Source organism: Photobacterium sp. TLY01, from assembly GCF_021432065.1.
Taxonomy (GTDB): Bacteria; Pseudomonadota; Gammaproteobacteria; order Enterobacterales; family Vibrionaceae; genus Photobacterium; species Photobacterium halotolerans_A.
The window spans coordinates 3,280,856-3,338,526 of sequence record NZ_CP090364.1; the positions used below are offsets into that span (position 1 = coordinate 3,280,856).

Annotated in this window: 50 protein-coding genes, 3 tRNA genes, 6 rRNA genes and 1 riboswitch (1 of these 60 cut by a window edge); of the genes, 18 read left to right on the forward strand and 41 right to left on the reverse strand. The window is 53.9% G+C overall.

What is annotated here, in order from left to right; genetic code table 11:
* Nucleotides 1-5: 5 nt before the first annotated feature.
* The 6 genes from LN341_RS15225 to LN341_RS15250 all read right to left on the reverse strand — a co-directional run bounded on the left by LN341_RS15225 (nucleotide 6) and on the right by LN341_RS15250 (nucleotide 5,035).
* Nucleotides 6-776 carry a thiazole synthase gene (locus LN341_RS15225; RefSeq protein ID WP_120510110.1) on the reverse strand — a complete coding sequence of 257 codons (771 nt, stop codon included), beginning with the start codon at nucleotides 774-776 and terminating at the stop codon, nucleotides 6-8.
* A gap of 1 nt (nucleotide 777) precedes the next feature.
* Entirely contained in the window at nucleotides 778-987 is a 210-nt protein-coding gene (thiS, locus tag LN341_RS15230; RefSeq protein ID WP_234203740.1) for a sulfur carrier protein ThiS, read from the reverse strand.
* Nucleotides 987-1,742, reverse strand: a complete 756-nt coding sequence (locus LN341_RS15235) for a HesA/MoeB/ThiF family protein (protein ID WP_234203741.1) — start codon at nucleotides 1,740-1,742, stop codon at nucleotides 987-989. Before LN341_RS15235 ends, thiS begins: the two co-directional genes overlap by 1 nt.
* A 2-nt stretch (nucleotides 1,743-1,744) precedes the next feature.
* Nucleotides 1,745-2,386 carry a thiamine phosphate synthase gene (gene thiE / locus LN341_RS15240; protein WP_234203742.1) on the reverse strand — a complete coding sequence of 214 codons (642 nt, stop codon included), beginning with the start codon at nucleotides 2,384-2,386 and terminating at the stop codon, nucleotides 1,745-1,747.
* Complete coding sequence (gene thiC / locus LN341_RS15245) at nucleotides 2,383-4,311, reverse strand: phosphomethylpyrimidine synthase ThiC (protein WP_046221808.1); 1,929 nt, start codon at nucleotides 4,309-4,311, stop codon at nucleotides 2,383-2,385. Before thiC ends, thiE begins: the two co-directional genes overlap by 4 nt.
* 125 nt (nucleotides 4,312-4,436) lie before the next feature.
* A riboswitch (TPP riboswitch) is annotated at nucleotides 4,437-4,534 on the reverse strand.
* Nucleotides 4,535-4,594: 60 nt separating this feature from the next.
* Nucleotides 4,595-5,035 carry a universal stress protein gene (locus tag LN341_RS15250; protein WP_234203743.1) on the reverse strand — a complete coding sequence of 147 codons (441 nt, stop codon included), beginning with the start codon at nucleotides 5,033-5,035 and terminating at the stop codon, nucleotides 4,595-4,597.
* 130 nt (nucleotides 5,036-5,165) lie between these two features.
* Here LN341_RS15250 and crcB point away from each other — a divergent pair, with 130 nt between their 5' ends.
* Nucleotides 5,166-5,549: a fluoride efflux transporter CrcB gene (gene crcB / locus LN341_RS15255; protein ID WP_046221807.1), complete on the forward strand. Its 384-nt coding sequence runs from the start codon at nucleotides 5,166-5,168 to the stop codon at nucleotides 5,547-5,549.
* A gap of 208 nt (nucleotides 5,550-5,757) precedes the next feature.
* Here the strand turns inward: crcB and LN341_RS15260 are convergent.
* The 9 genes from LN341_RS15260 to LN341_RS15300 form a co-directional block, all read right to left on the reverse strand.
* Nucleotides 5,758-5,834: transfer RNA gene (locus LN341_RS15260), tRNA-Trp, on the reverse strand.
* A 225-nt stretch (nucleotides 5,835-6,059) separates the two neighbouring features.
* A 5S ribosomal RNA gene (gene rrf, locus LN341_RS15265) occupies nucleotides 6,060-6,175 on the reverse strand.
* 94 nt (nucleotides 6,176-6,269) lie between these two features.
* Nucleotides 6,270-9,159: ribosomal RNA gene (locus LN341_RS15270) — 23S ribosomal RNA — on the reverse strand.
* A 257-nt stretch (nucleotides 9,160-9,416) separates the two neighbouring features.
* Nucleotides 9,417-9,492, reverse strand: a tRNA-Ala gene (locus LN341_RS15275).
* A gap of 45 nt (nucleotides 9,493-9,537) precedes the next feature.
* Nucleotides 9,538-9,614, reverse strand: a tRNA-Ile gene (locus LN341_RS15280).
* A gap of 71 nt (nucleotides 9,615-9,685) precedes the next feature.
* Nucleotides 9,686-11,237 (reverse strand): 16S ribosomal RNA (locus LN341_RS15285).
* 397 nt (nucleotides 11,238-11,634) lie between these two features.
* Nucleotides 11,635-11,750: ribosomal RNA gene (gene rrf, locus LN341_RS15290) — 5S ribosomal RNA — on the reverse strand.
* Nucleotides 11,751-11,844: 94 nt separating this feature from the next.
* Nucleotides 11,845-14,734: ribosomal RNA gene (locus LN341_RS15295) — 23S ribosomal RNA — on the reverse strand.
* Between the two features lie 312 nt (nucleotides 14,735-15,046).
* A 16S ribosomal RNA gene (locus LN341_RS15300) occupies nucleotides 15,047-16,598 on the reverse strand.
* The 16S, 23S and 5S rRNA genes sit together here with 3 tRNA genes alongside, the layout of an rRNA operon.
* A gap of 505 nt (nucleotides 16,599-17,103) precedes the next feature.
* Between LN341_RS15300 and LN341_RS15305 the strand changes: the two genes are divergently transcribed.
* Nucleotides 17,104-17,646, forward strand: a complete 543-nt coding sequence (locus LN341_RS15305) for a gamma carbonic anhydrase family protein (protein ID WP_046222128.1) — start codon at nucleotides 17,104-17,106, stop codon at nucleotides 17,644-17,646.
* 2 nt (nucleotides 17,647-17,648) lie between these two features.
* Here the strand turns inward: LN341_RS15305 and LN341_RS15310 are convergent, their stop codons facing one another.
* Genes LN341_RS15310 through tsaC form a run of 4 tightly spaced genes read right to left on the reverse strand, consistent with a single transcriptional unit; the run spans nucleotide 17,649 to nucleotide 20,257 of the window.
* Nucleotides 17,649-17,912, reverse strand: a complete 264-nt coding sequence (locus tag LN341_RS15310) for a DUF1488 domain-containing protein (protein WP_046222127.1) — start codon at nucleotides 17,910-17,912, stop codon at nucleotides 17,649-17,651.
* An 8-nt stretch (nucleotides 17,913-17,920) separates the two neighbouring features.
* Entirely contained in the window at nucleotides 17,921-18,760 is an 840-nt protein-coding gene (gene aroE, locus LN341_RS15315) for a shikimate dehydrogenase (RefSeq protein ID WP_234203744.1), read from the reverse strand.
* A gap of 29 nt (nucleotides 18,761-18,789) precedes the next feature.
* Nucleotides 18,790-19,692: an oxygen-dependent coproporphyrinogen oxidase gene (gene hemF / locus LN341_RS15320; RefSeq protein ID WP_046222125.1), complete on the reverse strand. Its 903-nt coding sequence runs from the start codon at nucleotides 19,690-19,692 to the stop codon at nucleotides 18,790-18,792.
* A 7-nt stretch (nucleotides 19,693-19,699) separates the two neighbouring features.
* Nucleotides 19,700-20,257: an L-threonylcarbamoyladenylate synthase type 1 TsaC gene (gene tsaC / locus LN341_RS15325; protein WP_046222134.1), complete on the reverse strand. Its 558-nt coding sequence runs from the start codon at nucleotides 20,255-20,257 to the stop codon at nucleotides 19,700-19,702.
* A 200-nt stretch (nucleotides 20,258-20,457) separates the two neighbouring features.
* Between tsaC and purE the strand changes: the two genes are divergently transcribed.
* Together purE and LN341_RS15335 are read left to right on the forward strand one after the other, a co-directional pair.
* Entirely contained in the window at nucleotides 20,458-20,946 is a 489-nt protein-coding gene (purE, locus tag LN341_RS15330) for a 5-(carboxyamino)imidazole ribonucleotide mutase (RefSeq protein ID WP_046222124.1), read from the forward strand.
* A 2-nt stretch (nucleotides 20,947-20,948) separates the two neighbouring features.
* Complete coding sequence (locus LN341_RS15335) at nucleotides 20,949-22,073, forward strand: 5-(carboxyamino)imidazole ribonucleotide synthase (protein ID WP_234203745.1); 1,125 nt, start codon at nucleotides 20,949-20,951, stop codon at nucleotides 22,071-22,073.
* A gap of 75 nt (nucleotides 22,074-22,148) precedes the next feature.
* Here LN341_RS15335 and LN341_RS15340 read toward each other — a convergent pair whose 3' ends face one another.
* The 4 genes from LN341_RS15340 to LN341_RS15355 are packed head-to-tail and all read right to left on the reverse strand — an operon-like array spanning nucleotide 22,149 to nucleotide 24,990.
* Nucleotides 22,149-22,709 (reverse strand): type I DNA topoisomerase, encoded by a 561-nt coding sequence (locus LN341_RS15340; protein ID WP_234203746.1) that lies wholly within the window; start codon nucleotides 22,707-22,709, stop codon nucleotides 22,149-22,151.
* Nucleotides 22,710-22,743: 34 nt separating this feature from the next.
* Nucleotides 22,744-23,217, reverse strand: coding sequence for a DUF494 family protein (locus LN341_RS15345; protein ID WP_046222121.1), 474 nt, complete (start codon nucleotides 23,215-23,217; stop codon nucleotides 22,744-22,746).
* Between the two features lie 2 nt (nucleotides 23,218-23,219).
* On the reverse strand, nucleotides 23,220-24,314 hold the full coding sequence (gene dprA, locus LN341_RS15350; RefSeq protein WP_234203747.1) for a DNA-processing protein DprA: 1,095 nt from the start codon (nucleotides 24,312-24,314) through the stop codon (nucleotides 23,220-23,222).
* Entirely contained in the window at nucleotides 24,307-24,990 is a 684-nt protein-coding gene (locus LN341_RS15355; RefSeq protein ID WP_234203748.1) for a hypothetical protein, read from the reverse strand. The genes dprA and LN341_RS15355 overlap by 8 nt, the downstream gene beginning before the upstream one ends.
* A 261-nt stretch (nucleotides 24,991-25,251) precedes the next feature.
* Between LN341_RS15355 and def the strand changes: the two genes are divergently transcribed.
* The 5 genes from def to LN341_RS15380 all read left to right on the forward strand — a co-directional run bounded on the left by def (nucleotide 25,252) and on the right by LN341_RS15380 (nucleotide 31,130).
* The gene (gene def, locus LN341_RS15360) at nucleotides 25,252-25,761 is read left to right on the forward strand and encodes a peptide deformylase (RefSeq protein WP_046222118.1); all 510 of its coding nucleotides are present in this window, start codon (nucleotides 25,252-25,254) and stop codon (nucleotides 25,759-25,761) included.
* A gap of 15 nt (nucleotides 25,762-25,776) precedes the next feature.
* A complete protein-coding gene (fmt, locus tag LN341_RS15365; protein ID WP_234203749.1) occupies nucleotides 25,777-26,721 on the forward strand; it encodes a methionyl-tRNA formyltransferase in 945 nt (314 codons plus the stop codon).
* Nucleotides 26,722-26,856: 135 nt separating this feature from the next.
* Nucleotides 26,857-28,155: a 16S rRNA (cytosine(967)-C(5))-methyltransferase RsmB gene (gene rsmB / locus LN341_RS15370; protein WP_234203750.1), complete on the forward strand. Its 1,299-nt coding sequence runs from the start codon at nucleotides 26,857-26,859 to the stop codon at nucleotides 28,153-28,155.
* Between the two features lie 146 nt (nucleotides 28,156-28,301).
* Complete coding sequence (gene trkA, locus LN341_RS15375) at nucleotides 28,302-29,678, forward strand: Trk system potassium transporter TrkA (protein WP_027251711.1); 1,377 nt, start codon at nucleotides 28,302-28,304, stop codon at nucleotides 29,676-29,678.
* Between the two features lie 6 nt (nucleotides 29,679-29,684).
* Nucleotides 29,685-31,130, forward strand: coding sequence for a TrkH family potassium uptake protein (locus LN341_RS15380; protein WP_234203751.1), 1,446 nt, complete (start codon nucleotides 29,685-29,687; stop codon nucleotides 31,128-31,130).
* Between the two features lie 19 nt (nucleotides 31,131-31,149).
* Here the strand turns inward: LN341_RS15380 and LN341_RS15385 are convergent, their stop codons facing one another.
* Nucleotides 31,150-31,818: a hemolysin III family protein gene (locus LN341_RS15385; RefSeq protein ID WP_046222114.1), complete on the reverse strand. Its 669-nt coding sequence runs from the start codon at nucleotides 31,816-31,818 to the stop codon at nucleotides 31,150-31,152.
* A gap of 120 nt (nucleotides 31,819-31,938) precedes the next feature.
* Nucleotides 31,939-32,733: a sporulation protein gene (locus LN341_RS15390; protein WP_234205074.1), complete on the reverse strand. Its 795-nt coding sequence runs from the start codon at nucleotides 32,731-32,733 to the stop codon at nucleotides 31,939-31,941.
* Between the two features lie 161 nt (nucleotides 32,734-32,894).
* Between LN341_RS15390 and LN341_RS15395 the strand changes: the two genes are divergently transcribed.
* The 4 genes from LN341_RS15395 to LN341_RS15410 all read left to right on the forward strand — a co-directional run bounded on the left by LN341_RS15395 (nucleotide 32,895) and on the right by LN341_RS15410 (nucleotide 36,530).
* Entirely contained in the window at nucleotides 32,895-33,161 is a 267-nt protein-coding gene (locus LN341_RS15395; protein WP_046222112.1) for a YihD family protein, read from the forward strand.
* Nucleotides 33,162-33,339: 178 nt separating this feature from the next.
* Nucleotides 33,340-34,770: a cytochrome c oxidase accessory protein CcoG gene (ccoG, locus tag LN341_RS15400; RefSeq protein ID WP_234203752.1), complete on the forward strand. Its 1,431-nt coding sequence runs from the start codon at nucleotides 33,340-33,342 to the stop codon at nucleotides 34,768-34,770.
* Between the two features lie 95 nt (nucleotides 34,771-34,865).
* Entirely contained in the window at nucleotides 34,866-35,855 is a 990-nt protein-coding gene (locus LN341_RS15405; protein ID WP_234203753.1) for a serine/threonine protein kinase, read from the forward strand.
* Nucleotides 35,856-35,927: 72 nt separating this feature from the next.
* Complete coding sequence (locus LN341_RS15410; protein WP_046222109.1) at nucleotides 35,928-36,530, forward strand: thiol:disulfide interchange protein DsbA/DsbL; 603 nt, start codon at nucleotides 35,928-35,930, stop codon at nucleotides 36,528-36,530.
* Nucleotides 36,531-36,603: 73 nt separating this feature from the next.
* Here the strand turns inward: LN341_RS15410 and LN341_RS15415 are convergent, their stop codons facing one another.
* From LN341_RS15415 to LN341_RS15425, 3 genes are all read right to left on the reverse strand, one after another.
* Nucleotides 36,604-36,915 (reverse strand): hypothetical protein, encoded by a 312-nt coding sequence (locus LN341_RS15415; RefSeq protein WP_234203754.1) that lies wholly within the window; start codon nucleotides 36,913-36,915, stop codon nucleotides 36,604-36,606.
* 43 nt (nucleotides 36,916-36,958) lie between these two features.
* Nucleotides 36,959-37,456 carry a DUF2059 domain-containing protein gene (locus LN341_RS15420; protein ID WP_234203755.1) on the reverse strand — a complete coding sequence of 166 codons (498 nt, stop codon included), beginning with the start codon at nucleotides 37,454-37,456 and terminating at the stop codon, nucleotides 36,959-36,961.
* A gap of 85 nt (nucleotides 37,457-37,541) precedes the next feature.
* A complete protein-coding gene (locus tag LN341_RS15425) occupies nucleotides 37,542-39,068 on the reverse strand; it encodes a YifB family Mg chelatase-like AAA ATPase (protein ID WP_234203756.1) in 1,527 nt (508 codons plus the stop codon).
* Between the two features lie 414 nt (nucleotides 39,069-39,482).
* Here LN341_RS15425 and ilvG point away from each other — a divergent pair, with 414 nt between their 5' ends.
* The 5 genes from ilvG to ilvA all read left to right on the forward strand — a co-directional run bounded on the left by ilvG (nucleotide 39,483) and on the right by ilvA (nucleotide 45,816).
* Nucleotides 39,483-41,132 carry an acetolactate synthase 2 catalytic subunit gene (ilvG, locus tag LN341_RS15430; RefSeq protein WP_234205076.1) on the forward strand — a complete coding sequence of 550 codons (1,650 nt, stop codon included), beginning with the start codon at nucleotides 39,483-39,485 and terminating at the stop codon, nucleotides 41,130-41,132.
* Nucleotides 41,129-41,389: an acetolactate synthase 2 small subunit gene (gene ilvM, locus LN341_RS15435; RefSeq protein ID WP_027251721.1), complete on the forward strand. Its 261-nt coding sequence runs from the start codon at nucleotides 41,129-41,131 to the stop codon at nucleotides 41,387-41,389. Before ilvG ends, ilvM begins: the two co-directional genes overlap by 4 nt.
* Before the next feature lie 15 nt (nucleotides 41,390-41,404).
* Nucleotides 41,405-42,337, forward strand: a complete 933-nt coding sequence (locus tag LN341_RS15440) for a branched-chain amino acid transaminase (protein WP_046222106.1) — start codon at nucleotides 41,405-41,407, stop codon at nucleotides 42,335-42,337.
* Between the two features lie 78 nt (nucleotides 42,338-42,415).
* Nucleotides 42,416-44,257 (forward strand): dihydroxy-acid dehydratase, encoded by a 1,842-nt coding sequence (ilvD, locus tag LN341_RS15445; RefSeq protein ID WP_234203757.1) that lies wholly within the window; start codon nucleotides 42,416-42,418, stop codon nucleotides 44,255-44,257.
* 5 nt (nucleotides 44,258-44,262) lie between these two features.
* A complete protein-coding gene (ilvA, locus tag LN341_RS15450) occupies nucleotides 44,263-45,816 on the forward strand; it encodes a threonine ammonia-lyase, biosynthetic (RefSeq protein ID WP_234205077.1) in 1,554 nt (517 codons plus the stop codon).
* A gap of 111 nt (nucleotides 45,817-45,927) precedes the next feature.
* Here ilvA and LN341_RS15455 read toward each other — a convergent pair whose 3' ends face one another.
* The 13 genes from LN341_RS15455 to LN341_RS15515 all read right to left on the reverse strand — a co-directional run.
* Entirely contained in the window at nucleotides 45,928-46,308 is a 381-nt protein-coding gene (locus LN341_RS15455) for a helix-turn-helix transcriptional regulator (protein WP_046222104.1), read from the reverse strand.
* 286 nt (nucleotides 46,309-46,594) lie between these two features.
* Complete coding sequence (gene glmS, locus LN341_RS15460; RefSeq protein WP_046222103.1) at nucleotides 46,595-48,430, reverse strand: glutamine--fructose-6-phosphate transaminase (isomerizing); 1,836 nt, start codon at nucleotides 48,428-48,430, stop codon at nucleotides 46,595-46,597.
* 26 nt (nucleotides 48,431-48,456) lie between these two features.
* On the reverse strand, nucleotides 48,457-49,230 hold the full coding sequence (locus LN341_RS15465; RefSeq protein WP_046222102.1) for a DeoR/GlpR family DNA-binding transcription regulator: 774 nt from the start codon (nucleotides 49,228-49,230) through the stop codon (nucleotides 48,457-48,459).
* A gap of 168 nt (nucleotides 49,231-49,398) precedes the next feature.
* A complete protein-coding gene (glmU, locus tag LN341_RS15470) occupies nucleotides 49,399-50,760 on the reverse strand; it encodes a bifunctional UDP-N-acetylglucosamine diphosphorylase/glucosamine-1-phosphate N-acetyltransferase GlmU (RefSeq protein WP_234203758.1) in 1,362 nt (453 codons plus the stop codon).
* A 224-nt stretch (nucleotides 50,761-50,984) separates the two neighbouring features.
* Nucleotides 50,985-51,407 (reverse strand): F0F1 ATP synthase subunit epsilon, encoded by a 423-nt coding sequence (locus LN341_RS15475; RefSeq protein WP_046222100.1) that lies wholly within the window; start codon nucleotides 51,405-51,407, stop codon nucleotides 50,985-50,987.
* Between the two features lie 17 nt (nucleotides 51,408-51,424).
* The gene (gene atpD / locus LN341_RS15480) at nucleotides 51,425-52,831 is read right to left on the reverse strand and encodes a F0F1 ATP synthase subunit beta (protein WP_234203759.1); all 1,407 of its coding nucleotides are present in this window, start codon (nucleotides 52,829-52,831) and stop codon (nucleotides 51,425-51,427) included.
* 32 nt (nucleotides 52,832-52,863) lie between these two features.
* The gene (atpG, locus tag LN341_RS15485) at nucleotides 52,864-53,730 is read right to left on the reverse strand and encodes a F0F1 ATP synthase subunit gamma (protein ID WP_046222098.1); all 867 of its coding nucleotides are present in this window, start codon (nucleotides 53,728-53,730) and stop codon (nucleotides 52,864-52,866) included.
* Between the two features lie 44 nt (nucleotides 53,731-53,774).
* Entirely contained in the window at nucleotides 53,775-55,316 is a 1,542-nt protein-coding gene (atpA, locus tag LN341_RS15490) for a F0F1 ATP synthase subunit alpha (RefSeq protein ID WP_046222097.1), read from the reverse strand.
* A 16-nt stretch (nucleotides 55,317-55,332) separates the two neighbouring features.
* Nucleotides 55,333-55,866 (reverse strand): F0F1 ATP synthase subunit delta, encoded by a 534-nt coding sequence (gene atpH, locus LN341_RS15495; RefSeq protein ID WP_046222096.1) that lies wholly within the window; start codon nucleotides 55,864-55,866, stop codon nucleotides 55,333-55,335.
* 17 nt (nucleotides 55,867-55,883) lie between these two features.
* On the reverse strand, nucleotides 55,884-56,354 hold the full coding sequence (atpF, locus tag LN341_RS15500; protein WP_046222095.1) for a F0F1 ATP synthase subunit B: 471 nt from the start codon (nucleotides 56,352-56,354) through the stop codon (nucleotides 55,884-55,886).
* A 49-nt stretch (nucleotides 56,355-56,403) separates the two neighbouring features.
* Nucleotides 56,404-56,661, reverse strand: coding sequence for a F0F1 ATP synthase subunit C (gene atpE, locus LN341_RS15505; protein WP_005302247.1), 258 nt, complete (start codon nucleotides 56,659-56,661; stop codon nucleotides 56,404-56,406).
* Between the two features lie 64 nt (nucleotides 56,662-56,725).
* A complete protein-coding gene (gene atpB, locus LN341_RS15510) occupies nucleotides 56,726-57,532 on the reverse strand; it encodes a F0F1 ATP synthase subunit A (RefSeq protein ID WP_027251735.1) in 807 nt (268 codons plus the stop codon).
* 8 nt (nucleotides 57,533-57,540) lie between these two features.
* Nucleotides 57,541-57,671, reverse strand: the 3' portion of a protein-coding gene (locus tag LN341_RS15515; protein ID WP_027251736.1) for a F0F1 ATP synthase subunit I. It continues 259 nt past the right edge of the window; the window shows 131 of its 390 coding nt (coding positions 260-390); the start codon falls outside the window, past its right edge; its stop codon occupies nucleotides 57,541-57,543.

The following is a 57,671-nucleotide window of genomic DNA, read 5'->3' on the forward strand; positions in this document are numbered from 1 at the left end:
TCTCCTTACGCGCTGGCGTCTAAAAACGCTGTGAGCGGACTGGACGCCACGGCATGACTGACGGTACCAGCCAGGCCGGCTTCGTAGGCCATCCGGCCGCTCTCCACGGCCAGTTTAAAGGCCAATCCCATGGCAATCGGATCCGCCGCTGCCGCAATCGCCGTATTGACCAGCACAGCATCGGCACCGCGTTCCATGGCTTCAGCCGCATGAGAAGGCGCACCGATCCCGGCATCCACAATCACAGGCACCCGGGCCTGATCGATAATGATGTCGAGAAAATCCCGTGAGGCCAGCCCTTTATTGGAACCTATGGGAGCACCCAGCGGCATCACGGCGGCACAGCCGACTTCCTCCAGGCGTTTACACAACACAGGATCGGCATGACAGTAGGGCAGTACAATGAAACCTTGCTTGACGAGCGCTTCGGCTGCGGCCAGCGTTTCTATCGGATCCGGCATCAGGTACTTGGGATCCGGGTGGATTTCCAGTTTCAGCCAGTTGGTTCCCAGCGCTTCACGGGCCAGCTGGGCGGCAAAGATCGCTTCTTTGGCATTCTTGGCTCCCGAGGTATTCGGCAGCAGGTTGACTCCCGCCTCACGCAACGGGGCAAGAATGTCATCATCTCGGTTATCAATATCCACCCGCTTCAATGCCATGGTCACCAGCTCAGAACCGGATGCAATAATTGACTTTGCCATCACGTCCCGGCCAGCATATTTGCCCGTTCCGGTAAAAAGGCGGGATGAAAAGGTTTTATCGGCAATGGTCAGCATGTCAGCCTCCTGCTATGGCTTGAAACAAGGCGATTTCATCGCCGTCATTGAGCCGTTGCTCGGCCCAGAACTCGCGGCCCAAAATGGCCTGATTGAGCGCAACTGCTGTGGCATCCAGCGGCATCGCCAATTGCTCCAGCAGCTGTTGCAGCGAGCTTTGTGCCGCCAGCTGCATGGCTTTGTCGTTCACCAGAACGGTTATCGTGGTCATCAAGATTCCTTACTACATACAGGACATTGCGGGTTGGCAGGCAAGGCAAACTGCTGCCATTGCAGGCTGAGGCCGTCGAACTGGCGGAACTGACGGACACAGAGATCACCGCTGTCAGTGATGGCTTTCACCGCCTGCAGCGCCTGAAAGGTTCCCATAATGCCGACCACAGGTCCGGCAATCCCGGATTCACTGCAGTTCTGCGGGGCTTTCATCTCGCCGTTCGGAAATAAGCAGTGGTAGCAAGGCCCCTGCCGGGTGCGAAAATCAAAGCTCATCAGTTGCCCCTGCCAGCGAATCGCCGCGGCAGAGATCAGCCGTTTACCGTGCTCAAAGCAGGCCTGATTAATGGCATGGCGGCTGGCAAAGTTATCGGTACAATCAAGCACCACATCAGCCAGACTGATTTCCATCGCCAGTTGCAGCTTGGCCAGTCTGGCTGTCACTGCACGGGCACGGATCAGCGGATTGAGCGCCTTGATCTGCGTCACGGCGGCCTGTGCTTTGCTCTCACCCTGATTATCATCACGGTAGATAATCTGCCGCTGGAGGTTGGAGCGCTCAACCTTGTCACCATCGGCAATCACCAGGCTGCCAACGCCCGCCGCCGCCAGATATAAGGCTGCCGGTGCGCCAAGCCCGCCCGCACCGATAATCAGCACCCTGGCCTGCTGCAGGGCCTGCTGGCCCTGCTCTCCGATTTCCGGTAGCTGCACCTGGCGCTGGTAGCGCAAGAAAGACTCGTCTGTCAGCATGACTACCTCACCAGCTTGTCAGCAAATGCCGCCAGTGCCTGCTCGAGATCCGCTGCCGCTGTCACAGCCCGCACCACAGCCACACAGGACACGCCCGTCTGCCAGACATCTGCAACATTGGTGAGATCAATCCCGCCGATGGCGACCGTCGGATAGCGGCCGGCCACTGTGCCGAGGTGCGCTTTTAACTGAGCGATCCCTTGTGGTGGAGTCGGCATGTCTTTGGTCGGGGTCGGGAAAATATGGCCGATCGCTACATAGCTGGGTGCCAGTGCCAGACCGCGTTGCAGCTCAGCCGCCGTTCGGGTTGATACCCCCAGGCGGATATTTGCCTGGCGCAGCGCATCGAGATCCGCGATATCCAGCTCTTCCTGCCCCAGGTGCACACCGTAAGCACCGTGCCTGAGCGCCAGCTGCCAGTAGTCGTTAATAAACACCTGGGCGTTGTGCTCCCGGCCCAGACGAATCGCATCAATAATCTGCGCCTCCAGCTCAGGATGCGCTGGATCTTTGATCCGCAACTGAACAGTTTTCACCCCAAGCGGCAGCAATCGGGCAATCCAGCGGACATCATCAACAACCGGATAGAGCGGACCGATGCCGCCCTCCATCACAGGAAATGACGCTTGCATCACCTCACTCATGCCTGCTGTTCCTCATGGGTTTTCGCCTTGTGGTAGAGCTCGCTGCCCTTGTCCCGAAACTCCTCCGCTTTCTGGCGCATCCCCTCCAAGGGATCCTCGAGCATTTGAATCACCTGAGCGTCCTCTTGCGCTTTGGCGTAATCCCGCACTTCCTGGGAGATCTTCATCGAACAGAATTTCGGTCCGCACATCGAGCAGAAGTGAGCCACTTTGCCCGATTCCTGTGGCAGCGTTTCATCATGGAAAGCCCGCGCAGTATCCGGGTCCAATCCGAGATTGAACTGATCTTCCCAGCGGAATTCGAAACGGGCTTTGGACAGGGCATTATCACGCACCTGCGCCCCGGGATGACCTTTGGCCAGATCAGCGGCGTGGGCACACAGCTTATAGGTGATCAGACCGGTTTTGACATCGTCTTTGTTCGGCAGACCTAAATGCTCTTTCGGCGTGACATAGCACAGCATGGCGCAGCCAAACCAGCCGATCATCGCCGCACCAATACCAGAAGTAATATGGTCGTAGCCCGGGGCAATGTCGGTGGTCAGCGGGCCTAAAGTATAAAACGGTGCTTCATGGCAGTGCTTGAGCTGCTCATCCATGTTCTCTTTGATCAGGTGCATCGGGACATGTCCCGGGCCTTCAATCATTACCTGGACATCGTACTCCCAGGCTATCTTAGTCAGCTCGCCTAAAGTGCGCAGCTCACTGAACTGGGCTTCATCATTGGCATCAGCAACTGAACCGGGACGCAGGCCGTCACCCAGCGACAGGGAGATATCGTACTGGGCGCAGATCTCGCAAATTTCACGAAAATGCTCATACAAAAAGCTTTCTTTGTGGTGCGCCAGACACCATTTCGCCATGATAGAACCACCGCGGGAAACAATTCCGGTTACCCGCTTGGCGGTCATCGGGACAAAGCGTAACAATACACCGGCGTGAATCGTAAAATAGTCGACCCCCTGCTCCGCTTGCTCCAGCAAGGTGTCGCGGAAGACTTCCCAGGTCAGGTTTTCAGCCACACCATTGACCTTCTCCAGCGCCTGATACATAGGGACAGTCCCAATGGGCACCGGGCTGTTACGGATGATCCATTCGCGGGTTTCGTGAATATTTCGGCCGGTCGACAGATCCATCACGGTATCGCCGCCCCAGCGGGTCGACCACACCAGTTTTTCCACTTCTTCCTCGATTGAAGAGGTCACGGCCGAGTTACCGATATTGGCATTCACTTTCACCAGGAAGTTGCGGCCAATGATCATCGGCTCGGATTCCGGGTGGTTAATGTTCGACGGAATAATCGCACGGCCTTCCGCGACTTCTTTGCGAACAAACTCTGGGGTGATGTCTTTGGGCAGATTGGCACCAAAGCTGTGTCCCGGATGTTGCTGATTCAACACCTCATCACGATACTGAGCGCGACCCATATTTTCCCGGATCGCGATATATTCCATCTCCGGCGTAATCATGCCCTGACGGGCATAGTGCATCTGAGTCACACACTGGCCAGCTTTCGCACGGCGTACGCGGGCTCGGTGGGCAAAACGCAAATCATCCAGCGTGTCATCGGCCAGACGCTCTTTGGAATATGCTGAGCTCAGCTCATCCAGCAGTTCGGTATCGCCGCGCTCCTCAATCCAGCTTTCACGCAGTGTCGGCAGGCCGTTATAGATATCAATGGATTGCTCAGGATCGGTATAAAAGCCGGAGGTGTCATACACTCGAATCGGCTCGTTTGGCTCAAAGATAGGGTTGTTTTTATCGCCGCCGACCAAAGAATCGGCCTGGGCGATTTCACGCATGCCGACACGGATATCATCCCGGCTGCCGGTGACATAGACTTTCCGGGAATTGGGGTAGGCTTGGGTGGTGAGTGAATCAATGAATTGTTTCGCTTCCAGTCTCGCTTGTTTGCGATTCGACATAGCAATTTCCTTTTTCAATGTTAGGGAAGTTGCTTGACGGATGGGCGCGTAAACAAGAGGCGGACACATGTAGGGCGTGTCGCATCGTCTGATACAGCAGCAGTACGCTAAAGGTACAGCTAGGCAGAAGATTTTCTCTTGTTCCCTTCGCAGATACTAATCTGATCAGGTTCAACGGATCCCGCAATGCGGTCTCAGCCAGTTGGCACTCCGACAAGTTTCAGTCAAAGAGTATAAGGAAGCATCACCCGCTCAGCAAGTCGTCTTTTTCATCCCTACACCACTACAGCGTTTTCTGCTGGCAGATCAGCACATCACACTTCAAGTGTTGCGCCAGCTCATAACGTATATCACCCAGCCAATGAATGCCGGGTTTGTAGTTCCCCGTGATCACTAAATCGACTTTGATCGTCTTCCCCAGCGCAATCAGATGTTCGGCAACATCACCGTCGGCCAGATGAATCGCCGCAATCGGACGTGGTGAATGCTTTGCCAGATCAGACAACTGAGCCATTCTTCTCAGCTCCTGCTCGTTATGCGCCTCGTCGAGCTGTAAATCGATATCCAGAAAGCTGACATTACCTACACCCGGCTCTACATAGGCCAGATGCAGATCTGCATTGTTTTGCTTGGCAATCACACCGGCTTTTACAACTAACTGTTTTACATTCAAATCATCCGGGTTAATTGCCAGTAAAATGGTATGGTACATACCCATAATCATCGCTACTCCTGCTAGGATTAGTGCACAATGTAGTAACCGTCATGTGAGAAGCACGTCGCTTTGTGGTATCAGACTTTTTCCTGTCTTTTGACCATAGCATGTAATGATTCTGTCACCATCTGGGCTTTCTATGAACCAACTGATTATTCTGGGCTATGTGGCGATTGGCGGGGCGGTCGGCGCCTGCTCACGCTATCTGATTGCTGAACTCTCGGTGATTTTATTAGGCAAGGGATTCCCGTACGGAACGCTGGCCGTCAACATCATCGGTTCATTGATGATGGGTATGCTGAGCTCGGCACTGAACCAGGGCATGATAGAGGCAGCTCCCTGGCGTCCATTGATTGGCATCGGCATGCTGGGAGCGCTAACGACTTTTTCTACGTTTTCGATGGATAACCTGATACTGCTCCAGCAAGGCGCCTATATTAAGGCTGGCTTGAATATGATGCTGAACTTATCTCTGAGCCTATTTGCTTGCTTCGTGGGATTTCAGTTGCTTCAGCGTGGATAAGCGGATGCATGATTCATAATGTCTTCAACCACTGCAAATTTCCACAGATACTTACCACCGCGGACATTTAGACATGGATGACAAGGTTACTAAAACTGACAGGGGATGACGGACGATAGGACTGGCACCCCAGCGGGCTGACGTTCACAGCGCATGAGCTGACCTTCAGAAACAACAAAGCCCCGTCCGAAGACGAGGCTTTTGTATTTGGCAGGGGATGACGGATTCGAACCGCCGACATTCGGTTTTGGAGACCGACGTTCTACCGGACTGAACTAATCCCCTAGAATTGGTAAGTATTGTATACAGCTGAACGAGAATTACCAGCCCTTCCGCCTGAAAATGACTGATTACTTTGTCGATCGACTACTAAAACATCAACAACTTGCAATACGCGCGATCTTCAGATGTTGCGCATCACTTTCACCAACCAATCGACTCACTCAGCAGATCCAGAATCCTGAAAAAGCAAAAAGGCCACCCGATTAGGGTGGCCTTTTTTAAAAGGAAGCCTGGCGATGTCCTACTCTCACATGGGGAGACCCCACACTACCATCGGCGCTGCTGCGTTTCACGTCTGAGTTCGACATGGGATCAGGTGGGTCCGCAACGCTATGGTCGCCAAGCAAAATTTATTCAACAATCTTGGAAAATCTGACTTAAGTTCTCAGCACATCATTCAAGTGCTTATGGAGTCCGCTAAAACCCCTTGGGTGTTGTATGGTTAAGCCTCACGGGCAATTAGTACAGGTTAGCTGAGCGCCTCACAACGCTTACACACCCTGCCTATCAACGTTCTAGTCTCGAACAGCCCTTCAGGAGGCTTAAAGCCTCAGGGATGACTCATCTCAGGGCTCGCTTCCCGCTTAGATGCTTTCAGCGGTTATCGATGCCGAACTTAGCTACCGGGCAATGCGTCTGGCGACACAACCCGAACACCAGCGGTTCGTTCACTCCGGTCCTCTCGTACTAGGAGCAACTCCCTTCAATCATCCAGCGCCCACGGCAGATAGGGACCGAACTGTCTCACGACGTTCTAAACCCAGCTCGCGTACCACTTTAAATGGCGAACAGCCATACCCTTGGGACCGACTTCAGCCCCAGGATGTGATGAGCCGACATCGAGGTGCCAAACACCGCCGTCGATATGAACTCTTGGGCGGTATCAGCCTGTTATCCCCGGAGTACCTTTTATCCGTTGAGCGATGGCCCTTCCATTCAGAACCACCGGATCACTATGACCTGCTTTCGCACCTGCTCGAACCGTCATTCTCGCAGTTAAGCGGGCTTATGCCATTGCACTAACCTCACGATGTCCGACCGTGATTAGCCCACCTTCGTGCTCCTCCGTTACGCTTTGGGAGGAGACCGCCCCAGTCAAACTACCCACCAGGCACTGTCCGCACCCCGGATAACGGGGCGACGTTAGAACATCAACACGACAAGGGTGGTATTTCAAGGACGGCTCCACAGATACTGGCGTACCTGCTTCGAAGCCTCCCACCTATCCTACACATGTAGGGTCAATGTTCAGTGCCAAGCTGTAGTAAAGGTTCACGGGGTCTTTCCGTCTAGCCGCGGGTACGCAGCATCTTCACTGCGATTTCAATTTCACTGAGTCTCGGGTGGAGACAGCGTGGCCATCATTACGCCATTCGTGCAGGTCGGAACTTACCCGACAAGGAATTTCGCTACCTTAGGACCGTTATAGTTACGGCCGCCGTTTACCGGGGCTTCGATCAAGAGCTTCTCCGAAGATAACCCCATCAATTAACCTTCCGGCACCGGGCAGGCGTCACACCGTATACGTCATCTTTCGATTTTGCACAGTGCTGTGTTTTTAATAAACAGTTGCAGCCACCTGGTATCTGCGACTCTCAGCAGCTCCATCCGCGAGGGACTTCACCGCCAAGAGCGTACCTTCTCCCGAAGTTACGGTACCATTTTGCCTAGTTCCTTCACCCGAGTTCTCTCAAGCGCCTTGGTATTCTCTACCCGACCACCTGTGTCGGTTTGGGGTACGATTGCTTATTATCTGAAGCTTAGAGGCTTTTCCCGGAAGCATGGCATCAATGACTTCATCACCGTAGTGACTCGACATCGGGTCTCAGCCTTAATGCAGAACCGGATTTGCCTAATTCTGCAGCCTACACCCTTAAACCAGGACAACCGTCGCCTGGCCCACCTAGCCTTCTCCGTCCCCCCATCGCAATAATAAGCAGTACGGGAATATTAACCCGTTTCCCATCGACTACGCCTTTCGGCCTCGCCTTAGGGGTCGACTTACCCTGCCCCGATTAACGTTGGACAGGAACCCTTGGTCTTCCGGCGAGGGGGTTTTTCACCCCCTTTGTCGTTACTCATGTCAGCATTCGCACTTCTGATACGTCCAGCATGCCTTACAGCACACCTTCAACCGCTTACAGAACGCTCCCCTACCCAATACAATAAATTGCATTGCCGCAGCTTCGGTGTATCACTTAGCCCCGTTAAATCTTCCGCGCAGGCCGACTCGACCAGTGAGCTATTACGCTTTCTTTAAATGATGGCTGCTTCTAAGCCAACATCCTGGCTGTCTGAGCCTTCCCACATCGTTTCCCACTTAGTGATACTTTGGGACCTTAGCTGGCGGTCTGGGTTGTTTCCCTCTCCACGACGGACGTTAGCACCCGCCGTGTGTCTCCCGGATAGTACTTACTGGTATTCGGAGTTTGCAAAGGGTTGGTAAGTCGGGATGACCCCCTAGCCTTAACAGTGCTCTACCCCCAGTAGTATTCGTCCGAGGCGCTACCTAAATAGCTTTCGGGGAGAACCAGCTATCTCCAGGTTTGATTGGCCTTTCACCCCTAGCCACAAGTCATCCGCTAATTTTTCAACATTAGTCGGTTCGGTCCTCCAGTAAGTGTTACCTCACCTTCAACCTGCCCATGGCTAGATCACCTGGTTTCGGGTCTAATCCCAGCAACTGCACGCCCAGTTAAGACTCGGTTTCCCTACGGCTCCCCTATACGGTTAACCTTGCTACTGAAATTAAGTCGCTGACCCATTATACAAAAGGTACGCAGTCACAGGACAAGCCTGCTCCTACTGCTTGTACGTACACGGTTTCAGGTTCTGTTTCACTCCCCTCACAGGGGTTCTTTTCGCCTTTCCCTCACGGTACTGGTTCACTATCGGTCAGTCAGGAGTATTTAGCCTTGGAGGATGGTCCCCCCATGTTCAGACAGGATAACACGTGTCCCGTCCTACTCGTTTTCACGTGTAAAGCATCGTCGGTTACGGGGCTGTCACCCTGTATCGCGGCCCTTTCCAGGGACCTTCACCTGACACTAAACACGCTTAAGGGCTAATCCGGTTTCGCTCGCCGCTACTGCCGGAATCTCGGTTGATTTCTCTTCCTCGGGGTACTTAGATGTTTCAGTTCCCCCGGTTCGCCTCATCAGGCTATGTATTCACCTGATGATAACTGCTTATGCAGCTGGGTTTCCCCATTCGGAAATCGGTGACTCAAGTGGCTCTTACTGCCTCATCACCGCTTATCGCAAGTTAGTACGTCCTTCATCGCCTCTGACTGCCCAGGCATCCACCGTGTACGCTTAGTCACTTAACCATACAACCCCAAGAGGTTTCGTATGTTCAAACAACCAAGGTTGTGTCTCTGACAAAGAGACAATTGGTTTATTCGCCGGACTCTTACACAAGACACTTGAATGTGTATTGCTTGAGAACTCTGTTTCTCTTGAAACAGTTTTTGATTCAATCTTTAAGATTGAATTTACTAGTCAGCTTTCCAGATTGTTAAAGAGCATTGTGAATTATCGACAGATAACCACTTTCTAAAGATTCTCGGGGAAAACCCTTAAAGAGTGGTGGAGCTAAGCAGGATCGAACTGCTGACCTCCTGCGTGCAAGGCAGGCGCTCTCCCAGCTGAGCTATAGCCCCATCGAGTATTGCAAGAGTGTTGAACCACTGTATTTGGGAAGACAGTGGTGGGTCTGAGTGGACTTGAACCACCGACCTCACCCTTATCAGGGGTGCGCTCTAACCACCTGAGCTACAGACCCTTCTCTTGCGCTCTTAACTATTTCGACCAAGCAATCTGTGTGGACACTGCGTCAACGACACAGTCTTTAGGTAAGGAGGTGATCCAGCCCCAGGTTCCCCTAGGGCTACCTTGTTACGACTTCACCCCAGTCATGAACCACACCGTGGTAAACGCCCTCCCGAAGGTTAAGCTATCTACTTCTGGTGCAGCCCACTCCCATGGTGTGACGGGCGGTGTGTACAAGGCCCGGGAACGTATTCACCGTGGCATTCTGATCCACGATTACTAGCGATTCCGACTTCATGGAGTCGAGTTGCAGACTCCAATCCGGACTACGACGTACTTTGTGGGATTCGCTCACTATCGCTAGCTCGCCGCCCTCTGTATACGCCATTGTAGCACGTGTGTAGCCCTACTCGTAAGGGCCATGATGACTTGACGTCGTCCCCACCTTCCTCCGGTTTATCACCGGCAGTCTCCCTGGAGTTCCCACCCGAAGTGCTGGCAAACAAGGATAAGGGTTGCGCTCGTTGCGGGACTTAACCCAACATTTCACAACACGAGCTGACGACAGCCATGCAGCACCTGTCTCAGAGTTCCCGAAGGCACCAATCCATCTCTGGAAAGTTCTCTGGATGTCAAGAGTAGGTAAGGTTCTTCGCGTTGCATCGAATTAAACCACATGCTCCACCGCTTGTGCGGGCCCCCGTCAATTCATTTGAGTTTTAATCTTGCGACCGTACTCCCCAGGCGGTCTACTTAACGCGTTAGCTCCGAAAGCCAGTGTTCAAGACACCAACCTCCAAGTAGACATCGTTTACGGCGTGGACTACCAGGGTATCTAATCCTGTTTGCTCCCCACGCTTTCGCATCTGAGCGTCAGTCTTTGTCCAGGGGGCCGCCTTCGCCACCGGTATTCCTTCAGATCTCTACGCATTTCACCGCTACACCTGAAATTCTACCCCCCTCTACAAGACTCTAGCATGCCAGTTCCAAATGCGATTCCGAGGTTGAGCCCCGGGCTTTCACATCTGGCTTAACACGCCGCCTGCATGCGCTTTACGCCCAGTAATTCCGATTAACGCTCGCACCCTCCGTATTACCGCGGCTGCTGGCACGGAGTTAGCCGGTGCTTCTTCTGCAGCTAACGTCAAAGATGAGCACTATTCATACTCACCCCTTCCTCACTGCTGAAAGTGCTTTACAACCCGAAGGCCTTCTTCACACACGCGGCATGGCTGCATCAGGGTTTCCCCCATTGTGCAATATTCCCCACTGCTGCCTCCCGTAGGAGTCTGGACCGTGTCTCAGTTCCAGTGTGGCTGATCATCCTCTCAGACCAGCTAGGGATCGTCGCCTAGGTGAGCCGTTACCCCACCTACTAGCTAATCCCACCTGGGCCAATCTTAGCGCGCGAGGCCCGAAGGTCCCCCGCTTTGCTCCGTAGAGATTATGCGGTATTAGCCATCGTTTCCAATGGTTATCCCCCACACTAAGGCATGTTCCCAGGCATTACTCACCCGTCCGCCGCTCGCCGCCCATCAACGCACCCGAAGGATTGTTGATGTCGCTGCCGCTCGACTTGCATGTGTTAGGCCTGCCGCCAGCGTTCAATCTGAGCCATGATCAAACTCTTCAATTAAAGTTTTGTTGCCTCTCTAAAGAGAAGCGGCTCAGTGATTACTGATGTTCCAACCGAAGTTGAAACGAATTGACTGTGCCGATACCTAAGTATCGATTTGGTCACTCAGTTCACTGATAAAATCTTTGATGACTGTATCATTGTCGAGTGCCCACACAGATTGCATGGTCAAATTGTTAAAGAACGTTGACTTTCAAGGCTTTAACGCATTTCGCTTCAGCAAGTCAGGACGCGTATAATACGCTTCCCTCATTTCAAGTCAAGACAAAATTTTCATCTTTTTTCATCCCGGTTTATACCCGGTCAAAAGCAAAAAACTCTGTCTTGACTCCGCTCCTACCCGCAGGTCGGGAGCGAAGAAAAAGCCCGTCGCCGGACGGGCTTTTCTGAATAAGGAGCCTGGCGATGTCCTACTCTCACATGGGGAGACCCCACACTACCATCGGCGCTGCTGCGTTTCACGTCTGAGTTCGACATGGGATCAGGTGGGTCCGCAACGCTATGGTCGCCAAGCAAAATTTATTCAACAATCTTGGAAAATCTGACTTAAGTTCTCAGCACATCATTCAAGTGCTTATGGAGTCCGCTAAAACCCCTTGGGTGTTGTATGGTTAAGCCTCACGGGCAATTAGTACAGGTTAGCTGAGCGCCTCACAACGCTTACACACCCTGCCTATCAACGTTCTAGTCTCGAACAGCCCTTCAGGAGGCTTAAAGCCTCAGGGATGACTCATCTCAGGGCTCGCTTCCCGCTTAGATGCTTTCAGCGGTTATCGATGCCGAACTTAGCTACCGGGCAATGCGTCTGGCGACACAACCCGAACACCAGCGGTTCGTTCACTCCGGTCCTCTCGTACTAGGAGCAACTCCCTTCAATCATCCAGCGCCCACGGCAGATAGGGACCGAACTGTCTCACGACGTTCTAAACCCAGCTCGCGTACCACTTTAAATGGCGAACAGCCATACCCTTGGGACCGACTTCAGCCCCAGGATGTGATGAGCCGACATCGAGGTGCCAAACACCGCCGTCGATATGAACTCTTGGGCGGTATCAGCCTGTTATCCCCGGAGTACCTTTTATCCGTTGAGCGATGGCCCTTCCATTCAGAACCACCGGATCACTATGACCTGCTTTCGCACCTGCTCGAACCGTCATTCTCGCAGTTAAGCGGGCTTATGCCATTGCACTAACCTCACGATGTCCGACCGTGATTAGCCCACCTTCGTGCTCCTCCGTTACGCTTTGGGAGGAGACCGCCCCAGTCAAACTACCCACCAGGCACTGTCCGCACCCCGGATAACGGGGCGACGTTAGAACATCAACACGACAAGGGTGGTATTTCAAGGACGGCTCCACAGATACTGGCGTACCTGCTTCGAAGCCTCCCACCTATCCTACACATGTAGGGTCAATGTTCAGTGCCAAGCTGTAGTAAAGGTTCACGGGGTCTTTCCGTCTAGCCGCGGGTACGCAGCATCTTCACTGCGATTTCAATTTCACTGAGTCTCGGGTGGAGACAGCGTGGCCATCATTACGCCATTCGTGCAGGTCGGAACTTACCCGACAAGGAATTTCGCTACCTTAGGACCGTTATAGTTACGGCCGCCGTTTACCGGGGCTTCGATCAAGAGCTTCTCCGAAGATAACCCCATCAATTAACCTTCCGGCACCGGGCAGGCGTCACACCGTATACGTCATCTTTCGATTTTGCACAGTGCTGTGTTTTTAATAAACAGTTGCAGCCACCTGGTATCTGCGACTCTCAGTAGCTCCATCCGCGAGGGACTTCACCGCCAAGAGCGTACCTTCTCCCGAAGTTACGGTACCATTTTGCCTAGTTCCTTCACCCGAGTTCTCTCAAGCGCCTTGGTATTCTCTACCCGACCACCTGTGTCGGTTTGGGGTACGATTGCTTATTATCTGAAGCTTAGAGGCTTTTCCCGGAAGCATGGCATCAATGACTTCATCACCGTAGTGACTCGACATCGGGTCTCAGCCTTAATGCAGAACCGGATTTGCCTAATTCTGCAGCCTACACCCTTAAACCAGGACAACCGTCGCCTGGCCCACCTAGCCTTCTCCGTCCCCCCATCGCAATAATAAGCAGTACGGGAATATTAACCCGTTTCCCATCGACTACGCCTTTCGGCCTCGCCTTAGGGGTCGACTTACCCTGCCCCGATTAACGTTGGACAGGAACCCTTGGTCTTCCGGCGAGGGGGTTTTTCACCCCCTTTGTCGTTACTCATGTCAGCATTCGCACTTCTGATACGTCCAGCATGCCTTACAGCACACCTTCAACCGCTTACAGAACGCTCCCCTACCCAATACAATAAATTGCATTGCCGCAGCTTCGGTGTATCACTTAGCCCCGTTAAATCTTCCGCGCAGGCCGACTCGACCAGTGAGCTATTACGCTTTCTTTAAATGATGGCTGCTTCTAAGCCAACATCCTGGCTGTCTGAGCCTTCCCACATCGTTTCCCACTTAGTGATACTTTGGGACCTTAGCTGGCGGTCTGGGTTGTTTCCCTCTCCACGACGGACGTTAGCACCCGCCGTGTGTCTCCCGGATAGTACTTACTGGTATTCGGAGTTTGCAAAGGGTTGGTAAGTCGGGATGACCCCCTAGCCTTAACAGTGCTCTACCCCCAGTAGTATTCGTCCGAGGCGCTACCTAAATAGCTTTCGGGGAGAACCAGCTATCTCCAGGTTTGATTGGCCTTTCACCCCTAGCCACAAGTCATCCGCTAATTTTTCAACATTAGTCGGTTCGGTCCTCCAGTAAGTGTTACCTCACCTTCAACCTGCCCATGGCTAGATCACCTGGTTTCGGGTCTAATCCCAGCAACTGCACGCCCAGTTAAGACTCGGTTTCCCTACGGCTCCCCTATACGGTTAACCTTGCTACTGAAATTAAGTCGCTGACCCATTATACAAAAGGTACGCAGTCACAGGACAAGCCTGCTCCTACTGCTTGTACGTACACGGTTTCAGGTTCTGTTTCACTCCCCTCACAGGGGTTCTTTTCGCCTTTCCCTCACGGTACTGGTTCACTATCGGTCAGTCAGGAGTATTTAGCCTTGGAGGATGGTCCCCCCATGTTCAGACAGGATAACACGTGTCCCGTCCTACTCGTTTTCACGTGTAAAGCATCGTCGGTTACGGGGCTGTCACCCTGTATCGCGGCCCTTTCCAGGGACCTTCACCTGACACTAAACACGCTTAAGGGCTAATCCGGTTTCGCTCGCCGCTACTGCCGGAATCTCGGTTGATTTCTCTTCCTCGGGGTACTTAGATGTTTCAGTTCCCCCGGTTCGCCTCATCAGGCTATGTATTCACCTGATGATAACTGCTTATGCAGCTGGGTTTCCCCATTCGGAAATCGGTGACTCAAGTGGCTCTTACTGCCTCATCACCGCTTATCGCAAGTTAGTACGTCCTTCATCGCCTCTGACTGCCCAGGCATCCACCGTGTACGCTTAGTCACTTAACCATACAACCCCAAGAGGTTTCGTATGTTCAAACAACCAAGGTTGTGTCTCTGACAAAGAGACAATTGGTTTATTCGCCGGACTCTTACACAAGACACTTGAATGTGTATTGCTTGAGAACTCTGTTTCTCTTGAAACAGTTTTTGATTCAATCTTTAAGATTGAATTTACTAGTCAGCTTTCCAGATTGTTAAAGAGCATTAAAGCAAACAGCTTTAATCAATAGCCAAAGCCATTCATTAAGGCTTTCTGCTTTTTAACTATTTCGACCAGGCAATCTGTGTGGACACTGCATCAACGACACAGTCTTTAGGTAAGGAGGTGATCCAGCCCCAGGTTCCCCTAGGGCTACCTTGTTACGACTTCACCCCAGTCATGAACCACACCGTGGTAAACGCCCTCCCGAAGGTTAAGCTATCTACTTCTGGTGCAGCCCACTCCCATGGTGTGACGGGCGGTGTGTACAAGGCCCGGGAACGTATTCACCGTGGCATTCTGATCCACGATTACTAGCGATTCCGACTTCATGGAGTCGAGTTGCAGACTCCAATCCGGACTACGACGTACTTTGTGGGATTCGCTTACTATCGCTAGCTTGCAGCCCTCTGTATACGCCATTGTAGCACGTGTGTAGCCCTACTCGTAAGGGCCATGATGACTTGACGTCGTCCCCACCTTCCTCCGGTTTATCACCGGCAGTCTCCCTGGAGTTCCCACCCGAAGTGCTGGCAAACAAGGATAAGGGTTGCGCTCGTTGCGGGACTTAACCCAACATTTCACAACACGAGCTGACGACAGCCATGCAGCACCTGTCTCAGAGTTCCCGAAGGCACCAATCCATCTCTGGAAAGTTCTCTGGATGTCAAGAGTAGGTAAGGTTCTTCGCGTTGCATCGAATTAAACCACATGCTCCACCGCTTGTGCGGGCCCCCGTCAATTCATTTGAGTTTTAATCTTGCGACCGTACTCCCCAGGCGGTCTACTTAACGCGTTAGCTCCGAAAGCCAGTGTTCAAGACACCAACCTCCAAGTAGACATCGTTTACGGCGTGGACTACCAGGGTATCTAATCCTGTTTGCTCCCCACGCTTTCGCATCTGAGCGTCAGTCTTTGTCCAGGGGGCCGCCTTCGCCACCGGTATTCCTTCAGATCTCTACGCATTTCACCGCTACACCTGAAATTCTACCCCCCTCTACAAGACTCTAGCATGCCAGTTCCAAATGCGATTCCGAGGTTGAGCCCCGGGCTTTCACATCTGGCTTAACACGCCGCCTGCATGCGCTTTACGCCCAGTAATTCCGATTAACGCTCGCACCCTCCGTATTACCGCGGCTGCTGGCACGGAGTTAGCCGGTGCTTCTTCTGCAGCTAACGTCAAAGATGGCATCTATTAAACACCACCTCTTCCTCACTGCTGAAAGTGCTTTACAACCCGAAGGCCTTCTTCACACACGCGGCATGGCTGCATCAGGGTTTCCCCCATTGTGCAATATTCCCCACTGCTGCCTCCCGTAGGAGTCTGGACCGTGTCTCAGTTCCAGTGTGGCTGATCATCCTCTCAGACCAGCTAGGGATCGTCGCCTAGGTGAGCCATTACCCCACCTACTAGCTAATCCCACCTGGGCCAATCTTAGCGCGCGAGGCCCGAAGGTCCCCCGCTTTGGTCCGAAGACATTATGCGGTATTAGCCATCGTTTCCAATGGTTATCCCCCACACTAAGGCATGTTCCCAGGCATTACTCACCCGTCCGCCGCTCGCCGCCCATCAACGCACCCGAAGGATTGTTGATGTCGCTGCCGCTCGACTTGCATGTGTTAGGCCTGCCGCCAGCGTTCAATCTGAGCCATGATCAAACTCTTCAATTAAAGTTTTGTTGCCTCTCTAAAGAGAAGCAGCTCAGTGATTACTGATGTTCCAACCGAAGTTGAAACGAATTGACTGTGCCGATACCTAAGTATCGATTTGGTCACTCAGCTCACTGATAAAATCTTTGATGACTGTATCATTTCCGAGTGCCCACACAGATTGCATGGTCAAATTGTTAAAGAGCTTGTTCCGAAGAAAATCTTTGTGATTCATCTCTCGAAACGGGCGGCCATTCTATCGAATCAAAAGTCAGTGTCAAACACTTTTTCAACTTAACTTCTTGCCGCTTACCTTTCCGGACTGAACTGCTTTCTGCTGTTCCTCCGTGTCGGTGAGGCGGCATTATAGAGAGTTCGATCACGTTGGCAATAGCCAAATTGAAATAAATTCGTCATTTCCAATCAAGCGGACAATATTCACACAACATCACAATTTTTCGATGGTATAAACACCGCAGAACTTGAAAGTAACGTTATCCATCCCCTAACCAAGAGGTACTCCCCGATGCAAAACACACTTCGGCCTTATCAAGGCATTCGTCCAACACTCGGTGAAAAAGTTTATGTCGACTCATCAGCAGTGCTGGTAGGGGATATTCATTTGGCCGATCACAGCAGCATTTGGCCACTCGTTGCAGCGCGTGGGGATGTGAACCACATCCGAATCGGTGAGCGGACCAACATCCAGGACGGCACTGTTTTACACGTCACCCGAACAAGCGACAGCAATCCTGATGGCCATCCTCTTATTATTGGTGATGATGTGACAATTGGCCACAAAGCGATGCTTCATGGCTGCAAGGTCGGGAATCGGGTTCTGGTGGGCATGGGGGCCATTATTCTGGATGCTGCGGTCATTGAAGATGATGTGATCATTGGGGCAGGGACGCTGGTACCGCCCGGGAAGATTTTAAGCAGTGGTTATTTGTATGTGGGCAGTCCGGCGAAGCAAGCCAGACCCCTCACAGATGCAGAGCTGGCTTTTCTACCCCAGTCCGCTGACAACTATGTCCGGCTCAAAGATGAGTATCTGGCCGAAACAGACTAAGGTCAGCCGACTTCAATCTCTCCCGTGGCATTAAATGCCTCTTCTTCGATCAGAGATTCAGCCATCTCTTCCAGATCAAAGCGGTATTCGGCGAAGGCGGTCAGTATGGCCGCCTCATCCGCCAAGGGTGAACCCGCCTGATTTTCCAGCCACGCAAGACTAACCCAGCACCGGATCAACGCACCGGCTTGCTGCGCAGGAAAACAAACAGCCTTGCGCTCGCTGTCCCAGGTTTGCAGATCAGCAAACAATATATCCTGATTCATGATGACTCTTATTTTGCCTGAAGAGAACGGCGTAGTTCACGCAGGACCTGTTCGGTTCCCGGACGTATCCCTCGCCATAACAAAAAACTTTCCGCCGCCTGACCCACCAGCATCCCCAAGCCGTCAATCACCTGACGAGCGCCTAATGCTGCAGCCCACTGATTGAAAGTCGTCTGCTCCTGGCCATAAACCATGTCGTAGCACACCACATCCGGGTGAATCAATGTCTCCGGTATACCCGGCAATGACTGACTGAGGCTGGCAGAGGTTGAATTGATAATGAGATCATAAGGCTGTGAGGGAGACAGATTGTCCATTGCCAAAGCCGATACCTCACCATAAGAGGCAAACAGATCGGCCAGCTCAACCGCTTTCGGTAAGGTACGGTTTGTAATCGTCAGGCTTGCCGGTTGCTGAGCCAGCAGCGGTAAAATCACACCGCGGGCAGCGCCCCCGGCACCCACCAACAGAATCCGTTTCTCTTTGAGCACCACATGATGGCGCAACAGATCCTGCACCAGCCCCTCACCATCCGTGTTATCGCCCAGAATTCCGCCATCGTCGAGTTTCTTGAGCGTGTTCACCGCACCCGCCAATTGCGCCCGTTCGGTCAACTGGTCCGCATAGGCAAAAGCCTGCTCTTTAAATGGCACAGTAATATTGCAGCCACGCCCCCCCTGCGCAAAGAACTGATCGGCTGCAGCCCGGAATGCCTCCAGCGGCACCAGCTGCGCTTCGTAGTTCATGCGCTGCGCTGTCTGGCGCGCAAACAGCGTGTGAATAAACGGAGACTTACTCTGGGCGATCGGGTTGCCGAAAACGACATACTGGTCCTTATCCTGACTCATGGCTGCAAACTTTCCTTATCTAGCGGTAATTACCAGTCACGCGGGGTGAGGTATTGAGACAAACGGGCTTCCTGAGAATCGGCTTCCGGCTGGTAGCAATACTCCCAGCGCGCCAACGGTGGCATGGACATCAGAATCGATTCCGTCCGCCCGCCACTTTGCAGGCCAAACAAAGTGCCGCGATCGTAAACCAGATTAAATTCAACATAACGGCCGCGACGATACAACTGAAACTCACGTTCACGCTCACCAAATGGTGTTGTGGCCCGTTTTTCAACAATCGGCAGATAGGCATCCAGAAATCCCAGACCCACCGCCTGCATATACGCAAAGCTTTTCTCAAAGCCCCACTGATTCAGGTCATCAAAAAACAGACCGCCCACACCACGGGTTTCCTGACGGTGGGGCAGGAAGAAGTATCGATCACACCAGGCTTTATGTTCGGCATAAACCTCTTCACCAAATGGCGCACAGAGATCTTTTGCGACCTGATGCCAGTGACGGCAATCTTCCTCAAAAGGATAGAAGGGCGTCAAATCAAAGCCGCCGCCAAACCACCAAACCGGCGCTTCACCGTCTTTTTCGGCAATAAAGAAACGGACATTGGCATGAGACGTCGGGATAAACGGATTCTTAGGATGGATCACCAGTGACACACCCATCGCTTCAAAACGGCGCCCTGCCAGTTCAGGGCGATGGGCTGTGGCCGAAGCTGGCATCTGTGCGCCATAAACATGCGAGAAGTTCACACCACCTTGCTCAAACACCGCGCCATCACGCAAGACCCGGCTACGACCACCGCCGCCTTCCTCTCTTTCCCAGCTATCTTCAACAAAGCGAGCCTGGCCATCCTGTGCTTCCAGTGCCTGGCAGATGGTCTCTTGCAGTTCCAGTAAAAATGCCTTCACGGCGTGTTTATTGACGTCTTGCATGCGTTCTTTATCCCTGTCGGAAAATTTGTCCTGTGGCAGCATCGCGAATTTCGGACGGATTGTCACGGCCACCGGTCTCACCGCGCAGAATCGTTTTCAGATGTGCACCCAACTGTGCCTCCACTTCCTGCACATTCCGGCAAGGCGGCTCCCCGGTCAGATTCGCACTGGTTGAGGTCAGCGGTTTACCGAAAGCACGACAAAGTTGCTGAACCAGCGGATGATCCGTCACCCGGACGGCAATGGTCGAAAACTGCCCGGTCAGAAAAGCAGGCACGCCAGGTTTGGTTGGCATCACCCAGGTGACGGGCCCTGGCCAGGTCGCGAATATGCGGGCTTTCTGCTCGTCCGATAACTGACTGTCATCTATATAGGGGGCGAGCTGGCTATAGTCGGCCGCAATTAGAATCAGGCCCTTCTCAACAGGTCGTTGCTTCAGCATCAGCAATTTAGCAACGGCTTCTGCGTTATCGGGATCGCAACCGACCCCAAAAACGGCCTCGGTCGGATAGGCAATCACTTCACCTTGCGCTAACGCGGTGACCACTTGACTTAGATTATCCACATTGTCCTCAATGCATTGATACCGCACCAGACCCACTGGCAGCAGCTGTTCATTCTCTGGGGCGCTATTTTAACGCAATCTCAGCGAACTGCATCAATTACGCCTCAGACCGCGACGCAAACGTTTTCCTTGGGGAAAAATCTCCGTATAATGCGCGTCAAACCCTCTTGCCTGATTAACATAACCCTAAGGAGTTCGGGATGAAAGTCGGTATTATCATGGGCTCAAAATCTGACTGGCCAACCATGCAACATGCAGCTGAGATGCTGGATCGCTTCAATATTGCCTACGAAACCCGGGTGGTTTCCGCGCACCGGACTCCGCACCTGCTGGCCGAATACGCCGAAACCGCACATCAGCGCGGTATTTCGGTGATTATCGCAGGCGCTGGCGGGGCCGCTCATCTGCCGGGCATGACCGCGGCGTTTACCAGCCTGCCAGTGCTGGGTGTTCCGGTTCAGTCTCGTGCCCTGAAAGGGTTGGACTCGCTGCTGTCGATTGTTCAGATGCCAAAAGGTGTGGCCGTCGGCACACTGGCCATTGGTGAAGCAGGTGCGGCCAATGCCGGTTTGCTGGCCGCACAAATCATTGGCACACAAAATGCCGACGTGATGGCAGCCATTGATGCCTTCCGCAAAGAACAGACGGACACAGTCCTGAGCCAGCCAGATCCTTCAGAGGATGCGTGATCATGAAGAAGGTTCTGGTTTTAGGTGCCGGGCAATTGGCCCGCATGATGTCGCTGGCTGGCGCCCCGTTAAATATTGATGTGATCGCCTACGATGTGAACAGCGAAAACATCGTGCACCCGCTGACCCAAAACGTGCTGGGTCACGGACTGGACAGCGCCATTGCTCAGTGCGACGTTATCACCGCAGAGTTTGAGCACATCCCGCACAATATCCTGGATATCTGCGAAAAAAGCGGAAAGTTCCTGCCGACGACCGCAGCGATCAAAGCCGGCGGTGACCGTCGCCTTGAGAAAGCCCTGCTCGATACCGCCGGGGTAAAAAATGCCAGATATACCGTGATTCAAAGCCGCGAAGATCTGAACACCGCCATCGAACATGTTGGCGTCCCTATGGTGCTGAAAAGCGCACTGGGCGGCTATGACGGAAAAGGTCAGTGGCGGTTGAAAACCGCAGCCGATGCTGACCTTATCTGGCCGGAAATGGCACAATGCATCGCTGCCACCCCAACCCAGGCCATTGTGGCAGAAGAGTTCGTACCTTTTGATCGCGAAGTCTCTCTGGTTGGCGTGCGTAGCAAAAACGGTGATGTCGCTGTTTATCCGCTGGCGGAAAATGTGCACACCGATGGGGTACTGAGCCTGTCTACCGCAATCCATTGCCCTGAGCTGCAGCAACAAGCCAACAACATGTTTACCGCCGTAGCCAACAGTCTGGACTACGTCGGTGTCCTGGCGCTGGAGTTCTTTGACGTGCAAGGCCAGCTTTTGGTGAATGAAATTGCCCCGCGAGTCCACAATTCAGGACACTGGACCCAGCAGGGAGCAGAAACCTGCCAGTTCGAAAACCATTTACGGGCGGTGTGCGGCTTGCCACTGGGCAGCACAGATTTGATTCGTCACACAGCGATGATCAATATTCTGGGGGAAGACACCCTACCTGAGGCCCTGCTGGCCATGGCGGGCTGCCATATTCACTGGTACGGCAAAGAAAAGCGCGCGGGACGCAAGATGGGGCATATTAATGTCTGCGCCGACAGCAACAGCCAGCTGGAATCACGCCTTGCTTCGCTGGCAGAGCTCCTAAACCCTCACACTTTCCCAGCCCTGCAGCAATACCGACACTAAACCTTGATACGCAGGCGGCAAGAGCCGTCTGCGTCCTTCTTTTGGCATTGAAGCTGGGTGAATACGGAAGTCCGCTCAGGACGACTGGATATGCTGGCACTTACGGTTTGCACACTGGTGCTTCTCGCCGCTGGCGAGTTTTTTTTGCACCAGCAAGGGATAGCCACAGGCTTCACATTCTCCTGCAACAGGCTGCGCATTGACGGCAAATTTACACTTGGGATAGCCATCGCAACCATAAAACGCCTTACCATAACGGCTGTTACGCTTCACCAGATGACCCGTGCCGCATTCAGGACACAACCAGGGTTGCTGTTGCGGTTCAGCAGGCGCGCTGTTTTGCGTCTCAATATGATGACATTCAGGGTAATGGCTGCAGCCAATGAACATCCCGTAGCGCCCCTGGCGCAAAACGAGTTCATGCTGGCATTCAGGGCAGGGAACACCGAGCGCTTTGATGATGTGGCCGTCATTCTGGTGCAGCGGTTTGATGTAATCGCAGTCAGGATAAGCACTGCAACCCAAAAAGGGACCGTGTTTTCCATGGCGCATCAACAGAGCCGCCCCGCATTGAGGGCAGGGCGTCTCTTGTTGAACCTGGTGGGAAAACAGATCAGGGTTAATTTTACTGGCCATAATACGTCAGGCCTTGGCTTCAGTGATGTCGTAATTAGTGAAGGTAGCCGTCCTCGGCACCATAAAGCAGCTCTTCCATCTGGCTGTAGGCGCTTTCATTACCCGGCGCATTAAATAACACCATCAGGATAATCCACTTCAGATCATCCAGAATAAATTCTGTCGTTTCCAGTTCCATGACTCTGTCGATCACCATCTCCCGGGTTTCAGAGCTCAGGACATGGATTTGTTCCAGATAAGTCAGAAAACCACGGCAAGTAACATCCAGACGGTTCATCTCATCCTGCGTATAAACACGGATCGAAGTGACAGCACTGGTGTTCATATAAGGGGTATGGTCAGTATCTTGCAATGCTGCAAGCTTCTCTAGCCAGTTCAGAGCCTTATAAATGTCTTCCTGATGAAATCCTGCGCGTAGCAATTCTTCGGACAATTCGTCCTGATCAACCATTAATTCAGCGTCACTGTGAATATAGGTTTCAAACAGGTACATGAGTATATCCATCATGACTAGCCCCTCCTCGATCTGATATAGCCACCGGGCACTGAAGTGATAACCCCTTGCAATTCTAACTCCAGCAATTGCGTCATTACTTCATGGACAGGTTGATCACAACGTTCAGCAACCACATCTACGGGTGTTGCTTCACTGCCTACGTTAGCCAACACCGCATTAAATGGCAATTGCTCATTTTCAGGATGTGGCAGCGATACGCTCATTTGACTACTTTTTGCGCAGTGGGTGAGTGCGCCAACCTCCTCAAAGATATCGACCGGGCTTTCCACCAGTTTAGCACCGGATTTAATCAGCGCGTTACAGCCTTTGCTCCCCGGCGCATAAATTGAGCCGGGGAGGGCAAACACATCGCGATCTTGCTCCAGCGCATAACGGGCGGTGATCAGCGAGCCGCTCTTCAGTGCAGCCTCCACCACAAGCACGCCGACAGACAAGCCACTGATGATACGGTTGCGACGGGGAAAATGCTGCGGCCTGGGCGGCTCTGACGGCCAGAACTCAGAGACCAGAGCTCCTTGCTCTGCAATCAGACCCGCCAGCTCCCGATGCGCTGCAGGGTAGATACGCCCCAGGCCAGAGCCCAGCACAGCAACGGTCGCCCCGCCATTTTTCAGGGCACTGTCATGGGCATGGCCATCGACTCCCAGCGCCAGGCCACTGGTCACCACATAATCGGCTGCCACCATAGCCGCGGCAAACTCCCGGGCCGCTTCCCGGCCATCCAGACTGGCATGCCGGCTGCCGACAATCGCCAGTTGCGGCTCACTGAGCCAGCGGGACTCTCCGCGGATAAAGAGGACTGGCGGCGGGGAGCTGATTTCCTTCAGCAGACGAGGGTAAGCCGGGTCACTTAAGACCAGCAAGTGTTGGTTATCCTGTTCGCACCAGTGCAGCGCTTCCTGTAACCGCTTGCTGTCCGGCCGGCGCAGCTGTGCGATTTGTGGTCCTTTCAGCCCCATCGCCATCAGGTGCGGTTCGGGCATGTTACGGATCTCCGCCACTGAGGCCTGCGCCAGCAATTGCTGGATTCGCTGACCGCCCAGACCGGGGACCGCCGCCAGTGCCAGCCAGTCTTCTCTGTCACTCATGATGACGCTCAATGCGTTTGGCAATATCGCCGATTTTTATCGGCCCCTGGCTGCTGATGATCTGGGCGAGACTGAACTGCTCAACGGTATCACCGATTTCTACATCCGCGACCAGTCGCTGCCCCAGCATTTCATGCTCAATCCGCCAGCGCTGGCCGGGTTTCAGGCCATGCTCCGCACCATGGTCCAGTACCAGCCAGTCCTGCATATAGTGGTGATCCTGCAACCCTCCCAGCACTCTGACAGCTCTCGGGGGAACATCGGACTGTTCAGCTGAAGGAGGTGGGGTGGGCTTGAGCAGGCGATCACCCGGACGGATTTCCTGCATTCCTGCGGTCACGGCCAGCCGGCTGCCCTGATCATCATTGGTCACCACAGTGACGCTCGCCACCGGCAACATACCCCACACGTCCGCGGCGGAATGATAGGAAGGTTCAGTCGTGCTGAATGCCCGTGTCGGACGGTAGATATGCCAGGTACTGCCATGCTCAAGCACTTCTCTCACCAGCAGTTGATCATCACGGGTCAGGTATTGGCGGCCATACATCACAGGGATGATTTTCGGGGCTAATCCCAGCTGCTCCGCGGTGACCAGGCGCCCCGGTAACCCGAACCCGGCGACGGCAGGCGTTAACGCAAACAACCACAGTACACTCAGCCATACACATAGACGCATCGTAAATAGTCCTCTCGCTCCATTCACACCGCAGCCTGTCAGCCAAGGACGTCAATGACTATTTGATGATTGGAACTTTGCGGCAGAATTCTCGCTTTCAGATTGGGGTTTCATGGTGCGAATAGGAGGACTGACGGCCGGTATCACAACCGCTTATCCGGCAGACAAAGGCGTTGAAAGCTGTTCTTTGATGATGAAAATGACTAGAATTAGAGCAACTAAGCTATTGTCCTTTTTATACGCCAATATTTACGGGAATCTATGTCTGTTTTAAACGTGTTAACTTTCCCTGATGATCGCCTGCGGACTGTCGCCAAGCCGGTCGAAGCGGTCACGCCTGAAATCCAGAAAATCGTCGATGACATGCTGGACACTATGTATGACGAAGATGGTATCGGCCTGGCGGCCACACAGGTTGATATTCATCAGCGAATCGTTGTCATTGATATCTCGGAAGAACGCAACCAGCCGATGGTGCTGATCAACCCGGAAATCCTGGAAAAGCGCGGTGAAGACGGCATCGAAGAAGGTTGCCTGTCTGTGCCTGGCGCCCGGGCACTGGTCCCCCGCGCCGCAGAAGTCACAGTGCGCGCTCTGGACCGTGACGGCAAGGAATACACCTTTGAAGCCGACGATCTGCTGGCAATTTGTGTCCAGCACGAACTGGACCACCTGGCCGGTAAACTCTTCGTGGATTACCTGTCACCTCTCAAGCGCCAGCGTATCCAGAAAAAGCTGGAAAAAATGAAGCGCTACCAAGAGCAAGTCTAAGAAGCCGAGGTTATCTTGAGCCAACCCTTACGTATCGTATTTGCTGGTACGCCTGATTTCGCCGCCCGTCATCTGGCGGCGTTATTATCTTCACAGCACGAAGTGATCGCCGTATATACCCGTCAGGATCAGCCTGCCGGCCGCGGCAAGAAACTCACCGCCAGTCCGGTCAAACATCTGGCGCTGGAGCAGAATATCCCGGTTTACCAGCCAAAAACCCTGCGCGATGAAACCGCCCAGCAAGAACTGGCTGCCCTGAATGCCGATATCATGGTGGTGGTGGCCTATGGCCTGATCCTGCCCAAAGTGGTCCTGGATACCCCGTGTCTGGGCTGTATTAATGTCCATGGCTCCATTCTGCCACGCTGGCGGGGCGCAGCACCGATCCAGCGCTCTATCTGGGCGGGAGATGCCGAAACCGGCGTCACCATCATGCAAATGGATGAAGGCCTGGATACCGGCGACATGCTGAAAATCGCCTCACTGCCGATCGCCGCAACAGATACCAGTGCCAGTCTTTACGATAAACTGGCCGGGCTGGGACCGGACACCCTGCTGAGCTGTCTGGACGATATCGCTGCTGGTCGCGCCGTAGCGGAAAAACAAAACGACGAGCGTGCCAATTACGCAGAAAAACTCAGCAAAGAAGAAGCGAAAATTGACTGGACCATGGACGCCGAAACCATTGAACGCTGTGTTCGCGCTTTCAATCCATGGCCGATGAGCTTTTTTACCGTGGCAGAGCAAAACGTCAAAGTCTGGCAGGCCGAAGTGGAAGCCGATAACCAGGGCCAGGCGCCTGGCACCATTTTATCAGCCGACAAACACGGCATCCTGGTTGCCACCGGAAAAGGCGCATTGCGTCTGGTACAACTGCAGCCGCCGGGCAAGAAAGCCATGGCCGCGCAGGATCTGCTGAACTCCCGCCGCGAGTGGTTTACCCCGGGTGCCGTGCTGTAAACAGCTGTGCCCCTGCAAATTTGAGCCAGTGAACAAGGCAGATTTGCTGTTGCGCTGGCTTTTTCATTCGCCGCTCACGCGGCAACCATGGCAGTGAATAAACTGCCATAAGCACATCGAGTCAGGAATGCAATCATGAATGTAAGAGCTGCTGCGGCCGAGGTGATCTATCAAGTGGTGGATCAAGGCCAATCGCTGGCGACTGCTCTGCCAGCGGCGCAACAGGGGATCAAACCCCGTGACCACGCCCTGCTGCAGGAAATCTGCTACGGCGTACTGCGCTGGCTGCCGCGCCTGGAATCCATCACGCAATCCCTGATGGATAAACCGCTGAAAGGCAAACAACGCGTGTTTCATCATTTGATTCTGGTCGGTCTGTATCAACTCGGGTACATGCGTATCCCGGCGCATGCCGCTGTGGCCGAGACAGTCGATGCAACCAAGACACTGAAAAAGCCCCAGCTGCGTGGCCTGATCAACGCGATTTTACGTAACTATCAGCGTCAGCAAGAAGAGCTGGATCAACAGGCGATGAGCCATGATGCCGGTAAATACGGCCATCCCGGCTGGTTACTCAAGCTGCTGCGCGAGCACTACCCGACGCAACTGGACGCCGTGACCACAGCCAACAACACCAAGGCGCCGATGTGGCTGCGGGTGAACCGCCGTCACCACAGCCGGGAGCAGTACCTGACCCTGCTGGACGACACGGAGATCAAGGCGACTGTCCATCCGCAGGCCGGCGATGCGCTGAAACTGGAACGCGCCTGCGATGTTCAGCAACTGCCGGGTTTTGCCGAAGGCTGGGTATCGGTACAAGATGCCGCGGCACAACTGGCGGTCGATTACCTCAAACCGCAGGCCGGTGAGCTGATCCTGGATTGCTGCGCCGCACCGGGCGGCAAAACCGCCCATATTCTGGAGCGCGAGCCGAGCGCCAGTGTCGTCGCGATCGACTGTGATGAACAGCGCCTGCTGAGGGTCAAAGACAATCTGCAGCGGCTGAAACTGGACGCAGAAGTCTTGTGCGCCGATGCCCGTTATCCGCAGCAATGGTGGCAAGGCAGTGCCTTTGACCGGATTTTGCTCGATGCTCCCTGTTCAGCAACCGGGGTGATCCGCCGCCATCCGGATATCAAATGGCTGCGCCGCGCCGACGATATTGCGGCACTGGCGACCCTGCAGGCAGAAATTCTGGATGCCATGTGGCAACAGTTGAAACAGGGCGGCACTTTGGTGTACGCGACCTGCTCCATCCTGCCGCAGGAAAACCGCGAGCAAGTGAAGGCCTTTTTGTCGCGCACGCCGGACGCTGTGCTGACCGAAGGGGCGGACAACGGCACCGCGGACGCACCTGGGCGGCAAATTCTGCCGGGTGAAGAAGACATGGACGGCTTTTATTACGCGGTACTGGAGAAACGCCTGACGGCTTGATCCCGTGGCGAGAGAAGTATCCGTTCATCGCACAAAGCCAAGTTAAGTCTTTGTGCAAACGGGTTGAAATTGCTGCTTCTCTCGCCAACTCAGTGTACCCTAACGACAAACAGCAAGGATCTGAGAACACTCATCAGGCATCAGCTATGAAAATTATCATTCTTGGCGCAGGCCAGGTCGGCGGTACGCTGGCAGAAAACCTGGTTGGCGAGAACAATGACATCACGATTGTCGACTCCAACCCTGAACGCTTACGCGAACTGCAGGACAAATACGATTTGCGGGTAGTGCAGGGGTATGCCAGCCATCCCCGTACCCTCAGGGATGCCGGCGCGCAGGACGCAGACATGCTGGTCGCCGTCACCAATTCTGACGAAACCAACATGATAGCCTGTCAGATCGCCTTTTCTCTGTTCAACACCCCAAACCGGGTGGCCCGTATCCGCTCCCCGGAATACCTTAAAGAAAAACATCAGCTGTTCCATACCGACGCAGTGCCGGTCGATCACCTGATTGCGCCGGAAGAGCTGGTCACTGGCTATATCGAACGCCTGATCGCCTACCCGGGAGCGCTGCAGGTAGTGGGCTTTGCCGACAACAAAGTCGGGCTGGTGGCGGTCAAAGCCTATTACGGCGGCCCACTGGTCGGCAATGCACTGTCCGCACTGCGTGAACACATGCCACACGTCGATACCCGGGTTGCCGCGATTTTCCGCCAGGGGCGGCCGATCCGTCCGCAGGGAACCACCATAATCGAAGCCGATGACGAAGTGTTTTTCGTCGCCGCCAGCAACCATATCCGCTCCGTGATGAGTGAACTGCAGCGACTGGAAAAACCCTACAAACGCCTGATGATCGTCGGGGGGGGCAATATCGGGGCCGGTCTGGCCAAACGGCTGGAAAACAGCTACAGCGTCAAGCTGATTGAGCACAACCCGCAGCGGGCGGAAAGCTTATCGGAAATGCTGACCAACACCATCGTCTTCTGTGGTGATGCCTCGGATCAGGAGCTGCTGAGCGAAGAGCATATCGAGCAGATCGATGTCTTCATCGCCGTCACCAACGATGACGAAGCCAATATCATGTCGGCCATGCTGGCCAAGCGCATGGGCGCCAAAAAAGTCATGGTGCTGATCCAGCGCGGCGCTTACGTCGATCTGGTGCAGGGCGGCACCATCGATATTGCGATTTCGCCGCAACAGGCCACGATTTCTGCCTTGCTGACCCATGTGCGCAAAGCCGATATCGTCAACGTGTCCTCGCTGCGGCGCGGCGCGGCAGAAGCGATTGAAGCCATCGCGCACGGCGATGCCAGCACCTCGAAAGTGGTTGGCAAAGCCATCGGGGATATCAAACTGCCGCCGGGCACCACCATTGGCGCCATCGTGCGCGGCGAAGAAGTGCTGATTGCCCACGACCGTACCGTGATTGAACAGGACGACCACGTGGTCATGTTCCTGGTCGACAAAAAGTACATCCCGGATGTAGAACGTCTGTTCCAGCCCAGTCCTTTCTTCCTCTGAGCAGCTATGGTGAATCTTCGTCCGATCATTTTTGTCATAGGGCTGGTCTTGTCCAAGATCGCCCTGTTCATGTACCTGCCCACCCTGCTGGCTTTTCTGACCGGGACAGGCGGCTTCATTGATTTTGCCACCGCGGTCATCATCACCCATATTGTGGCCTTTGCTTGTCTGACATTCGGAAAAGTCACAGATTTCAAGCTCGGGGTCAGGGACATGTTCCTGCTGACCACCCTGGTCTGGACGGTGGCCAGTGCGTTTGCCGCACTGCCCTTTATGCTGATCAACCACATCAGCTTTACCGATGCCTATTTCGAAACCATGTCGGGCATCACCACCACAGGATCAACGGTACTGAGCGGGCTCGATGACATGGCCCCCAGCATCCTCTTGTGGCGCTCAACCCTGCAATGGCTGGGCGGGATCGGCTTTATCGTGATGGGGGTCGCCATTTTGCCGATGCTGAATGTCGGCGGGATGCGCCTGTTCCAGACCGAATCCTCGGACTGGTCGGAAAAAAGCTCGCCGCGCACCAAAAACGTAGCCACCAATATTGTGATTGTTTATCTCAGCCTGACGGCGATGTGCATTCTCGGTTTCATGGCAGCAGGCATGAACACCTTCGATGCGGTCAATCATGCGTTCACCACCTTATCCACCGGGGGCTATTCCACCTCAGACGGCTCGATGAACCATTTCTCGCCAGCCGCGCACTGGGTAGCCATAGTGTTTATGTTTGCCGGCGGACTGCCGTTCTTGCTCTTTGTACAGATGCTACGCAAAAGGCAGCCAGCGTCATTACTGCGGGATGCGCAGGTCCGGGGATATACAGTCACGATACTGATCGTCAGCCTGATGGTGGCCCTCTGGCTGTGCTGGCAGGATGGCTATGACTTCAGTCATGCCATTCGGGTCGCCATGTTCAATATCGTTTCCGTGGTCACCACGACAGGGTTCGGACTGGAAGATTTTACCGCCTGGGGCGCGTTTCCGACCGTGGTATTTGCCTTCATGATGCTGGTCGGAGGCTGCTCAGGATCGACCGCCGGCGGCTTCAAAGTCTTCCGTTTTCAGGTTGCCATCGCCTTACTGCGCAAACAGCTGATGCAACTGATTCATCCGTCCGGGGTGTTTATTCAGCGGTATAACCAACGGCCGGTGACAGATGCGATTGTCCGCTCTGTGGTGGCCTTCGCCCTGACCTTCATCATGACCATCATCATTATTGCCGCTTTACTGGCAATGCTGGGACTCGACCCCATCACCAGCATCAGCGGCTCAGTGACCGCCGTGGCCAATGTGGGGCCGGGCATGGGCACGATTATTGGCCCGACAGGTAATTTCGCCGCCCTGCCGGATGCCGCCAAATGGATTCTCAGCCTTGGCATGCTGATGGGCCGGTTAGAGATCCTGACCGTACTGGTACTGGCATTTCCGGCTTTTTGGAAAAACTGATCGGAAGCACATAGCCGGGTTAACCCGGCAGCCCGGCCGTTGGTGTCACGTACCAGTAAATCGCCAGAAAATGGCACACCGTGCCGCCCAGCACAAACAGGTGCCAGATGGCGTGATTGTAGGGGATTCGGTGATTGACGTAGAACAGCACGCCAAGGGAATACACCACACCGCCCACAGCCAGCCAGATCAGCCCGGCCGTCGACATCGCCATCGCCAGCGGATACACGGCCACCAGCGACAACCATCCCATCGCCAGATAGATCATCAGAGACAAGCGCTTGAAGTGGTAGATAAACACCACTTTGAACATGATGCCCAGCAAGGCGACCGTCCAGATCACAGCCATCAACGTCAGTGCCAGCGGTGTCCGTAGGGTAATCAGCAAGAATGGGGTATACGTCCCGGCGATCAGCAGATAGATCGCGCAGTGATCCAAGGTTTTCAAAACGCGCTTAGCCCGCTCAAACGGAATGGCGTGATACAGGGTAGACGCAAGATACAATAAAATGATGCTGGCGCCATAAATGCTCAGACTGGCCACACTGAGCGCATCGGCATTCACCTCCACTGCCCGCATCAAGAGCATCACCAACGCGACGATGCCGAAAATCATCCCGGCGCCGTGGCTGAGGCTGTTGGCGGTTTCCTCGGCTGCCGTGTAAGTGGTTTTTTGTGGTTCGACCATGAAAGCTATCCGTTGTCTTCTGTACTTTCCAGCAGTATGGCACAGTTTAGCTTACACGTGTAAGCTGAATTTTATGACGCTCAGATGACGAGATTGTTTGCTTCATTCATGAGTGATCGCTCAGAGATCATCGACCTGCTCCAGATACCTCAGTACCCGTTCCCCGGCTTCTGACGGAGACAAATTCAGCGGCACACTGAGCTGGCGTTTGAGCTCGCTGCTGCCAAGCAGACCAGACAATAATCCGCCCACCCCACGCTGACGGCGATCAATCGAAAACCACAACCTGAGACAATCGTCATCACGCTGAGTGATCAGCTCCAGTTCACGCCAACGGCCATGAAAGGGGCCAGACACAGGCACAAACTCAAACACCTGCACAAAGGGCAGCTCAAAACCACGCACTGCTTCACACTCCACCTGCAATATACGCAGTCCGGCATGCTCGAGGGCGGTAAACACGCCATCCAGCAACCGATCCGGCCGCACGGTCAGAGCGTCTTTATCTTTGGGATCCAAGGCCGAGGGCACATCCAGGTGCGTTTCCAGCCACACGCCCGAGTAGCCGATAGTGATCGGGGTGTTGAGCGGTAATTCGAACTGACAGTCAAACTGACGCTCTTCTCCGGCCCCCAGCGTAAAAGCCTGCGGCAATTGCCACTGGGCCAGAGTGTGCGTCCGGGTGACTTTTTCCATCCGCCGCTCGCTGTCACCCCGGCTGACCGCCTGCTCGTCCTCAAAGCTGCAGCACAGATACACATGCACATTATCCACCGCCTGTGCGACTTTTCCGCCTTTGACCTCAATCCGAACAGGCAGAGCCTGACCCGGGATCAGCACTTCAGTTTCCAGCACTGTCTCGACTCTGGCGCCCCCCAGGCCTAAGCTGGCTAATGTTCTGTGAAAAAGCGACATCATGGCTCCTTGTCCGTCGTCATCCATTGTGAGTATGAAACCAGTTTATATAGCCAACTTGGGTTCAGCAAGGGATGGACGAAAACCAACCGGGTTTGGGTTCTGCCATCAGCGTCTGGTATAATCCACACGAAAAGTAAGCTTAACAAAGGAACCTGACCATGGCTGAGCACCGTATCACTGAACTGCTGACACTGCTCCGGCCATACTGGCAGCAGTATCCGGACTTAAACCTGAGCAGCGTTCTGGCACAGCTGGCCAGTGAGGCCGGCTTTCAGGGGTCGCTGGCTGAAGTGAGCGATGATATGCTGATTTACCAGCTGAAAATGCGACAGGAAAAGCCAGAGGCCATGATTCCGGGCCTGGCGAAAGACTGTGAGCCCGACTTCAAAACCGCCCTGCTCAAAGCCCGAGGGATCATCAAATAACCCCCAAAAACCTTAAGCGCATTTTTTGAGCGAGGTAGAATATTCAACCAGTTAGATACGATATAATCCGAGCTTATTACTATCAGGAGCAATCGCACCTGAATTTATGATTGCCCAGGCGATGCACCCGGGCACACCTGCCAGCGTAGAGACTGGCTAGCCCAAGGAATGCAATGCCATGAGCCAAGAGAGAATCAAAATCAAGGATGTCACTCCCAAAGAGTACAATCCGAAGACCCACAAAGGCGGCGACGACCGCTTCAACCCGAGCAACCGGATTTATGTGCGGGCCATGAAAGGGGTTTATCAGCAACTGCGCCAGCGGATGGGGTGGTTGATGATGGGCCTGTTCCTGATACTGCCGTGGATCACCTACAACGGCAGGCAGGCGATTTTGCTTGATATCGGCCGCCAGCAGTTCAACATTTTCGGCACCACCTTCTGGCCTCAGGATCTGATGTTACTGGCCAGCCTGCTGATGGTCGCGGCCTTTGCGCTGTTTTTTGTCACCACTTTTCTCGGCCGGGTCTGGTGCGGTTACATGTGCCCGCAAACAGTCTGGACCTTCATCTACATCTGGTTCGAGGAAAAGCTGGAAGGGCCGGCCAACAAGCGCCGTACTCAGGACAGCAAGGCACTGACCTCCGAACTGATTGTGCGCAAAACCCTCAAGCACATTGCCTGGCTGCTGGTCGCCCTGATCAGCGGTCTGACCTTCGTCGGCTATTTTCTGCCAATCCGTGAATTAGTTCCCGGTTTCTTCACCTTCAGTGCCAGCTTTCTGGCCGTGTTCTGGGTGCTGTTCTTCACCTTCTGTACCTATGGTAACGCGGGCTGGATGCGCTCTATCGTCTGCATTCACATGTGTCCGTATGCCAGATTCCAGTCCGCCATGTTCGACAAGGACACCTATATCGTCGGCTATGATGCGGCCCGGGGTGAGAAGCGTGGCCCGCGCTCGCGCAAAGCCGATCATAAAGCACAGGGGCTGGGTGACTGTATCGACTGTAACCTCTGCGTGCAGGTGTGCCCGACCGGCATTGATATCCGGGACGGCCTGCAGTATGAGTGCATTAACTGCGGTGCCTGTGTGGATGCCTGTAACCAGACCATGGATAAAATGGGCTATCCGCGCGATCTGATCACTTACACCACAGAGCACAAACTGGAAGGCAAGAAAACCCATATTATGCGGCCGAAACTGATCGGCTACGGCGTTGTGATGCTGGCAATGTTCGGCCTGATGGCCTACCTGGTGGTTTCTGTACAGCCGATGGGACTGGATGTGATCCGCGACCGTAACCAGCTGTTCCGTATCAATACCGAAGGACTGGTCGAGAATACCTACACCCTGAAAATCCTCAATAAGACTCAGCAAGATGCCACTTATCAGCTGCAGGTTGAAGGTCTGGACAATGCCCAGTGGTATGGTCCGCAACAGGTGAATGTCAATGCCGGAGAGGTGTTCACCCTGCCGATCAGCCTGGGCGTAGACCCTTATGAACTGGAACGGCCGATTGTCGACATCCGGTTTATCATGGAGCAGCAGGGCAGCGAGGAAACGCGTCGTCTGGTCACCGACAGCCGCTTTATCGGCGAGTTACGCTAAGCCTCTCACGCCAATCCGTAAATAAAGGGCCGGTTACGGCCCTTTTTCATTATGCTGTATACTGATGCGACATTTATAACCATGGCTGTAACACTATGACAGCACTTGATGATTTCAGCTTTGCTGATCTGACACCGGACTTACTGCTCAATGCACTGGAGAGCACGGGCATTTATGCCTCATCGGGACTCTTGCCCCTCAACAGTTATGAAAACCGGGTCTACCAGTTCAGCAGTGATGACGGCCGCCGCTACGTCGCCAAATTCTACCGTCCGCAGCGCTGGAGTGATGCCCAGATCCAGGAAGAGCATGACTTCGCCGCCGAACTGGCGGCGCAGGAAATTCCGCTGGCGGCGCCGCTGGCAATCAACGGCCAAACCCTGCACCACTATAAACACCACCGTTTCGCGCTGTTCCCCAGCGTCGGCGGCCGCCAGTTTGAAGTCGATAATGTGGATCAGCTTGAGCAGGTCGGACGCTTTCTGGGCCGTATCCACAAAGTCGGCCAGCGCACCCTGTTCAGCCACAGGCCGACCATAGGTCTGGAAGAATACCTGGTTCAGCCCCGAGCCGTTCTGGAGCAGTCCGGGTTTATCCCTGCGCACCTGGAATCGGCCTTTTTCGGCGATTTGGACCGCCTGATCGCTGCCCTCAGCGAGCGCTGGCACAGCGACTGGCAATCGCAGCGTATTCACGGCGACTGCCATCCGGGCAACATACTGTGGCGCGACGGCCCGTTGTTTGTCGATTTGGACGATGCGCGAAACGGCCCGGCGGTGCAGGATTTATGGATGCTGCTCAACGGCAGCCGTCAGGATCAGCTGATGCAGCTGGACACCCTGCTGGAAGCGTATGGCGAATTTGCCGATTTTGATCCCCGTGAATTGCAACTTATTGAACCATTACGCGGTCTTAGATTGGTGCATTACATGGCATGGCTAGCAAAACGCTGGCAGGATCCGGCTTTCCCGCGTGCATTCCCCTGGTTTGCTGATGCAAAATACTGGGAAGGTCAGGTACTCGCTATCAAAGAACAACTGGCAGCCCTTGAAGAGCCGCCACTGCAGCTGATGCCACAATGGTAATCAGACTGACTTGAATCCGAACAGCCGTACCTGTAGAAGGTATTGTATTGATTTTTCAGGGAGAACCCTTACATGTTGAAAACACTTTTTGCGCTGGCAACAGCGGCGCTGCTATCTTTTTCCGCCCATGCCGCCAAATTTAGCGAAGGCGATTACTATCAGGTGCTGGAACTGCCGAAATCATCTACGCCGGTTGTGAACGAGTTTTTCTCGTTTTACTGCCCGCACTGCTACAACTTTGAACCGCTGATCCAGCAGCTGAAAACCAAAATCCCGGATAACGCCAAGTTCCAGAAAAGCCATGTCTCCTTCATGGGCGGCAACATGGGCACCTCAATGAGCAAGGCTTATGCGACTTCAGTCACCCTGGGGATTGAAGATAAAATGATCCCGGCACTGTTCAGCCAGATCCATCAGGCGAACAAACCGCCGCGCAACGATGAAGAGCTGCGCCAGATCTTTCTCGATAACGGCGTGAAAGCCGAAGACTTCGACGGCGCCTTCAACAGCTTCGCCGTCAACTCTATGGTCAATCGCTTCAACAAAGGTTTCCGCGACAGCGGCCTGACCGGTGTCCCAGCCGTGGTGGTCAACAACAAATACCTGGTGAAAACCGACAAAGTAAAATCCGCCGATGAATACTTCGAGCTGATCAACTTCCTGCTCAAGCAGTAAGTTTACTTTCTTTGTGAAAAAGGGCCAAAAGGCCCTTTTTTGTATCTTGATGATGCATCCAGATAAACAACCACTAGATCCTGAGCTGTTTGCAGAGCAAGTCACAGGTTCTTAGCGAGTAATAAATGAAAAATACAAACACAACGCAAACGACAGAAATAAAACCTATATTTAGCCATTTACTTTCCATTTCCGGAGCAGGTTGATTGACATCTATCCCAAAATAAATCGGGACAGTATTAATAAACAACATGAGCAAAGCCATATCGAATAATGCTGCAACACCAACCACCACTGAACGCAGAAAACGATGGAATTTAGTACGACCTTCAGCGATGGAAAATGGATAATCTTTCAGTTTCGATTTCTTCTCTCTATATATCATCCCCGCCAATATCCTTATAACCTCAGTGATTTTTATCACAGCATTAACGGTTACTGTCTCTCATTCTTTGTAATTCTTCTTTAAACTCGACCATAAGGCTATTAACTAGTGGTTGCGCTCGTTGCATTTCAGACATCAAAACAGGTTGCATTTTCTGTTGTAATCGAGGTATTTCATAAACAACTTTTTGACCTGCTGGCGTCAAATAAAAGGCAACAATTGTATCCAGCTCATCTTTAGTAAATACACCTTTATATAATTCAATTATTTCATCTTTTATTCTTTTAGAATGATAGATATCAGTCAGTAGTTTTTTATGCATATAACTATAACTCACCGCTAATGAAGCTTCATCACCATTCTCGGCATCAATAAACTGTCCATATTGACTTAGCATCGCTGGTCGAAGATTTTCAGCCGTCACATCAAATGACTCTTCAATCTTCAACACATCAAACAACTTTTCAGCTGATTCTGCATGAGCATCCGCTGATACTGAAAAAGGAAAAAAAAGAACAGCCCATACAAACAAGTACTTCATCAAACCAAAAACCATATGAAATCAAAACCATATAATTTAACCATAATTAGCCTGTTTTACACAGCGTTTATTCTCTCTCAGATAATCACACCACCTGGCTGGTGATCTGCTTCAGCAGGCGATCCATGGCACGGTAGCCTAAGGCTTCGGCCAGATGGGCTCGTTCAATGTCAGGTTTGCCGGCCAGATCGGCGATGGTGCGGGCGACTTTGATGATCCGGTGATAAGCGCGGATTGACAGGCCGAGCTGGTGCAGGGCGGTTTCGAGGAACTCGGCGTCGGCTTTGGTCAGCGCGCAGTGCTGGTCCAGTTCGCGGGTACCGAGCAGGGCATTGATCTTGCCGCCGCGGCTGTGCATCCGGTCTCGTGCTTCCTGCACCCGTGCTTTGATCACCCCGGTGGTTTCCCCTCTGTCGCCACCCTGAGCCAGGGTGCCACGGGGCAGGGCAGGGATCTCAATCGACATATCAAACCTGTCCAGCAAAGGGCCGGACAAGCGCCCCAGATAGCGCAGGATCGCCTGCGGATTGGTGCGGGTCTGGCTGCCTTCGTAGTAACCGGTCGGGCTGGGATTGAGCGCGCCAATAAGCTGAAACCGCGCCGGAAAGGTGGTTTTGCTGGTGGCACGGGAAATCACGATCTCGCCAGATTCCAGCGGTTCCCGTAAAGAATCCAGCACTTTGCGTTCAAATTCCGGCATTTCATCTAAAAACAGAATGCCGTTATGGGCCAGTGAAATTTCACCGGGGCGGGGGATGGAGCCGCCGCCCACCAGCGCCGCCATCGAGCTGGAATGGTGCGGGGCGCGAAACGGACGGTTGCGCCAATTGCCGGCATGGAGTGACTGCGCGGTCAGGGAGGTAATGGCAGCGGTTTCCAATGCCTCCTCGACATCCATCTCAGGCAGTAAATCGCACAACCGCGAGGCCAGCATAGTCTTGCCGGTGCCGGGCGGACCGACGAACAATAAGTTGTGACCGCCTGCTGCGGCGATCTCCAGTGCCCTTTTGCCCTGCTGCTGGCCTATGATGTCCTGCATATCGCGGCCGTTGGCCGTCGGCACCGCCTGACCGGGTGCGCGACAATGCAGCGACAGCGCTTCCTGACCACACAGATAGGCACACACCGCCAGTAAACTGGCTGCAGATTTGTGTATGTCTCTGCCGACCAGCGCTGCCTGATCGCCATTGGCATCGGGCAGCACCAGGCAGCGGTTCTGCTGCTTAGCAGCCAACGCCGCTGGCAGGGCACCCTTGACGGAACGTAACTCGCCAGACAGGGCCAGTTCGCCCAAAAATTCATGATCGTGCAGCTTCGTGTCGGGGATCTGGCCCGATGCGGCCAAAATACCCAGCGCAATGGGCAAATCAAAACGCCCGCCTTCTTTGGGCAGATCGGCCGGAGCCAGATTGACCGTGATCCGCCGCGACGGAAATTCGAAATTGGCATTCACGATCGCGCTTCTGACTCGGTCTCTGGCCTCCTTCACTGTGGTCTCAGGCAACCCCACCAGATTAACCGCCGGCAGACCATTACTGAGGTGAACCTCGATGGTAACCGCCGGCGCATCCACCCCGACACAAGCCCTGCTGTGCACTATCGCCAGCGTCATTTTCAACCTCTCAATAAATTAATTAACTGCCATATCACTGGATAAATACGTTTTATCAGCACAATGTACGCAAGATATCCAAGGCGGATTGAAAATAACCACAACAAATTTCTTGTCATGCGACGAATGTCTGTGTTAAGACTAAGGGCGAACAACACATAAACAAGAATTTTGGACAGACAAGCCAATGCTATTCAACGTTAACCTACTGGTCCTCATTATGAACGTCATCGTGGTGATTATTTCACCGCGACGGGGGCTGGCAGGCGTAAAATAGCACAAACGCAAACACACGCAGAAAAAGCCCCCGCACCGACAAGGTCCGGGGGCTTTTTCATACCTGATGTCAGAAAGACTGCACTATTCCAATAAACCGCAGCACTGGCAGAGGTCATCAAGAAACAGGGAGCCATGATGACAGGCGCAGAGTTAGTAGTAGAAGCCTTGAAACAACAGGGGGTGAGCACAGTCTTCGGATATCCGGGCGGTGCCATCATGCCAATTTATGATGCTTTGTACGACGGCGGTGTCAGGCACGTGCTGTGCCGCCACGAACAAGGTGCCGCCATCGCCGCTATCGGATATGCCAGAGCCAGCAAAGGCATCGGTGTTTGCCTGGCCACCTCAGGTCCGGGTGCCACCAACCTGATCACCGGGCTGGCCGACGCCATGCTGGATTCCATCCCGCTCGTGGCTATCACAGGTCAGGTCGCCAGCCCGATGATAGGCACTGACGCGTTCCAGGAAGTCGATGTACTGGGGATGTCACTGTCGTGTACCAAGCACAGTTTTCTGGTGACAGATCCGGCAGATTTACCCGCGGTCCTGAGCGAGGCCTTCGAAGTGGCGCAGAGCGGACGACCGGGCCCTGTGCTGGTGGATATCGCCAAAGATGTACAAATCGCCGCCATCGAACACCCGCTTGCCCCACTGCACGAATTACCAGCATTACCCGAGACCGATCCTGCACAATTTGCCCTGGCCCAGCAGCTTATTGCCGACAGCCAGCGTCCTATTCTTTATGTCGGTGGCGGGGTACAGCTGGCAGATGCCGTCGCCAGCGTACGCGAGTTTCTCGACATCACGCACATGCCGGCAGTCTCGACCCTGAAAGGGCTGGGCTGTGTTGAGAAAAACTACCCCTACCACCTGGGTATGCTGGGGATGCACGGCACCAAAGCGGCCAACCTGGCAGTCCAGGAAGCCGATTTGCTGATTGCGGTCGGCGCCCGTTTCGATGACAGGGTGACCGGCAAACTGGATACCTTCGCGCCGCATGCCAAAGTGGTCCATCTGGATATCGATACCGCCGAGCTGGGCAAGCTGCGCCAGGCCCATGCCGCTTTGCGTTGCGATCTCAACACTGTGCTGCCGCAACTGGCCCGTCCGCTCTCTCTCGCGCCCTGGCAACAACACATCAGCAGCCTGTTGGCAGACAACGGCTGGCGCTATGATCACCCGGGTGAGCGCATTTACGCACCACTGCTGCTGAAACAACTTTCCGAAAAGATGGACGATCAGACCGTCATCAGTACCGATGTCGGCCAGCACCAGATGTGGGTGGCGCAGCACATGACCCACAGACAGCCGCAGAACCTGCTGACCTCCGCCGGGCTGGGCACCATGGGCTTTGGTCTGCCGGCCGCGATCGGCGCCAAGCTGTCGCGCCCGGATGATCAGTCGATTCTGGTGTCGGGCGACGGCTCTTTCATGATGAATGTGCAGGAGCTGGGCACCATTCGCCGTCTCGGTCTGCCGGTCAAGATTGTATTGCTGGATAACCAGCGCCTGGGCATGGTGCGCCAGTGGCAGGAGCTGTTTTTTGACGGCCGCTACAGCGAAACCAACCTGTCCGATAACCCGGATTTCGTCACCCTGGCCAGTGCCTTCGGCATTCCGGGCCAGACCATTACCCGCAAGGAAGAAGTCGGTCCTGCATTAGATACCCTACTGGCCAGCGAGACAGCCTATCTGCTGCACGTTGCCATTTCTGAAGCTGATAACGTCTGGCCGCTGGTTCCCCCCGGTGGTGCTAACCACGACATGATGGAGGAACCTGTATGACCCAGCACACCCTGACTATCCAAGCCACCAGCCGCCCGGAATTGCTGGAACGTGTTCTAAGAATCACACGCCACCGCGGATTCATGGTAAAACAGTTTTCAATGGCGCATAGTGAAGATTGTCAATCCGTCGACATTGAAGTCACGGTCGACAGCGAGCGTCCCATCAGTGCCCTCTATCACCAGCTGGACAAACTGTGGGATGTCAACGGCGTCACCATTTTAGAGCAACAACAAAAACAACAAATCAGCGCATAACGAAAGGATTACACAATGGCAAACACAGCAGATTACATTTGGTTTAACGGCGACATGGTGCCTTGGGCAGACGCGAAAGTGCACGTGCTGACGCACGCGATGCACTACGGTACCTCAGTATTCGAAGGCATTCGTTGTTACGACACACCAAATGGTCCAGTAGTCTTCCGTCACCGTGAACACATGGCCCGACTGAAAGATTCTGCCAAGATCTACCGCTTCCCGATCCCTTACACGGTTGATGAGCTGATGGAAGCCTGCCGCGAAACCCTGCGCGCCAACAAACTCAACTCTGCCTATATCCGTCCGCTCGGCTATGTGCCGAACGTGGGTCTGGGCGTCTGTCCGCCAAACGGCACCGAAATGGATCTGATCATCGCCGCATTCTCCTGGGGCGCTTACCTGGGTGAAGAAGCACTGGCCAATGGGGTCGATGCCATGGTGTCGAGCTGGAACCGCGCCGCACCAAATACCATTCCGACCGCTGCCAAAGCGGGCGGTAACTACCTGTCTTCCCTGTTAGTCGGTGGTGAAGCCCGTCGTCACGGCTATGCCGAAGGCATTGCGCTGGACGTGCGCGGCTACCTCTCTGAAGGGGCCGGTGAGAACATCTTTGTGATCCGCAACGGGGTGATTTCAACTCCACCGGCCACCAGCGCTATTCTGCCGGGCATTACCCGCGATGCCATCGTGACGCTGGCCAAAGACATGGGTTATGAAATCCGCGAAGAAAACATCGCCCGCGAGGCGCTGTATCTGGCCGATGAAGTCTTCATGACCGGCACAGCGGCGGAAATCGTCCCGGTACGCAGTGTGGATCAGATCACCGTCGGCGAAGGCAAGCGCGGCCCGATCACCGAGAAGATTCAATCGGCCTTCTTTGGCCTGTTCAATGGTCAGACTGAAGATAAGTGGGGCTGGTTGGATCCTGTCTATCCGGCAAAATAAGCCACACTTAAAAGCAAGAGAAGCAATGTCCCCGCTGGTGTCAGACGGCACCGGCGGCCAAAAAAGGAATTTCACGTTATGCCTAAGTACCGTTCAGCCACCACCACCCACGGCCGTAATATGGCGGGTGCCCGCGCCCTGTGGCGTGCCACCGGCGTCAAAGATGAAGATTTTGGCAAACCTATCATCGCCGTCGTCAACTCCTTCACCCAGTTCGTACCCGGTCATGTTCACCTGAAAGATCTGGGGCAGTTGGTTGCCGCTGAAATCGAGAAAGCCGGTGGGATTGCCAAAGAATTCAACACCATTGCCGTTGATGACGGGATTGCCATGGGCCACGGCGGGATGCTCTATTCGCTGCCGTCGCGCGAGCTGATTGCCGACTCGGTCGAATACATGGTCAATGCCCACTGTGCCGACGCCATGGTCTGTATCTCCAACTGCGACAAAATCACCCCGGGGATGCTGATGGCGTCCATGCGCCTCAATATTCCGGTGATCTTCGTCTCCGGCGGCCCGATGGAAGCCGGCAAGACCAAACTGTCAGATCAGATCCTGAAACTGGATCTGGTAGACGCCATGATCCAGGGCGCCGATCCCAAAGTCTCTGACGAGCAGAGCGAGCAGATCGAACGCTCAGCCTGCCCGACCTGCGGATCCTGCTCAGGCATGTTCACCGCCAACTCGATGAACTGTCTGACCGAAGCTCTGGGCCTGAGCCAGCCGGGCAACGGTTCGTGCCTGGCCACCCATGCCGATCGGAAAGCGCTGTTTATCACCGCCGGTCAGCGCATTGTCGGTCTGACCAAGCGTTACTACGAGCAGGACGACGACAGCGTGCTGCCGCGTAACATCGCCAGCAAGAAAGCCTTCGAAAATGCCATGGCGCTGGATATTGCCATGGGCGGGTCGACCAATACTGTGCTTCACCTGCTGGCAGCAGCGCAGGAAGGCGAGATCGATTTCACCATGGAAGACATCGACCGCATGTCACGCCGCGTGCCGCACCTGTGTAAAGTGGCGCCGTCGACGCAGAAATACCACATGGAAGATGTTCACCGCGCCGGAGGCGTATACGGCATTCTGGGTGAGCTGGACCGTGCCGGCCTGCTGCATTCAGACGTTCCGAACGTGCTGGGCATGACGCTGTCAGAAGCGCTGGCCCGTTACGACATCAAACAAACTGATTCTGAGGAAGTTGCCACCTTCTTCCGCGCCGGTCCGGCCGGTATCCGGACCACTCAGGCTTTCTCACAGGACTGCCGCTGGGACACTCTGGATGACGATCGCGAGAACGGCTGTATCCGCAACAAAGCGCACGCTTTCAGCCAGGACGGCGGTTTGGCTGTGCTGTCAGGCAACATGGCGGTCGACGGCTGTATCGTGAAAACCGCGGGCGTTGATGAAAGCTGCCTGACCTTCAAAGGCCCGGCTGTGGTGTTCGAAAGTCAGGAAACTGCGGTGGAAGGGATTTTAGGCGGCAAGGTCAAAGCCGGTGATGTGGTGGTGATCCGCTATGAAGGCCCGAAAGGTGGCCCGGGCATGCAGGAAATGCTGTATCCGACCACTTATCTCAAGTCGATGGGACTGGGCAAAGAGTGCGCCCTGATCACCGACGGCCGTTTCTCCGGCGGCACCAGCGGCCTGTCGATTGGCCACGTATCACCAGAAGCGGCCAACGGCGGCACCATCGGCCTGATTGAAGACGGCGATCTGATCACCATCGACATCCCGAATCGCAGCATCGAGCTGAATGTGGACGATGCGACGCTGGCCCAGCGCCGTGCCGCCGCCGATCAGCGCGGCTGGAAACCGCTCGACCGTCAGCGCAGCGTCTCCTTTGCCCTGCGTGCCTACGCCAACCTGGCGACCAGCGCCGATAAAGGCGCAGTCCGCGACAAATCCAAACTGGAAGGGTAAGTATGATGAGTGAGGTGACACAGGCCAGGGCTGCTGAGTTTCTCAGCGGCGCTGACTATTTAAGGGAAACCCTGCGTGCCCCGGTATACGAGGTGGCGCTGGTCACGCCGCTGCAAGACATGGAGCGGTTATCCAAGCGTTTGGGGAACCGTATCCAGATCAAGCGTGAAGACCGCCAGCCAGTGCACTCATTCAAGCTTCGTGGCGCCTACAATATGATGTCTCAGCTGAACTCGGCACAACGCCAGGCTGGTGTGATTGCCGCATCCGCGGGCAATCATGCGCAGGGCCTGGCCTTGTCAGCCCGCCAGCTGGACGTCAAAGCCGTGATTGTGATGCCGCGCACCACCCCGGATATCAAAGTGGAAGCCGTCAAAAGCTTCGGCGGCGAAGTGGTGTTGCATGGCAGCAACTTTGATGAAGCCAAAACCTACGCCATTGAACTGGCCGAGAAGCACCAATTCACCTTTATTCCGCCGTTCGACCACCCGGCAGTGATTGCCGGGCAGGGCACCATAGGGATTGAGCTGGTGCAACAAAACGGCCACCTCGATTATGTTTTTGTGCCCGTCGGCGGCGGTGGCCTGGCGGCCGGGGTGTCGGTGCTGCTCAAACAGCTGATGCCGGAAATCAAGATCATCGGTGTCGAAGCTGAGGATTCGGCCTGTCTGCGGGCCGCGCTGGATGCCGGTGAGCCGGTCACTCTGGATCAGGTTGGCCAGTTTGCTGACGGTGTGGCGGTGAAACGGATCGGTGATGAGACCTTCCGGCTGTGCCAGCAGTATCTGGATGATGTGATTACGGTCAGCAGTGACGAAATCTGCGCCGCCGTCAAAGATATTTTTGAAGACACCCGGGCGATCGCCGAGCCGTCTGGCGCGCTGTCGCTGGCCGGTCTGAAGAAATACAGCGAGCAGCATCAATTGAAAGGCCAGCAGCTGGCCTCGATCTTGTCGGGCGCCAACCTGAACTTCCACGGCTTGCGCTATGTATCTGAGCGTTGCGAACTGGGTGAAAAGCGCGAAGGCCTGCTGGCCGTCACTGTGCCGGAGCGTCCGGGCGCGTTTCTTGATTTCTGCCACCTGCTGGGCGGCAGGGCCGTGACTGAGTTCAACTATCGTTACAACGACGATACCCTGGCTAATGTCTTTGTCGGCGTCCGTTTGCTGCAGGGGCAGGACGAGCTGGAAAGCATCATCAGCGATCTGCGCAAAGGCGGCTATCCTGTGGTGGATCTGTCGGATGATGAAATGGCCAAGGTGCACGTGCGCTATATGATTGGCGGCCGCCCGTCCAAGCCACTGCAGGAACGCCTGTACAGCTTTGAGTTTCCGGAATACCCGGGCGCACTGCTGAAGTTCCTGACCACATTGGGCACTCACTGGAATATCAGCCTGTTCAATTACCGTAACCACGGTGCTGATTACGGCCGGGTGTTATGCGGCTTTGAACTCGAAGAGCATGATTTGCTGTCCTTCACCAGCCACCTGCGTGAACTGGGTTACCAGTGGAAAGACGAAACCGGTAATCCGGCCTATCAGTTTTTCCTCGCCCAGTAAGCGAATGCGTCCGTCAGTCGGGTCCGATGCCGGCCGGAAAAACACAGCCCCGTCTCAAACGGGGCTGCTTTCTTTCACCTGTATCCCTTTTCACTTCCCTTTCTCCCCCCGTCAGGGCTTATCTTTCTGAGTCAGCGCCCGGGTGTATTCCGCCATGAAGCCGGCCAGATTGATACTCTGCTGCAAAATCACATTCCGGGCCGAGTGGGGCAGGCGGCTGAAATACTGTAATAAGCGATCAATTTCTTCTTTGTATTCGCTTTCCAGAATTTCTAATCCTTCATCCCCGTACACGAACCAGGTCAGCGGCCGCTCGGTGATTTCTGAAATCGCCGACAGCAAACGCACTTTCGGCTCGGTTTTTCCTGTCTCGAGGTCCAGATAGGTTTGCCGGGCAACCCCCAGTTGCTGAGCCATGTGTACCTGAGTCAGGCCTTTCCACTCTCGCGCTTCCTTGATCCGCGAGGCGATTGTCGCTTTAGGATCTGTCATCAATACCTCCACCACTGCAATATATTCCGACCAAACAGGTCAGCATAAAATCAGCCAACTCAGGTGTTATTGTTTTTATAAAAATATCAACAAGTTAAAGAAGACGACATTTTGGGATTGCAAAGCGCAATGCAAAACAGGAAAAATTCAACCAAAGCATCTGATTTCGCAAACAAAAAACGTCACTTCTGTACTAGATCATAGACGCTGGGAATAGGGGCGAGGGGCAAAACGAACAAAGGCGCCATAATTGACGCCTTTATCTCAGGGCTAAGACAGCCGTGTCTTATTCTACGGTCACCGATTTAGCCAGGTTGCGCGGCTGGTCAACATCCGTGCCTTTGATCAGCGCCACATAGTAAGACAGCAACTGCAACGGCAGGGTGTAGAGGATCGGGGCGATAAACTCGTCACAATGCGGCACGTTGAGTACCGTCATGGTGTCATCGCTGGCGAAGTGGGCATTCACATCGGCAAATACATACATCAGGCCGCCACGGGCACGCACTTCCTCAACATTCGACTTGAGTTTTTCCAGCAGCTCGTTGTTCGGCGCCACCACAATCACAGGCATGTCAGCATCAATCAGGGCCAGCGGGCCGTGTTTCAGCTCACCGGCAGCATAGGCTTCTGCATGGATGTAGGAGATCTCTTTGAGCTTGAGCGCACCTTCCATCGCAATCGGCGACTGCTCACCGCGGCCCAGGAACAGGGCGTGGTGCTTGTCGGCAAAATCTTCTGCCAGCGCTTCAATATCATCAGCCATGGCCAGCGTCTGCTCAATTTTGGCCGGCAGGCTTTGCAGCGCGGCCACCAACTGAGCTTCCTGAGCTGCATCCATTGTCTGATTACCGCGGCCAATCGCTCCCACCAGCATCAACAAACCGGCCAGCTGGACGGTAAAGGCTTTGGTGGAGGCCACACCGATCTCCGCCCCGGCTTTCATCATGTAAGCCAGATCGGATTCACGCACCAACGACGAGCCGGGGACGTTGCAGATGGTCAGGCTGGCCATATAACCCATTTCCTTGGCCAGACGCAGCGCGGCCAGGGTATCAGCGGTTTCACCGGACTGAGACAGGGTGACCAGCAGACTGTTTTCATACACGTGAGATTTACGGTAACGGAACTCGGAAGCAATCTCGACATTGCACGACACACCGGCCCACTGCTCCAGCCAGTATCGTGCCACCAGACCGGCGTGATAACTGGTCCCGCACGCAATGATCTGGACATGTTTCACTTTCTGCAGCAAGTCTGCGGCATCTTCTCCAAAGGCGGAAGCCAGGACTTGGCCATTTTTCAGGCGACCTTCCATCGTACGTTGCAGGGCAATGGGCTGCTCATAAATTTCTTTCAGCATGTAATGGCGGTACTGACCTTTGTCACCGGCATCGTGTGATACTTCCGATTCTTTGATCTCGCGCTCAACCGGCTCACCCTGCTTATCGAAGATGTTGACGGCAAAACGGGTCACTTCCGCGACATCCCCTTCTTCCAGGAACGCAAAACGGCGGGTCACCGGCAACAGGGCCAGCTGGTCGGAGGCAACAAAGTGCTCATCAACACCATAGCCGATCACCAGCGGGCTGCCGGAGCGGGCCACCACAATCCGGCTCGGATCACGACTGTCCATCACGACGGTGCCGTAGGCGCCTTCGAGCTGGGACACTGTCTTCTGCACCGCTTGCAGCAGGCTGTCGGCGCTGCGCAGCTCCCAGTCCACCAGGTGAGCAATCACTTCGGTATCTGTCTGTGACACGAAGGTGTAGCCGCGTTCGGTGAGCACCGCACGCAGCGATTCGTGATTCTCAATGATGCCGTTATGAACTATCGCGATGTGCTCGCCGGACACATGAGGATGCGCATTGGTTTCGGAAGGTTCACCGTGTGTCGCCCAGCGCGTATGGGCAATGCCAGTGCCGCCTGACAGAGGACTGGCAGCCACGGCGTCAGCCAGCTCCTGTACCTTACCCAGACGGCGGACACGCTGCAGTGTCTTATCGCTGCCGACCACGGCCACACCGGCAGAATCATACCCCCGGTATTCCAGACGGCGCAGACCTTCAATCAGAATGCCAGCCACATCACGTTGGGCAACCGCCCCGACGATTCCACACATAGAAAATACTCCTGAAAAATTAAGATTTATACTTTGGCGGCGGCGCAGATCACCTGCACCCCTTGCTGTTCGATTTCTGCTTTTGCGGCCGAATCCAGACCTTCATCGGTGATCAAGGTACTGATGCTCTGCCACGGCAGTTCAAGATTGGGGATTTTTCGGCCAATTTTGCTCGATTCGACCATGACCACCACTTCACGGGAGACTTCCGCCATCACCCGGCTCAGGCCGATCAGTTCATTGAAGGTGGTGGTACCGCGCGTGATATCAATGCCGTCGGCACCGATAAACAGCTGGTCAAAATCATAGGATCGCAGGACAGACTCGGCGACCTGGCCCTGAAACGCCTCGGAATGCGGATCCCAGGTGCCGCCCGTCATCAGCAGGGTCGGCTCGTTTTCCAGCTCATTGAGGGCATTGGCAACATTGAGTGAATTGGTCATCACGATCAGACCCTGCTTGTCACCGAGCAGACCAATCAGTGCAGCCGTGGTACTGCCACTGTCGATGATAATGCGGTTATGATCGCGGATACGGGCGGCGGCGGCCTGAGCGATCGCTTGCTTTCGAATCGAAACTTCTGGTTCATGACCCGCCGCCACAATCTCTGAAGGCATGGCAATCGCGCCGCCATAACGGCGCAGCAACAGACCGGTTTTCTCTAAGGCAGCAAGATCTTTACGAATCGTCACTTCGGAAGTGGCAAATTGATGCGCCAGTGCATCGACACTGACTTCGCCCTGTTCATTGACCAGAGCAACAATGGCGTGGCGTCTCTGCTGGGTGTTTCGTTTCGACATGTAAGTTTTTCTTGTGATTTAAGTTTCGAACTGAAACCAAATATAGCAAACCAAAAGAAGTAAGATCAAGAAAATACCAACAAGACAGCCAATCCGTACAGCGGCAAGGGGAGTTTACGGCAAAAAAAAGCAGCGCGTGAGCGCTGCCTGTCTGTTCATCGGTCCGGATTATTTTTGCTTTTCCGGACGCTTCCAGCCTTTGATGGTCCTGGCCGGAACACGAGTGATCACTAACTCACCCTCACCGACATCACGGTTAATAGTCGCACCGGCCCCGATAGTCGCCCCCTTACCGATTTTCACCGGGGCGATCAGCTGCGTGTCTGAGCCGACAAAAACATCATCTTCGATTTCAGTCCGGAACTTATTGGCGCCGTCATAATTGCAGGTGATGGTACCGGCGCCGATATTGACCCGATCACCAATCTGCGCATCACCCAGGTAGGTCAGATGACTGGCCTTAGAGCCTTTGCCGAGACGGGACTGCTTCATTTCGACAAAGTTACCGACATGGGAATCCCCCACCAGCTCAGCGCCCGGGCGCAGACGGGTAAATGGTCCCACAGTACAGTCTTCGCCGACCGTGGCCCCTTCGATAATGCTGTAAGGGCGAACCAGGGTGTTATCATCGATTTCGCAGTCAATCAGTACCGAACCCGCCCCGATCACCACATTGTCGCCCAGGGTAACATTGCCTTCGATGATGACATTGACATCAATTTCGACATCCTGGCCGCATTGCAGGGTGCCGCGCAAATCAAAACGCGCCGGATCACGCAGCATCACGCCCTGAACCAGCAAACGCTCAGCCTGAAGAGACTGGTAAGCACGCTCAAGACGCGCCAGTTGCAGGCGGTTATTCACGCCTTCCACTTCAACGGCTAACGCCGGGTGCACCGCCTGGATATGACGGCCTTCCGCATGGGCCATGGCAATCACATCGGTCAGATAGTATTCGCCCTGCGCATTGTCGTTTTTCAGCTGGCTCAGCCAACGCTTGAGATCACCGCCATTGGCCACCATCACACCGGTATTGATTTCACGAATTTGCTGCTGGGCTTGCGTCGCGTCTTTTTGCTCGACGATGGCAACGACCGCCTCATTTTCACGCACAATGCGGCCATAACCGGTTGGATCATCCAGCAGCACCGTCAGCAGGCCAATGCCGCCTTCCGGCTGGGCCTCGAGTAATTTCTCCAGGGTTTCGCCACTGATCAGAGGGACATCGCCATAGAGGATCAGGACCTGCTCATCATCCCCCAATTCGCCCGATGCCTGATTCACGGCATGACCGGTGCCAAGCTGCTCAGCCTGAAGCACCCAATTGACAGATTCTTCCGCCAGACGTGCCTGCATCAGTTCACCACCATGGCCATACACCAGATGAATATTTGCAGCCCCCAAATCACTGCAAGTGTCGATTACGTGTTTTACCATCGGCTTACCTGCCAGCGTATGCAGTACTTTCGGCAGAGCAGAATACATGCGGGTGCCTTTACCCGCGGCCAGGATCACAGCGCTGAAGCTCATGAATCAGTGTCCCTTCTTATCAATGTGGTGGATATCTGGATGCATTGTATCGGCTCGCTGCATCCGATATAAGTCTTTGTCGATCATTATTGACACAGCAGACACAATCAAGCGGCGGCTTTGTGAGCTCAGCCAAGACATTTCACTGCGCTCAGAAGCGCCGTCACCCGTCGGCAGGCAAAAAAAAAGCGACCCTGAGGTCGCTTTTTTGCACAGATACCTGATTAACGCTTCCGCTTGGTCAGCTCGATCACTCGCAGCTGTGCGATTGCTTTAGCCAGGTCACTGGCCGCTTGGGCGAAGTCGATGTCGCCATGCTGATTGTGGATACGCTCCTCAGCCTGACGTTTCGCTTCTTCAGCCTTGGCTGCGTCCAGATCAACACCACGGATTGCCGTATCAGCCAGGACAGTCACTGCACCCGGTTGTACTTCCAGCATACCACCGGAGAGGTAAATGACTTCCTCGCCACCGTGTTGTTTCACGATCCGAACCATTCCTGGCGTGATAGCGGTCAGCAGCGGGGTGTGGCCTGCGTGAATACCCAGTTCACCTTCGCTACCGGTCACCTGGATGTTTTCAGCACGGCCAGAGAAAAGACTCTTTTCCGCGCTTACTACGTCCAGATGGAAAGTTATCGCTGCCATATCGCCTCCTGTTCAGCTTACAGCTTCTTCGCGTTTTCCAGTGCGTCTTCGATCGCGCCGCAGTACATAAATGCCTGCTCTGGAATGTCATCGTATTCGCCGGCCAGCAGGCCTTTGAAGCTGCGCAGAGTATCTTTCAGAGGGACATAGATACCCGGGTCGCCGGTGAAGACCTGTGCAACGTGGTAAGGCTGAGTCAGGAAACGCTCAATCTTACGTGCACGGGCAACCGCTTGCTTGTCTTCTTCAGACAGCTCGTCCATACCCAGGATAGCAATGATGTCTTTCAGCTCTTTGTAACGCTGCAGGGTGCTTTGAACACCACGCGCGATTTCATAGTGCTCCTGACCAACCACCAGCGGATCCAGCATACGCGATGTCGAATCCAGTGGGTCGATCGCCGGGTACAGACCCAGAGAAGCAATCTGACGAGACAGTACAACGGTCGCATCCAGGTGGGCGAACGTGGTCGCTGGTGATGGGTCAGTCAAGTCATCCGCAGGAACGTAAACGGCCTGAACAGAGGTGATAGAACCCGTCTTCGTCGACGTGATACGCTCCTGAAGTACACCCATCTCTTCTGCAAGAGTAGGCTGGTAACCTACCGCAGATGGCATACGGCCCAGCAGTGCTGATACTTCAGTACCGGCCAGGGTATAACGATAGATGTTATCGATGAACAGCAGTACGTCACGGCCTTCATCACGGAACTTCTCAGCCATAGTCAGACCAGTCAGTGCAACGCGCAGACGGTTACCCGGTGGCTCGTTCATCTGACCGTAAACCATTGCTACTTTTGATTCTGCTGGATTTTCCAGGTTTACAACCCCGGCTTCCTGCATCTCGTAGTAGAAGTCGTTACCTTCACGGGTACGCTCACCCACACCGGCGAATACCGACAGACCTGAGTGTTTCAGGGCGATGTTGTTGATAAGTTCCATCATGTTAACGGTCTTACCTACACCCGCACCACCGAACAGGCCGATTTTACCACCCTTCGCAAATGGGCAAACCAGGTCGATAACTTTTACGCCAGTTTCCAGCAGTTCAACCGCGTTAGACTGCTCTTCATAGCTTGGTGCTGCACGGTGAATCGCGTAACGCTCTTCTTCACCGATCTCACCGCATTCGTCAATAGGCTGACCCAGAACGTTCATGATACGTCCCAGAGTCGCTGCACCTACCGGTACTTCAATTGGTCGGCCTGTGTTTTCAACAGTCAGACCACGACGCATCCCATCAGAACTACCCATGGCGATACCACGAACAACGCCGCCACCCAGCTGCTGCTGAACTTCCAGTACCAGCGTACCTTTTTCTTTGGCATCAACGTGTAGGGCATCATATACCTGTGGTACAGAGTCCTGTGGAAACTCTACGTCGACTACCGCACCGATGATCTGTACGATCTTACCTGTAGCCATCGTTAATCCTCTAAACTTATTAATTCTTTGCCTTAAACAGCAGATGCACCGGAAACGATTTCCGACAGCTCTTGTGTAATCGCCGCCTGACGGGCTTTGTTATACACAAGTTGCAGTTCGTCAATCAGATTACCTGCGTTATCCGTTGCTGCTTTCATCGCAACCATTCGGGCCGCTTGCTCACAGGCAAGGTTTTCGACCACACCCTGATAGACCTGAGATTCGACATAGCGAACCAGCAGAGTATCCAGCAGAGGTTTCGGCTCAGGCTCATAAATGTAGTCCCAAGCATGGCTGCGTTTCATTTCTTCGTCTTCTGACTTAGGCAAAGGCAGCAATTGATCGATCACTGGGGCTTGCACCATGGTATTCACAAACTTGTTGTACACCAGATACAAACGGTCCAGTTGGCCCTCATCATATTTTTTCAGCATCACACCTACAGTACCGATCAGCTCATCAACAGAAGGCTTATCACCCAAACCTGTTACCTGAGCCGCAACACGGCCACCGTAGTTGTTAAAGAAAGCCGTGGCTTTGGCACCAATCAGCGCCAGTTCAACCTCAGCTCCCTGATCTGACCAGGACTTCATCCCTGTGATCGCTTGTTTGAACAGATTGACGTTCAAACCACCACACAGACCACGGTCAGTTGAAACTATGATGTAACCTACGCGCTTGGCCTCACGCTCCTCTAAATAAGGATGCTTATATTCGAGGCTACCAAGGGCGATATGACCGATCACTTTGCGCATTGTTTGTGCGTATGGACGTGATGATTCCATAGCGTCTTGCGATTTACGCATTTTAGACGCCGCAACCATCTCCATCGCTTTAGTGATCTTCTGAGTGTTTTTCACACTACCGATCTTGTTACGTATCTCTTTTGCGCCGGCCATCGTTACTCTCCTTGAGCTGGTGATCGCATGCGATCACCAACCAATTACCAAGTCTGGGTCGCTTTGAAATCTTCAACCAGTTTCGCGAACTGGGCTTCAATTTCGTTGTTCCACGCACCCGTTTCATCAATTTGAGCTACCAGCTCAGCAAATTGACTCTTGGCGTAAGACAGTAACGCAGCTTCGAAATCTGCCAGCTTCGTCAGCTCAACATCTTTCAGGTAACCTTTCTCAGCAGAGAAAATCACCAGCGCCTGCTCGAAGACAGACATTGGCGAGTACTGCTTCTGCTTCATCAGCTCGGTAACTTTCTGACCGTGGTCCAGCTGACGCTTAGTCGCGTCGTCCAGATCAGAAGAGAACTGAGCAAAGGCCGCCAGTTCGCGGTACTGAGCCAGTGCAGTACGGATACCACCAGACAGCTTCTTGATGATCTTGGTCTGAGCAGCACCACCAACACGCGATACAGAGATACCTGGGTCAACCGCAGGACGGATACCGGCGTTGAACAGCTCTGTTTGCAGGAAGATCTGACCATCAGTGATCGAAATTACGTTGGTCGGTACGAACGCAGAAACGTCACCCGCCTGAGTTTCGATGATTGGCAGAGCCGTCAGAGAACCGGTTTTACCTTTCACTTCACCGTTGGTGAACTTTTCTACGTACTCTTCGCTCACGCGCGCAGCACGCTCCAGCAGACGGGAGTGGAGGTAGAATACGTCACCAGGGAAGGCTTCACGGCCCGGTGGACGACGCAGCAGCAGAGAGATCTGACGGTAAGCAACAGCCTGCTTAGACAGGTCATCGTATACGATCAGGGCATCTTCACCGCGGTCACGGAAGTATTCACCCATGGCACAACCAGAGTATGGCGCCAGGTATTGCAGTGCCGCTGCTTCAGAAGCAGACGCAACCACAACGATGGTGTTCTTCAGTGCACCGTGCTCTTCCAGCTTACGTACCACGTTGGCGATCGTAGAAGCTTTCTGGCCAATTGCTACATAGATAGAGTAGATACCAGAGTTTTTCTGGTTGATGATGGCATCGATCGCCAGGGCAGTTTTACCAATCTGACGGTCACCGATGATCAGCTCACGCTGGCCACGGCCGATTGGGATCATTGAGTCAACCGCTTTGTAACCAGTCTGAACAGGCTGATCAACAGATTTACGGTCGATAACACCCGGTGCGATCACTTCAACAGGAGAGAAAGTATCGGTCTCAATCGGACCTTTACCATCAATCGGCTCACCCAGAGTGTTGACCACACGACCCAGCAGGGCAGGGCCGACTGGTACTTCCAGGATACGACCGGTTGCGGTCACTTTCATGCCTTCCTGAAGGGTGGCATATGGGCCCATGACAACAGCACCAACCGAGTCACGCTCAAGGTTCAGTGCCAGTGCGTACAGGCCGCCTGGTAGTTCAATCATTTCACCTTGCATGACATCTGCAAGGCCGTGGATACGAATGATACCGTCGCTGACAGAAACGATAGTACCTTCGTTACGCGCTTCACTGGCAACGTTGAAATTTTCAATCCGTTGCTTGATCAGTGCGCTAATTTCCGTGGAATTAAGTTGCATGCTCCAATTCCCCAAATCAAGACTGCAAAGTATCGTTCAGACGGGCAAGTTTGCCACGTACTGACTGATCGATGACTAAGTCTCCGGCTCTAATTACAACCCCGGCAATCAGGGTCTCGTCTACACTGCAGTTCAGCTTAACCTTGCGCGCCAGACGCTGTTCCAGCTTACTGATGATTGCACTCATTTGACCTTCGTCCAGAGTGACCGCAGAGATCACATTGGCTTCGATGGTTTTTTCCAGCTCATCTTTCAAGAACAGGAACTGAGTACAGACTTCAGGAAGAATTTTCAGGCGTCCGTTTTCTGCCATCACCTTAATCAGGTTCTGGCCGGCGTCGTTGAGTTGCTCGCCACACACTGACAGAAAGATTTCCGTCAGCTTGTCCGCCGCATAACCGCCATCCAGTACATCCTGAATGGTGTCGTTTTTGGCGACTTCCGAAGCAAAGGTGAGCATTTCTGACCACTGGGCCAGCTCACCTTTCTCAACCGCATAATCAAAGGCTGCTTTAGCGTAGGGGCGTGCGATAGTAGTCATTTCCGACATGGTGCTTGCCCCTTCTATTACAGTTCTGCAGTGACTTTGTTAAGAACATCAGCGTGAGCGTCTTTATCGATAGTACGCCCAATGATTTTCTCAGCACCAATCACAGCCAGAGTTGCAACTTGTTTTCTTAGGTCATCGCGCGCGCGATTCCGTTCTGCATCAATTTCAGCACGACCTTGATTCAGAATTTTTTCACGCTCGGCCGTCGCTTCCGCTTTGGCCTCTTCGATGATTTGAGCTTTACGCTTGTTCGCTTGCTCAATCAGTTCAGTTGCAGTACGTTTTGCTTCTTTCAGTTGATCAGAAGCATTAGCCTGCGCCAGGTTGAGATCTTTGGCAGCGCGATCCGCTGCTGCCAAACCGTCAGCAATTTTTTTCTGACGCTCTTCAATCGCTTCCATGATTGGTGGCCATACATATTTCATGCAGAAGACCACAAACAGGAAAAACGCGATAGCCTGACCCAGTAATGTTGCATTCATATTCACAACGGCATCTCCTTAAACAGGGTAGCTATGGGTCCGTTACGTTCGCGGATTAACCAGCCAGTTGTCCAACGAATGGGTTCGCGAATGTGAATAGCAGAGCGATTACGATACCGATCATTGGAACCGCATCCAGCAGACCTGCGATGATGAACATCTTAACTTGCAGCATAGGAGCCATTTCAGGTTGACGAGCAGCGCCTTCCAGGAACTTACCACCCAGCAGGGCGAAACCAATCGCAGTACCCAGGGCAGCAAGACCTACAATGATGCCCACGGCAATTGCAGAAAAGCTTAGTAAAGTTTCCATCACTATCTCCAGTTTATTGTTGTCGGCCTAAATGCCAGTAAATAAAAATAAAATTGTTTACGTATTAATGATTGTCTTCGTGGGCCTGAGACAGGTACACGATGGTCAGCATCATAAACACGAAAGATTGAATCGTAATGACCAGGATGTGGAAAATTGCCCACGGAACCGAGCCCAGCCATTGTGCCCACCACGGCATCAGCGCCGCGATAAGAATAAACACCACCTCACCGGCGAACATGTTACCGAACAGACGCATGCCGAGAGAAATAGGCTTCGCCAGCAGCGAAACTACTTCCAGTAGCAGGTTGAACGGAATCATAACCGGGTGATTGAACGGGTGCAGTGCCAGTTCTTTGGCAAAACCGCCCAGGCCTTTGATCTTGATGCTGTAGTAGATCATCAATGCAAAGACACCCAGCGCCATTGCCATGGTGATGTTCACATCAGCTGACGGTACAACCTTCATATAAGGAATACCAAGCCAATGCTCCGCCGGATACGGAATGAAGTCGATTGGAACCAGGTCCATGACGTTCATCAAGAAAATCCAGCAGAAAATCGTCAGAGCTAGCGGAGCTATCAGCGCGTTGCGGCCATGAAAGGTTTCTTTAACGCTGTTGTCAACGAATTCCACCATTATTTCCACAAAACACTGTAGCTTACCCGGCACCCCTGAGGTTGCCTTCTTCGCTGCCAGACGGAACAATCCCAGAAAGATCGCACCTGTCAAAACAGAAAAGAAAAGGCTGTCGATGTGTACCGCCCAGAAACTTCCCTCGGCCACCAGGCCCAGCTTATCGGTTGATAAGTTGGTCAGGTGGTGAGTGATGTAACTGGAAGGTGTAAGCGCTTCACCTGGCGCAGCCATAACTCATCCTATTTGTTGTTGTTAATGAATAAAACCGGCGCACAGATATTAATACCCAGAGCCAGCAAATAGGTCAGCTTGAGGGGAACAAGTTCCACCTCGACATACAGGTAGACAAGGGAAAACAAGATGACTGTAA

Bases quoted from the DNA above. Each gene is read 5' to 3' on its own strand.
- ilvA (WP_234205077.1), top strand. From the start codon at position 44,263: ATGAGTGAGGTGACACAGGCCAGGGCTGCTGAGTTTCTCAGCGGCGCT.
- atpG (WP_046222098.1), bottom strand. From the start codon at position 53,730: ATGGCCGGCGCAAAAGAGATACGTAACAAGATCGGTAGTGTGAAAAAC.
- LN341_RS15440 (WP_046222106.1), top strand. From the start codon at position 41,405: ATGGCAAACACAGCAGATTACATTTGGTTTAACGGCGACATGGTGCCT.
- LN341_RS15420 (WP_234203755.1), bottom strand. From the start codon at position 37,456: ATGAAGTACTTGTTTGTATGGGCTGTTCTTTTTTTTCCTTTTTCAGTA.
- LN341_RS15335 (WP_234203745.1), top strand. From the start codon at position 20,949: ATGAAGAAGGTTCTGGTTTTAGGTGCCGGGCAATTGGCCCGCATGATG.
- atpE (WP_005302247.1), bottom strand. From the start codon at position 56,661: ATGGAAACTTTACTAAGCTTTTCTGCAATTGCCGTGGGCATCATTGTA.
- aroE (WP_234203744.1), bottom strand. From the start codon at position 18,760: ATGAGTCAGGATAAGGACCAGTATGTCGTTTTCGGCAACCCGATCGCC.
- ilvG (WP_234205076.1), top strand. From the start codon at position 39,483: ATGACAGGCGCAGAGTTAGTAGTAGAAGCCTTGAAACAACAGGGGGTG.
- ccoG (WP_234203752.1), top strand. From the start codon at position 33,340: ATGAGCCAAGAGAGAATCAAAATCAAGGATGTCACTCCCAAAGAGTAC.
- atpH (WP_046222096.1), bottom strand. From the start codon at position 55,866: ATGTCGGAAATGACTACTATCGCACGCCCCTACGCTAAAGCAGCCTTT.
- LN341_RS15340 (WP_234203746.1), bottom strand. From the start codon at position 22,709: ATGGCCAGTAAAATTAACCCTGATCTGTTTTCCCACCAGGTTCAACAA.
- LN341_RS15425 (WP_234203756.1), bottom strand. From the start codon at position 39,068: ATGACGCTGGCGATAGTGCACAGCAGGGCTTGTGTCGGGGTGGATGCG.
- atpB (WP_027251735.1), bottom strand. From the start codon at position 57,532: ATGGCTGCGCCAGGTGAAGCGCTTACACCTTCCAGTTACATCACTCAC.
- glmU (WP_234203758.1), bottom strand. From the start codon at position 50,760: ATGAGCTTCAGCGCTGTGATCCTGGCCGCGGGTAAAGGCACCCGCATG.
- hemF (WP_046222125.1), bottom strand. From the start codon at position 19,692: ATGCAAGACGTCAATAAACACGCCGTGAAGGCATTTTTACTGGAACTG.
- LN341_RS15465 (WP_046222102.1), bottom strand. From the start codon at position 49,230: ATGTCGAAACGAAACACCCAGCAGAGACGCCACGCCATTGTTGCTCTG.
- ilvM (WP_027251721.1), top strand. From the start codon at position 41,129: ATGACCCAGCACACCCTGACTATCCAAGCCACCAGCCGCCCGGAATTG.
- LN341_RS15395 (WP_046222112.1), top strand. From the start codon at position 32,895: ATGGCTGAGCACCGTATCACTGAACTGCTGACACTGCTCCGGCCATAC.
- LN341_RS15250 (WP_234203743.1), bottom strand. From the start codon at position 5,035: ATGATTATGGGTATGTACCATACCATTTTACTGGCAATTAACCCGGAT.
- LN341_RS15390 (WP_234205074.1), bottom strand. From the start codon at position 32,733: ATGTCGCTTTTTCACAGAACATTAGCCAGCTTAGGCCTGGGGGGCGCC.
- LN341_RS15345 (WP_046222121.1), bottom strand. From the start codon at position 23,217: ATGATGGATATACTCATGTACCTGTTTGAAACCTATATTCACAGTGAC.
- LN341_RS15385 (WP_046222114.1), bottom strand. From the start codon at position 31,818: ATGGTCGAACCACAAAAAACCACTTACACGGCAGCCGAGGAAACCGCC.
- def (WP_046222118.1), top strand. From the start codon at position 25,252: ATGTCTGTTTTAAACGTGTTAACTTTCCCTGATGATCGCCTGCGGACT.
- thiC (WP_046221808.1), bottom strand. From the start codon at position 4,311: ATGTCGAATCGCAAACAAGCGAGACTGGAAGCGAAACAATTCATTGAT.
- ilvD (WP_234203757.1), top strand. From the start codon at position 42,416: ATGCCTAAGTACCGTTCAGCCACCACCACCCACGGCCGTAATATGGCG.
- thiS (WP_234203740.1), bottom strand. From the start codon at position 987: ATGACCACGATAACCGTTCTGGTGAACGACAAAGCCATGCAGCTGGCG.
- LN341_RS15405 (WP_234203753.1), top strand. From the start codon at position 34,866: ATGACAGCACTTGATGATTTCAGCTTTGCTGATCTGACACCGGACTTA.
- atpA (WP_046222097.1), bottom strand. From the start codon at position 55,316: ATGCAACTTAATTCCACGGAAATTAGCGCACTGATCAAGCAACGGATT.
- trkA (WP_027251711.1), top strand. From the start codon at position 28,302: ATGAAAATTATCATTCTTGGCGCAGGCCAGGTCGGCGGTACGCTGGCA.
- crcB (WP_046221807.1), top strand. From the start codon at position 5,166: ATGAACCAACTGATTATTCTGGGCTATGTGGCGATTGGCGGGGCGGTC.
- atpD (WP_234203759.1), bottom strand. From the start codon at position 52,831: ATGGCTACAGGTAAGATCGTACAGATCATCGGTGCGGTAGTCGACGTA.
- LN341_RS15380 (WP_234203751.1), top strand. From the start codon at position 29,685: ATGGTGAATCTTCGTCCGATCATTTTTGTCATAGGGCTGGTCTTGTCC.
- LN341_RS15310 (WP_046222127.1), bottom strand. From the start codon at position 17,912: ATGAATCAGGATATATTGTTTGCTGATCTGCAAACCTGGGACAGCGAG.
- thiE (WP_234203742.1), bottom strand. From the start codon at position 2,386: ATGAGTGAGGTGATGCAAGCGTCATTTCCTGTGATGGAGGGCGGCATC.
- glmS (WP_046222103.1), bottom strand. From the start codon at position 48,430: ATGTGTGGAATCGTCGGGGCGGTTGCCCAACGTGATGTGGCTGGCATT.
- LN341_RS15415 (WP_234203754.1), bottom strand. From the start codon at position 36,915: ATGATATATAGAGAGAAGAAATCGAAACTGAAAGATTATCCATTTTCC.
- LN341_RS15305 (WP_046222128.1), top strand. From the start codon at position 17,104: ATGCAAAACACACTTCGGCCTTATCAAGGCATTCGTCCAACACTCGGT.
- LN341_RS15225 (WP_120510110.1), bottom strand. From the start codon at position 776: ATGCTGACCATTGCCGATAAAACCTTTTCATCCCGCCTTTTTACCGGA.
- rsmB (WP_234203750.1), top strand. From the start codon at position 26,857: ATGAATGTAAGAGCTGCTGCGGCCGAGGTGATCTATCAAGTGGTGGAT.
- LN341_RS15235 (WP_234203741.1), bottom strand. From the start codon at position 1,742: ATGCTGACAGACGAGTCTTTCTTGCGCTACCAGCGCCAGGTGCAGCTA.
- LN341_RS15355 (WP_234203748.1), bottom strand. From the start codon at position 24,990: ATGCGTCTATGTGTATGGCTGAGTGTACTGTGGTTGTTTGCGTTAACG.
- purE (WP_046222124.1), top strand. From the start codon at position 20,458: ATGAAAGTCGGTATTATCATGGGCTCAAAATCTGACTGGCCAACCATG.
- LN341_RS15410 (WP_046222109.1), top strand. From the start codon at position 35,928: ATGTTGAAAACACTTTTTGCGCTGGCAACAGCGGCGCTGCTATCTTTT.
- LN341_RS15455 (WP_046222104.1), bottom strand. From the start codon at position 46,308: ATGACAGATCCTAAAGCGACAATCGCCTCGCGGATCAAGGAAGCGCGA.
- LN341_RS15475 (WP_046222100.1), bottom strand. From the start codon at position 51,407: ATGGCAGCGATAACTTTCCATCTGGACGTAGTAAGCGCGGAAAAGAGT.
- dprA (WP_234203747.1), bottom strand. From the start codon at position 24,314: ATGAGTGACAGAGAAGACTGGCTGGCACTGGCGGCGGTCCCCGGTCTG.